The sequence below is a fragment of the Sphaerotilus montanus genome (assembly GCF_013410775.1).
Taxonomy (GTDB): Bacteria; Pseudomonadota; Gammaproteobacteria; order Burkholderiales; family Burkholderiaceae_C; genus Sphaerotilus; species Sphaerotilus montanus.
In genome coordinates this window covers 3,889,261-3,946,931 of record NZ_JACCFH010000001.1, presented here as the reverse complement: position 1 = coordinate 3,946,931, position 57,671 = coordinate 3,889,261, and the positions used below count along the sequence as shown (strand labels likewise).

Genomic DNA, 57,671 nt, shown 5'->3' with positions numbered 1-57,671 from the left:
GATCCCGATCCGTATGTATCCGCGTTGTCTCGACAAGCTTGCCTGCAAGCCCAACCTTGACGGGAAATTCCCTACCAGTTCCCATCTTGTTCCTGGCAGTCACGATCAGCGATTCCGGATGGCTACGCACAGCAAGACCAAACTGCTCTGGCGTAGCCTTCGCCAGTTCCATTCTCTTGAGCTGTGCCTGGAGATCATCCATTGCCTCATGAATATGGGTATACCAACCTACGCCGTCCGCAGGGATCCAAACGCGACACAGATCCTCGTAGCCAGGTCGATAGCCGAACCAGCGCCCCATTTGCATCAATGTGTCGTACATCATGGAGTTCCGGAGGAAATAGCTGACCATCAGCCCTTCCAGCGTCAGACCCCGTGAGAGAGAGAACCCGCCGACGGCGATGAATGTCACGCCATACTCACCACCTTGGTCGTAGTCGAGGGCTTGAGATCGTTTTGACGCATTGACCTCTACCACGCGAACAGCAATCAAAACCTCATGCAGTCGAGTCTGGACCTGAGGCCAGTTAGCGTCTTCCAAATTAGCGTATTCCTTCTCCCAGACCGCGTGCAGAGCGGAGATCTCGGGGTTTCGCAAGGCAACGGGCCCTTTGCCACCATCCACGACAACAGCATCCCGAATGCGGCCAACAACATCGGCGATCCTTGACCGAAGTCGCCCCTGTACCTCGGTAAAGCGCGAAGCATTGACAAGCATTGACGCATGTGCCGTCTGCTGGCCTCGCACATTGCGGATGGCGCGCGCAACTATGAACGCTCGCACGGCCTGCACAAGACTGTCCGGCAAAATCTCGACCGGCTGGTCGATCTTATGTTTAATAGGAAGAATATCCTCGTTGTCTTCAATCAAACGTACATGCTGCTTACGGGCGTCGAGGAAGACTTTCTGTGCCCCGAAGTAGTTCGACGGCGCATCCAATCCGATAATGAAGTGGCGCGGAAACAGATCCTGCTTCAGTGCTTCGTCATCGGTATCAGGATCGATGAAGATATTAGCGAACGGTGTTGCCGTATAACCGACATAGCAGCTCCGGTGGAACAGCGAGAGTAGCTCGCGAATCTGGCCGTTGATGCGAGTGACCTCGTCACGGGCATAGGCAGTATTGATCGAAGCGTTGTCAGCTTCATCATCGATCAGCAGCATCGGCTGGCTAACCATCTGCGTGCCCTGATTGACCGAATGCTCCTTCAGCCATTCCAACAGGCTCTTCAGCGTTCTAGGATTTTTCTTGATCACCAAGACGACGGGCACGTTGTACTGCCCGATCTGGCTGGTATTCGTGGTCGCCGTCGCCGTGTTGAAATCGCGCAACGTGTTCGTCAGCGAGACAGGGAATTCTCGCTGATCGAACGCACCAACTCCGATGATCTTCTGTCGCTGCGTCTTGTTCGCATGTGCCAATCGCCCGGTATCACGTCCGATGAACCCCTCGTCGATTCGCGCTTGAGTTTGATTCCGCAGGTTGTTGTGAATACCGGCGATGACAACGATTAGACGATACCCCGCATCGGCAGCCTTGCAGATGACCCCGGTGTAGTTCGCCGTCTTGCCGCTCTGGACATGACCGACGACCATGCCACGGCGACTCCACGGATTCAGGTTACGCGGGTCGCCGAGACGGTCCAGAACTCGATCCGTCACCTCGTCTGTTGCGTCGATTACCGATTTGGGAAGGCCCTTCAGGTTCAAAAGCTGCCGATAACGGTCCCAGTAAAAATTACCGATCTTGCCGTTGATGCGGGCATCGTGTAGCCATGGGCGAAAATCCTCGGCATCTACAATAGCACCGAGACCCATGCTGATGCCATATTTTTCTTCGATTAGGCGGGCTAGCTCTTCGGCTTTGTTGTCATCTATCTTCCCAGCAAACATCGGCATTTCGCGCAGCTGCGCGATAATATTCCTAATCGACTGGGCAGTATGGGGGCTTTGCGTCGCCATGAGAACCGAAGTCATTCCCTCAAGAGCACTTAGCAGTATATTCATTTTTTCCCTCTCAATTTGATAGTTGCCTCGATAATTCGCCGAGTATCATCCCAGGCTGACCGAAACGGATCAACATCCTTCATCATCGACATAATTTTCTGGATATCATTACCGGAACTCAGAAGAACAGAAAGAATCGACTGCACAGCCTGAACCAATGTATCTTCATCTACCCGGTCCGGGACAATCTGCTCTGCCGCACCGGCCATATCAGCATGTAGAGTCTCGATAGGAAGAGAAGCACCAATCAGAGCGATGCAGTTAAAAAAGCCACGCCGTAACTCGACTGGAATGCCATTGACGAAATCAGCGAAAATAGGATGCTCAATATTAGGTCGATATCTTATCTCTCCTCCGGCCTGAATCCGGATCCACATCGGGAGCCGCTCGCTATCGACAAGCTTGCTCCCACGTTTGCTGTAGGTTCTTTTGGATCCAACCTGAATTCTCTCAATCACTTTTCTCAAGCGATCTCGAACGACGGGCGGCAGCTGTGCCGATGACTTCTTGACGTCAATCTTCCAATCTGCATCCATGCTATTTGGAATATCAATTCTGACCCGCGATAGCTTTGTGAGTTCAGACTGCCGGCATAGCCCGAACCAAGTCCCATATAAAATCAGTCGCTTGCCTCTATACAAATAAAATCCCTGAGACCTCAGGTGTCCATCAGGACCACCAATATCATCCCAATCTGCCTTACCTATCTGTTTATGATGCGGCAGCGTAAAGCTTTGGATTTCTATTTGACGCCCTCCAATGACAAGCTTTTCCTCTGGATCAGCAATAGTGGCGGGGTTCTTCTGTGCGAATGGATCCAATGGCCGAAAAATTCGTCCGTTCAGCAGAATGCGGAGTGGATTGGCCGTCTCCATGAAACGATGAAATACTAGGCGCAAATGCCATTCAGACTCGGAAATTCTTTGATTTATGACCTCAGCACGCTTGGCTGGGTTGTCGGTGTAACCTCCGGCTAGTCGATCGAGCTTTTGCCAGACAACAAGTGTCCCGACAGGCCCCAGGCGATCAATTGCCGGAATTCCTACAGTATCACTAGGCAGTTGTACAGCCCATTCGTTTCGTGTCGCAACTTCATCAAGATCCCAAATCGCAGCGCAAGTACGCCCGGCCTTTCTGGAAACAACAGTCAACCGCCGGCACTGTGAAAAACTCGCACTTTTCATCCCCAATCCAAATCTCCCAAGATCTGGTGCCTCACGATTTGACAAAGGATTCTTGCTCCCAGGTCGCATAGCAGCCACAAGCTCATCCTCGGACATACCAATGCCATCATCAAGAATTGCGATATACGGCTCTCCGGAGTAAGTCTCCGTCAGTACATGAACTCGATGCGCACCCGCTGTAATTGAATTATCAATAATATCAGAAACAGCAGTCTCGAGTGAATACCCTATGTCTCTCAAACCCTCAATTAATGCAGCAGCATGGGGCGTGACGTCTGCACGTCGATCGGATGAAATATTGTTCATAAAATTATTTATGGGTAGCAAATAATGCCGCACTCACTTTACGGTATCAATTTTAAAATGCCGCAAGCCTAGCTGAACAATTAATGTGTTCAGCATGATGCTTTTCGATGAATTCGGTATATATCTCGCGAAATGCGTTGACGATCTGCCCGTAACGCAACAGAGCAAACCCAATCGGGGGACTACGTTTAGACGCTGACGGCGATAGCCGGAGCAGTAGACAAGACCTGTCCTCGCGCAGACCCCAGCAAGAACGGAAGATCCCAGTACCCGATGGAGTCGCTGATGCGGATGGTGTTGCTGCAGGGGCTCGGTCGTTGTCGAAGCTTGGGGAGGGAGTTCACGGCTTGTCCCATGCTCGATAGCCAGTGTCGCGTTCACACCGAGACTTTCGGTTTTCATCTCGTTCAGCCCCCTGTCGTTGTTTGACTAGCTGTCATTCGGAACCGAGGGCATTCTGATGTGTAGCTGCGGCCTGCGAGACGACATCGCACACAGGTTCCCGTGAATAGCCTCACTCAATCACGCAGGCATGACGTAGTTCATGCTCCACGAGCATATTTCCAACATGTCAGGTGGCAGATTAGGCCGTCAGAGACGGCGCCAACAAGTACCCAGATGCCAGCCCAGCGCGATCCAGAACATCACCCACCACTCCGCCGATCCGACAAGCCAGCATCGGCGGCACAGCGTTCCCGACCTGCGTGTACTGCGAAGTCCGGTTGCCGAGAAAGACATAGCTATCCGGAAACGTCTGGAGCCTAGCCGCCTCGCGGACCGTAAGACTTCGGCACTGCTCCGGATCCGGATGGATGAAGGCATGCCCATCCTTGCCGATGTGGCTGGTCACGGTGGTGCTGTGTGTCTCGAACAACTGGACACGGAAGCGATCCTTGAAGATGGCGGCGGAAATATTTTCCGGATCGACGTTCCGGTGGTTCGGCAACAGCGCCTTGGGGAAGTCTGCCAGCAGAGGACTGTTGTTCAGTTCTTGCCCATAGGCGGATGCGAAAAGGTAGCGAACAAGATCCTCGCTCATGTGCGAGCGCGACTCGTGGTTGGCCAGAAGGCGGATGGCCCGGTCGGCGTACCAGTCTGCATATCGTTCGGGACTCGGATGGCTCTCGACCAGCACACGATCCGTGCCCGAACCAGGGTCTGTGCCGGCAACCATACGGCTGACGGCCCCCGCCATCCGAGTCGCGACAAAACCCAGTGCCCGGTTCTCCGACTGCCGCAGTTCCTGCAGCGCCGCGTGAAACATGGGTAGCTCGAAGCTGGTGAGCGATGACGCTCCACCACCACGCCAGCTGAGCGCAGGCCGGACCGGAGGAAGCCCGCGTATCACTTCACCGACCCCTGTCGGCCGAGTCGCTATCAGGGTGCCGACACGACGCCCCGCACGCTCGAAGACGTCCTCCCGGATGCCGCAGATGATCACGCGGTGTCTCGCCTGAGGCAGGCCAAGCAACTCGGTCCGAACGATGAACTCTTCGGCGGCCGGCTCGATTGGAACCAGTGAGCCATCGGCGCCCTTCACCAGAGAAACCAGCACATAGCCTTCATCTTCATGGATCCCGCAGATGCGCCCTGGGTGGCGCAAGTCCGACTTGATCGACTCGAAGATCCCGGACCCCTCGACAGTCGAGGTCAGGATGCCTTTGACGTTCTCCATCACGAAGACCGCAGGCCGAAACTCCGCGATCACTTGCAGATATTCCTTGTAGAGGAAATGCCGGTGGTCCTCCTCTGGGCGGTAGTCTTCCTTGCCACGGTTGCGGGCGCGTCCGACCAGCGAGTAGGCCTGACATGGCGGTCCGCCAATCAGCACGATATTGTCGGGAAGCTGTCCGTCCTTCATGTACGGCTCCAGCCGCTCGCGGATCAACCGGGTGGCCTCTGTACGCCGATCAGGTCCCAGCTCGAACTTCAACGCTTCGTGTGCAGCGTCCTGACAGGCGTGGACGATCGATTCAATCCCGCAGCCGCTCAACCGCTGGATCGTTTCCCTCCAGCCGGATTCCGCGATGACACGATCCCAGGTGGCCCAGATGCCGTCCACCTGCTGAGGAGGCATGTCTGCCAGCGAGCGCCGCAATGCGCGGTGCGCCGCCCGCAGCTTCAGCGTGCAGGCCGCCATCTCGTCCTTCTCGATCGAGATGACCGTCCTGAAATCGACTCGTGAGGCACGGGACAAGCCTTCGCCGAGACCACCCGGGCCGGCGAACAGATCAATTACGGGAACGGGCATTCTTGGACTCGGGAAGACGGTCGCAACGAACTCGACCAATCGATCAAAAGGGCGGCATCCTACGCGAACACCCAGGCGGGAACCCAGCAATGACCGACGTCGTCAACCGCGAAACAAGGTCCAGGATGATGGCAGGCATCCGGGGCAAGAACACTCGTCCGGAAATGCGCGTCCGGCGCTACCTGCACGCGACCGGACTGCGCTTCCGCCTCCATGACCGCACGTTGCCTGGTAGCCCGGACCTCGTGTTTCCCGCTCACCGCATCGCCGTCTTCGTTCACGGATGCTTCTGGCATCGACATCCCTTCTGCAAGTACGCGACCATGCCTGCAGAACGGCGCGAGTTCTGGCTGGAAAAATTCGGGAAGAACATCGTGCGCGACCAGCGGAACCTTCTCGCACTCGGTCAGGCGGGCTGGACACCCCTCGTCATCTGGGAATGCGAGACGCGGAGCGAAGACCGCCTGGACGAACTGTATTGGCAGATCCGCTCTGAAAGCATCACCAACCGGTGATCCCTGGAAACCCGGGGAGAGCGTATTTGTCTGAATCACCATCACACCCGCAATCGGCACGAACTGCCGATCGGCATCCGGAATCTGCAAGATCCACCAGCACACGCGCCGCGCCGCGCAGAGGACACCACCTACCCAAGCGGACCTCAAGCCGCACGACCAGACAACCCGGTAGCATCACCGCTATCCATGTCCAGCCCTCCCCCACCCGCACCGCCCGCCGCCCACGATCACTACCAGACCCTGGGCCTGGCACGCCACGCCGAAGCGGTCGTCGTCAAGGCCGCCTACCGGGCGATGGCCTCGCTGTACCACCCCGACCGCAACCCGCACCCGGACGCGATCGACCGGATCCAGCGCATCAACATCGCCCACGACGTGCTGTCGGATCCGGTGAGCCGGCGCGCGTACGACGCCACGCTGAACGGCAGCAGCCCGCCCCCTGCACCGGCCGACGACAACGACGGCCCCGATCCGCTGGCCGAGCGCTGGAAGATCGCCGCCGGTTTCTTCCCCGAGATCCAGCGCATCCACGCCCGGCTGGAGCGCCTGTCGGTCCACATGGGTGACGAGTTTCGCCTGCAATTGCTGCAGCACCAGAACTACGCCGAGGCCGACGCCCTCGCCGACCGGCTGCGCACCGAGTTCCTGAGCCGCCATTTCGGCACCGACGAGGCCCTGCTCGCCTACGCCGAGCAGTTGCTGCTGGCCCGCGAGATCGAGGCGGCGCGCTTCGTCAGCCAGATCGTGTCGGTGCTCGGCCGCAGCGTCACGGTCGACAGCGTGCGCGAGAAGATCGAGCAGCGCTACCCGCGCTCCATCGGCAACCTGCGCAAGCGGGCGCTGTACGCCCGGATCGCGCACAAGGCCGACGGGCCGCCGGACCGCGACGCCATCACCGAACTGGTGGGCCTGTGCGGCGGGGTGGTGCAGCGCGCCCTGCTGCGCACAGGGGGCACGCTGCTGCTGGGCACGCACGACGTGAAGTTCGAGGATGACGAGGAACTGCGCCAGCTCGTGGCGCGCCGGCTCGCCGCCGAATGCGGCTGAAGCGGGATCACGTCGGCAGGTCGGCCATCCCTGCCAGCGCCTGCGCCAGATCGCCCACCAGATCCTCCACCGCCTCCAGCCCGATGCACAGGCGCACCAGCGTGCCGCGGTACGGCGTCGCCAGCGCGCGCATCGCCTTGGGCTGGTACGGCACGGCCAGGCTCACCGGCCCGCCCCACGACCAGCCGATGCGGAACAGCCGCAGCGCGTCGACGAAGGCATCGACCTGCGCGACGCTGGTGCGCGGGTCGAATTCGACTGTGACCAGCCCGGCCGCCGCCGAGCACAGGCCCGCCCAGTGCGCGTGTCCCGGTGAATCGGGCAGCGCCGGATGCAGCACCCGCACGAACTCGGCCCGCCCCGCGCACCAGGCGGCGATGTGCCGCCCCGCCACGTCCTGCGCCGCGTAGCGCAGCGCCAGCGACGGCAGACCGCGCAGCAGCGCCTCCACATCGTTCGCACCCACGCCCAGCCCGAGCCGGCTGTGGCACCACGCAAGCCGCTGGTGCAGCGCGTCGTCCCGGCACGCGACCGAGCCCATCAGCACGTCCGCACCGCCGGACGGGTACTTGGTCAGCGCATGCACCGTCACGTCCACCGCCTGCCCCTCGCCGAGGTCGAAGGCGTTGAACGCGATCCCGGCGCCCCAGGTGTTGTCGAGTGCGACCACCGCCTGCGGCGCATGCGCCCTCGCCTCGCGCACCAGCGTGCGCAGGTCCGGGAACTCCAGCGTCACCGACCCCGGCGCCTCCAGCCAGACCAGCTTGGTTTTCTCATTCAGCGCGGCCACCAGCGAGGCCGGGTCCATCGGGTCGTACAGCCGGTACGCGATGCCCCACTGCTTCAGCTCGTGTGCGGCAAAGCTGCGGCTCGGGCCGTAGACGTTGTCCGGCAGCAGCACCTCGTCGCCCGCCGACAGCAGCGCCATGTCCACCAGCGTGATCGCCGACAGCCCGCTCGGCACGAGCAGGACGTGATGCGCGCCTTCGAGCGTGGCGAGCCGCGCCTCCAGCGTGAACGTGGTCGGCGTGCCGTGCAGGCCGTAGGTGTAGCCGCTCTTGTCGTCCCAGCGGCGCGAGCGCGTCGCCGCGACGTTCGGAAAGAACACCGTCGAGGCCTTGAAGATCCCCGGCGGCAGCGCGTCGAACTCCGGCGGCGCCACGTAGGGGTGGTGGATCAGGGCCGTCGCCAGGGCGTCTTTCCGGTCGGTCACAGCAGTTCACCCACCAGGTCGTGGCCCGAGGTGCCGACGATGCGCACCCGCGCGAAGTCGCCGACCTTCATCGTCTTCGAAGCCTTGGTCGGCGGCAGGATCTTCACCGTGCCGTCGATCTCGGGCGCGTCCGCGTAGGTGCGCGCCACGCCGCCCTTCTTGCCCATCGACGGCGCGCTGTCCACCAGCACCTGCATGGCCGAGCCGACGCGGCGCTGCAGCTTGGCGGTCGAGACGGCTTCGGCGACGGCCATGAAGCGGGCGCGGCGCTCTTCGCGCACGGCGTCCGGCAGCGCGCCTTCCAGCGCATTGGCCGGCGCGCCTTCGATCGGCGAGTAGGCGAAGCAGCCGGCGCGGTCGATCTGCGCTTCCTTCAGGAAGTCGAGCAGGTACTCGAACTCGGCCTCGGTTTCACCCGGGAACCCAGCGATGAAGGTCGAGCGCACGACGATCTCGGGGCAGGCCTCGCGCCACTTCAGCAAGCGCTCCAGGTTGCGCTCGCCGCTCGCGGGCCGCTTCATGCGCTTGAGCACGTCCGGATGCGCGTGCTGGAACGGCACGTCCAGGTACGGCAGCACCAGCCCCTCGGCCATCAGCGGCAGGATCTCGTCGACGTGCGGGTACGGGTAGACGTAGTGCAGGCGGACCCAGGCGCCGTGCTGCTTGGCCAGCTCACCCAGTTGCGCGACGAGGTCGAGCATCTTGGTCTTCACGGGCTTGCCGTCCCAGAAGCCGGTGCGGTACTTGACGTCGACGCCGTAGGCCGACGTGTCCTGGCTGATGACGAGCAGTTCCTTCACGCCGCCCTCGAACAGCGCCCGCGCCTCGTTCAGCACATCGCCGATCGGCCGCGAGACGAGGTCACCGCGCATCGACGGGATGATGCAGAACGAGCAGCGGTGGTTGCAGCCCTCGCTGATCTTCAGGTAGGCGTAGTGCTTCGGGGTCAGCTTGATGCCGGCGGCGGGCACGAGGTCGATGAAGGGGTCGTGCGGCTTGGGCACGTGCAGGTGGACGGCGTCCATCACTTCCTGCGTCGCGTGCGGCCCGGTGACGGCGAGCACGCTGGGGTGCATCTGGCGCACGAGGTTGCCGCCGGCGTCGCCGGTCTTGGCGCCCAGGCAGCCGGTGACGATGACCTTGCCGTTGGCGGCCAGCGCTTCGCCGATGGTGTCAAGGCTTTCCTTGACCGCGTCGTCGATGAAGCCGCAGGTGTTGACGATCACCAGGTCCGCGCCCTGGAAAGTCTTGCTGGTGGCGTAGCCCTCGGCGCTGAGCTGGGTCAGGATCAGCTCGGAGTCGGTGAGCGCCTTCGGGCAGCCGAGCGAGACGAAGCCGATGCGCGGAGCGCGCTCAAGTGTGTTGATGTCGTTCATGGGTGTGCATTGTGCCTACCTGATGACCGCCCCCGCAGCGCCTCGTAGAGCTGCGCAGGCCCGAGCAGGATGTCGCGCAGCCCCTCCCTCACCCGCTCGGAGCCCAGCGCCTGCGTGCTCATCGTGGTGTGGGCGTCCAGCGCGTCCATGATGGCGTGCATCAGCGCGTCTTTCAGGTCTGGCGAGTTGGCGAACTGCTCCTTGGTGTTGCTGGCGGCCTGGCGCAGCAGCGTCTCGTTCTCCAGCAGCTTGCCCCGGAGCACGCCGTTGACGTAGACGAGCTGGTCGCCGTCGGTCAGCTCGCCTTCGAACAGGCCGTTCACCTTCTGGATGATCTCGTCCAGGTAGGTCTTTTCCTTTTCCTGCACCGCGCCGCTGCCCACCGCGTCGATGGGTGGCAGCGTGTAGCGGCCGTTGGCGTCGAGCCCCATGGCTTGTCGGCCGTGGTTCTTCAGGGTGTGGTGGGTCAGCACCACCTTGCTGAGGTCCACCGTGTCGCGCTCCCGGCCGAATTCCAGCAGCGGGATCAGCCGCTTGAAGAACAGGAAGCGCTTCTCGATGTCGGTGTTGCCGTAGTCGAAGATCTGGCTGAGGAAGCTGTACAGCCGCACGAAGGCGCCCATGTCGTTCTTGAACAGCACCAGGGCATCCAGCGTGTCCTTCGCCTGCGCGGCGGTCTTGTCGTCACCCCGCGCCAGTGCGGCGGTGCGCTCGTGCTGCGCGGCCTTGTAGCGCCGCAGCAGGCGGTCGGCCACTGGGGCTATTGCCGCGTCGAGCTGCTTCTGCGTGCCGAGCGGGTCCAGGTCCACCTTGGCGACCCGGTCCACCTCGAAGTCGTCGTAGTGGCCGGCGGCGTCCAGCTTCGCCCGCAGGTCGTAGACCAGGTGCGGGTCGGTGGCGGCTTCCAGTTCGGCCGTCTGGTAGTAGGTCTTGAAGGCCTTGAGGATCTCGGCCGGCTCGTTGACGAAGTCGAGGATGTAGGTCGTGTCCTTGCCGGGGTGCGACCGGTTCAGCCGCGACAGCGTCTGCACCGCCTGGATGCCGCCGAGCACCTTGTCGATGTACATGCCGCACAGCAGCGGCTGGTCAAACCCGGTCTGGAACTTGTTGGCCACCAGCAGCAGGTGGAACTCAGGCGCGGCGAACGCATCCCGGATGTCCCGCCCCTTGAGGCCAGGGTTCAGCTCCTTGGACGCCTCGGTGACCGCATCCGGGTAGCTGTCCGGATCGTCCACCTCGCCCGAGAACGCGGTCAGCACGCCCAGCGGGTAGTGCTGGCGGGCGATGTAGGCGCGGATGGCCTTCTGCCAGCGCACCGCCTCCTTGCGGGAGCCGACCACCACCATCGCCTTGGCCCGCCCCTGCAGCAGCGGCTGCACGTTCTCGCGGTAGTGCTCGACGACGACCTGCACCTTCTGGGCGATGTTGTACGGGTGCAGCCGGACCCACTGCATGATCCCTTTCATCGCCGCGCTGCGCTCCACCTGCGCCTCGTCGTAGGTCTTGCCGTCGTGGGCGAGCTTGAAGGCGAGCTGGTAGCTGGTGTAGTTCTTCAGCACGTCGAGGATGAATCCTTCCTCGATCGCCTGGCGCATCGAGTAGACGTGGAACGGCTGCGGCAGGCCGTCGGCGCCCTTGCGGCCGAACAGCTCCAGCGTCTTGGCCTTGGGTGTCGCGGTGAAGGCGACATACGTCAGCCCGCTGTCCCCGGCGCGCGCGGCCATGTTGGCGGCGGCGATGTCGTTGGCGTCCACGGCGCCGCCATCCTGCAGATCCGCCCACTCCTCGGCCGACAGCAGCGTCTTGAGCTTCGCCGCCGCCTCGCCCGTCTGCGAGCTGTGCGCCTCGTCGGCGATCACGGCGAAGCGCTTGCCCTCGGTGGCCGCGAGTTCCTGCACGGCCTTCAAGGCAAACGGGAAGGTCTGGATGGTGCAGACGATGATCTTCTTGCCGTCCTTCAGCGCCTGCGAGAGCTGCGCGCTCTTGACGCCGTGTTCGTTCGTGATGCTCGCCACCACGCCGGCGTTGCGCTCGAAGTCGAACAGGGCTTCCTGCAACTGCACGTCCAGCACGTTGCGGTCGCTCACCACCAGCACGCTGTCGAACAGCTTGCGGTGCTCGGCGTCGTGCAGGTCCGCGAGGAAGTGGGCGGTCCAGGCGATGGAGTTGGTCTTGCCGGAGCCGGCCGAGTGCTGGATCAGGTAGCGCTGACCCGGCCCCTGGGACAGCACGTCGGCCACGAGGCGGCGCGTGGCGTCGAGCTGGTGGTAGCGCGGGAAGACCACGCTCTTGAGCTGCTTCTTGTCGTCGCGTTTGCCGATCAGGTAGCGGTGCAGGATGTCGAGCCAGCTCTCCCGCGCCCAGACCTCTTCCCACAGGTAGGCGGTGGCGAAGCCGTCGGGGTTGGGCGCGTTGCCGGCGCCGCCGTCGTGGCCGCGGTTGAACGGAAGGAACACCGTGGCCGGCCCCGCCAGCCGTGTGGCCATCATCACTTCGGACTGGCTGACCGCGAAATGCACGAGCGCCCCGCCCGGGAAGCCCAGCAGCGGCTCCAGCAACCCGCCCTTGGGCTGCGGGTGGCGGTCGTAGCGGTACTGGTCCACCGCGTCGTGGACGGATTGCGTGAAGTCGGACTTCAGCTCCACCGTGGCCACCGCGAGGCCGTTGAGGAACAGCACCAGGTCCAGCTCGGCCTTCGGGTTGTTGGGCGAGTGCGTGACCTGCCGCACCACGCGCAGGCGGTTGGCCTCGTAGTGGGCGCGCGTCGTCGCGTTCAGCGCCAGCGCCGGCTTGAACTGGGCCAGCATCAGCGGCTCGCGCAGGCCCAGCATCTCCACGCCCCGGCGCAGCACGTCCAGCGTGCCACGCTCGTTCAGGCTCTTGCGCACCCGCTCGGCCAGCACCCGGGGCAGCGCGGGGCCGTGGGTCTTGGTGAGGCGGGTCCAGGCGTCGGGCTGGGTGGCTTCGATCCAGGCGAGCAGGTCGGGCGGGAACAGGCCGTGGGTGCGGTCGAACTGCGCGGCGTCGTTGTCGGCGTACAGCCAGCCTTGTTCGGCCAGGCGGGCGCAGATCTCGGTTTCGAAATGGATCTCGGTGTGGAGTCCGGCCATGGTGTGTTTCCCCCTGGGTCTTGTTGAAACAACGTCCACCGCTCGGCGGCGGTGTGGCGTGGGTCAGAGCACGAGTTTCGCCACGCGCGCCCGCATGGCAGTTTCAAGCCGAATCATGGCGGCGACCATGCGTTCATGGATCTGCGGCCATTGCTCGGCGGGTGACTGGTAGCCGCCGTCCGGCAGCACGCAGCGGATGCGGCAACCTTCGCTTTCCGGGAGTTCCTGCCAGTCCAGCGGGGCGCCGAAGTCGGCCTCAATGGCGGCCTGCTGTGCTTTCAGGGCATCAAAGGCCTTCCTGTTGAGTTCGGACTTGCCGGTACCGAAGCCGATCCAGAGTTCGACCTGGGCGTCGTGTCGGCGGACCACGTAGTTGAGGTCAAAACCAGTGCGTCCGATCTTGCCGGAGAGCCAGCCGTCCGTGGTCGCGGAGCGGCCGGCGTGGGCCTGCGAGCGGGGGCGGGCCAGGTCTAGCAAGGCTTCCCAGAACTGCGCCCGCAGCACCTTGCGGTCCGATCGGTCCTGCCGCTCGGCCTGTTTCTTCACGTCGATGCGGGTCTGGAACTCGGCGGCTTCCGGCAGCGGGATGATCTGCTGCACGTCGAGCAGCACGGTCTCGGCGTTGAGGCGGTAGGGCTTGAGGCGCACGCAGCGGATGTCGAGGTTGCGCTCGTTGAGCCACATGACGGCGGTGGTCAGCTCGCGGCCGAAGTTGGCGGAGGCGAGCACGATGCGCACGTCCTGGGCGAACTGGCTTTGGTTCACTTCGGTCCAGTTGAGGAAGCCGAGGATGGCGGCGCGGGCGGCGTCGGTGTCGGGGGCGGGGCCGGCGGCGAGGCGGTTGAGGTACTTGGCGTGGGTGTCGACGAGTTGGTCGAAGCGCATGGTGGAGACCATGGCGGCGTAGCGCAGGGCCTGCAGCTCCATGTGGCCGCCGTCCTCGGTGCGCTTGAGTTCGACGACGACAAGGTTGGCGTCGGTGTCGAGGCAGAGCAGGTCGATGCGGCGTGCGCTGTCGGCCCAGTCGCCGAACTCTTCGGCGATGACCAGCAGCCGCTCGCCGAGCGCGTCGATCTGCTCGCGCAGCAGGCGTTGCAGATCCTGGCGCTCCAGGATGCCTTCAGCGCCGAAGGTGGTCTCGGCCACGGGTTGCAGGCGGTCGGTGGTGTAGTGGAACAGCGGCATCAGGCGGCCTCGGTGGTGTGCTGGCGCACGTCGATCTTGCCGGTGACGGCGGCGGAAATCAGCGCGCTGCGGCGCTCTTGCAGCAAGGCGATGGTGGTTTGGGCTTCGGCGGTCAGGGCATCGATTCTGGTTGCCTCCCTACCCAGGTATGCTGATATATTTTTTTGTTCGTTCACGTCAGGAGTAGGCAAGACAAATTCAACTGCATGAGCAATATTAAACTGCTCTTGAGCTGCACCATACTGCACGATCTCTACTTGATACCTAACCACTCGACTATTCAAGAGGAAACAAAGCCAGTCGGAGCAGAAATCCCCCTTTCGCACGAGCATTACAGATGCACAATTCCCACCTTCGCATTCTGGCGGAACAACGGCAGCCACACCCGGAGCACCAACCCGAACAACCAAAACATCACCCGCGTTTAATTTTGTCTTTTTATTTCGCTCACTATCTTCCAAAGAAATTCTACGCGCACCAGCATAAGATATACACCCCTCCGATATATCTCCCCCATAAATAAACGGCAACCCCTCCGAAGAGACATACTCTGACGGATTAACAACAATTCCCACAGTTTGACTCGGCGAAATTCGTTTCAATGCCAGCATATTCCAATGCGCCGGCACCTCCCCCAGCCACTCCACCCCCGAATCCTTCATCGGCACCCGCGGATCCAGCCCCTTCGTCACGGCATGGGAGATGACCGCCTGACGCTTTTCCTTGAGGAGGTCGATCAGGGTGCGTTGTTCGGTGATGAGGGCGTCGAGCTTGGTGGTTTCGCGGACAAGAAATGCAGAAATCGTGTCTTGCTCAGATATGGGCGGAAAAGCCGTCACGAAATCCCGGACAAAGTCATCAGGAACACGTTTCTGCCCGCCTGCACCATACATCGCAGCTTCAGCGGTTTTTCGAAACGTGGTGGACAAATATAGCCAGTGAAGAAAATGGTTCGTCACATGACCCAACTTTGGCCGCGTCACGATGAGTTCAGTCGTCCCGAAACCGAAACCATTCTGCAACCCGGTCATGACGGCGCCTTTGCCGTTTTCGAAACAAGGAGTGATCTTGGCGATCGTTACATCACCTTCCTTGAAAAAGGTATAGCCCGTTTCAACTTCCCCAATCGGGCGAGTTCGGTCGAGATTCAGTTTTCCATCGTCGCCAACCGCTTCCATTGGCAGAAAAGAAACCTCTGTTTCTCGGCCAAGGTGCGCGGCTTCCGATTTGGACGGATTCAGTTCAGCCACACGGCGAATGCTCTTCACATCCCAATGCGCCGGCACCTCGCCCAGCCACTCGACCCCGGAATCCTTGTAATGCTCGTATTTCGGAAAACTCACGCTTCATCCCCCTGATATTTTCTGTCCAGCGGAGCCACCCCCGCCAACGTCAGCCCGGCAATCCCGCCAGCCGCGTCACCGTGTCCGGAAAACACGCCGCCAGCCTCAGCAGCCGCCGCGCCGCGCCCGTCGGCTCGACCCGGCCCTGCTCCCAGTTCTCCAGCGTCCGCTTCGACACCCCGAGTGCCTGCGCAAACTCGGCCTGGGACAGCCCCGACCCCGCACGCGCGGCCATCAGCTCCCAGCGAGCGCCCGTCAGCCATTCGTCCTTTTCCACCGTCCCGTCCGCCCGCACGACACAGCGCCGCACCTGCCCATCCGGCCGCGCCTCGAAGGTGGTCTTGCGCGCCCAGCGCCCCGCCTTGAGTTCACGCACCGACGCCAGCAACTCGGCCCCGATGTCCCGCTGGGCATCCCGCGCCAGCAGCTCCGCTTCAGTCAGCTTGCCCATGTTCCAGTTCCTCTCGCAGTTGTGCCAGCACATGCCCAGGGATCGAGGCCCGCACGTTCTTGGCGTAGATCACCAGCATCAAGATCTGGCCGGCCCGCGTCCGCACGTAGTAGCAGACCCGAACGCCACCGGACTTGCCCCCGCCGGGCCGCGCCCACCGCACCTTGCGCACCCCACCCGAGCCGCGCACAAGATCACCCGCGTCCGGCTGCTCGCTCAGGTACGCCTGCAACGCGGCGTAGTCGTCGTCTCAAGGTAGTCCGCCACGTAGGCCGAAAACACGGACGACTCGATGAATTCGTAGCGCATGGGTCAATACTACGCTAACAGCGTATAAAAATGCATTGTCGAAGATTGTCTCGGCAGTGCTGAGACTTTTGTAACAGGCGTGACATGCGGGTGGCCTTGTCTCACCAGTGGTGAGACTTTTACCGGCGAAGTCACCACGCGCCCGAACAGCGTCGCCTTGAACTGCCGTTCCAGATCCCGGCTCGACTTGTGACACCAGTGGTGTCACTGTTGGACAGCCGCACTCATGCCGACAGCCCCTCGATCATCTGCTTGATCCGATCCGTCGACCGCTTCAGATCCGCATCGATCTCGGCCAGCGAACGCGGCGGCTCGAAGACATAGAAATGCCGGTTGAACGGGATCTCGTAACCGACCTTGGTCTTCTCGGGATCGATCCACGCATCCGGCGCATGCGGCAGCACCTCGCGCTCGAAGTAGGAGCGGACATCGTCGCTCAGCGGCACGTTCTCGGTGTCGCGCAGCGCGCTGTCGGGCTGCGGCTTGCCCTTCTGCTTGCCCTTGGCCCCCAGCACCGGCTGACCCTGCGCGTCCCGCAGCGGACGCTCGACCGTGATCGTGGTGTAGCCGAAGTCCTCGTTGCGGAAGATGCGCGCCACCGGCACCCGCTTGAGGCGCCCGCCTTCCCGCGCCACCGGCGGAATATCGGTCCCGGTGACCAACTGCGCCTCGCCCAGCGGCTGCCCGGCCGCATCCAGCACCGTGACGAGTTCCGCCTCGGTGAAGCCGCCGAACAGGCGCGTCACCTGCTCGATGTGCGCGTCGCTCATCTCCTTGCGCTTGGAGCCCAGGCTCTTGCGCATCTTCTGCCAGAAGCTCCCCGCGTCGATGAGCTGCACAAACCCCCGGCGGTCCTCCGGCTTCTTGTTCGACAGGATCCAGACATAGGTGGCGATGCCCGTGTTGTAGAACATGTCGGTGGGCAGGCCGACGATGGCCTCCACCAGATCGTTCTCCAGCACGTAGCGGCGGATCTCGCTCTCGCCACTGCCCGCGCCACCCGTGAACAGCGGCGAGCCGTTGAGCACGATCCCGAAGCGGCTGCCCCCGTCCTGCGCCGGCCGCATCTTGGCCAGCAGGTGCATCAGGAACAGCAGCGAGCCATCCGACACCCGCGGCAGCCCCGGACCGAAGCGACCATCAAACCCCCGCTGCTCATGCTCCAGGCGCACCGCCCGCTCGACCTTCTTCCACTCCACCCCGAACGGCGGGTTGGACAGCATGTAGTCGAACTGGCGCCCGCCGTGGCCATCGTCGCTCAGCGTGTTGCCGGCCACGATGTTGCCCACGTCCTGCCCCTTGATGAGCATGTCCGCCTTGCAGATGGCGTAGGACTCGTCGTTCAGCTCCTGCCCGAACATCGTCAGCCGGGCCTGCGGGTTGTGTTCCAGCAGGTACTCGCCCGCCACCGACAACATGCCGCCAGTCCCCGCCGTCGGGTCATAGACCGTGCGCACCACGGCGTTGCCGGGCGTCAGCACGTCGTCGTCCTCGATGAACAGCAGGTTCACCATCAGCCGGATGACCTCGCGCGGCGTGAAGTGCTCCCCGGCCGTCTCGTTGGAGATCTCCGCGAACTTGCGGATCAGCTCCTCGAACACCGCGCCCATGCTGGCGTTGTCCACCCGCTCGGGGTGCAGGTCGATGTTGGCGAACTTCTCGACCACCAGGTACAGCAGGTCGGCCTTGGCCAGCCGCTCCACCTGGGTGTGGAAGTCGAAGCGCTCGAAGATGTCCCGCGCCGCCGGCGAGAAGGCCTGGATGTAGGCGTAGAGGTTCTGCCGAACATGATCCTGGTCGCCCAGCAGCGTGACGAGGTCGAGCGACGAGGTGTTGAAGAAGCTCTGTCCGGCCTTGCGCAGCAGGAAGGGCTCCGGGTTCAGGCCGGCGGCGGTGCGCGCGGCGAACTCGGCCAGCACCGCCGGCTTGGTCGCCGCCAGCACGCAGTCCAGCCGGCGCAGCACGGTGAACGGCAGGATGACGCGGCCGTATTCGCTCTGTTTGTAGTCCCCTCGCAGCAGGTCGGCGACCGACCAGATGAAGGACGACAGGGCTTGGTGGTTCAAGATCGTTTCTCCCGCGCGCAGATGGCATTGTTTCCACCATTCTCGCCGACCGGGATCGGCCGGGGATCCTGCGCCCGCGGGGCCCCGCCCGCCGTGCTATCAGGCCTGACGGGCGGCCGGCTCCAGCGCAGCCGACCACCTCCACAGACGTCGCCTGCGATCAGCGACCCAGCACACCCGCACGGTATGCAGCCGCAACCTTCGCCGCGGAACGGCGCGTGGCCGACAGCGACTGCACGCTGGCGGCGGCCGCGGGGGCCGGGGTGCCAAAGTTCGTCACCCGGACCAGCCCCGGTGCGTCGCTCTTGTAATAAAACAGGTCACCCGCCAGGCCGGTGTCGATCGAGACACTGGCGAACAGCCCGCTTTGCCCGTACTGGAATGCGCCCGCCACCGTACCGAAGTACACATCCGGCTGGGCCGGGAGGCGGCCGTAGGTCGCGAGGGTGGTGCGGGTCGCACCGTCCACCACGCGCAGCGTGGCACCAGCGTCATTCAGGTAGCGGGTGACTCCGTCCGCCAGCACGACGGCCTGGTAGACAGGCTCGGCGCCGAAGTCGCCGAGCGACCACGAAGTCGGAGCGATGCCCTGCTTGACAGCGGTGTTCGCCAGCAGAACCGGATTGCTGCCGTCCGCCCCCACCACCAGCGTGGACACCGATCCGGTGCCATCGGCCTGATAGAGCCCGAGGTAGACGTTCTCGCCCGCGGTCAGCATCTGCGACCACATCTCCAGGCTGGTCAGCGTGTGCAGCAGCGTTGTCGCACCACCCGTCTTGGGCACGGACTGCACGGTCCATGGGGTTCCCAGACCCAGCGCCACCAGCCGCGTGGGCGTCTGCTCCAGCTGGAAGACACGGGGTGTCAGGGTGGCCAGCGGCGTGGCCACCAGGCCACGGTCCACCCGCAACAGCCGACTGCCGGTGCTGCTGGAGATGGCGATGTAGGCGGCGGCACCGTCGGAGACCACCTCGACATCCGACTCGCTGCTGGTCATGGTGGTCAGCGCGACCCGGGTTGCCGGTGACGCCAGGTTGACGCCCCACAGCTTGCCGCCGTCGACAAACAGCCAGAAGCCCGACGCCGCACTGCCGAAGCTCAGGCCCAGATTGCGAAAACCCACCGGGTTGATGGTGAAGAGGTTGACGGGATTGGCCAGATTGGCGTCCAGCAGCTGCATCTGATTGCCATTGCGCACCACCAGCCCCGCAAGGGCGAGGTCGGCGGTCAGGAGTCCGGTCTGCGGCTCGGCCACGCTCGATGCCGCCTCGGTGGGGGCCATGTCCATGCGCACGGCCCGGTAGTTGTCGTCTTCCGTGCCGCACTGGCCGTCCGTACCAGGCGCCTTGAAGAAGATCCAGCTGCGCAGCGGATTGGTCGGACTGAAGCCACTGTCGGAACTGTCGGTCATCGGATCGCCGCTGTCGCCGCACAACTCGGGCGAGGTCAGCGACGACAGCAGCGTGGCCGTGGGCAGTCCGCCGTTGGTGACCACCTGGTCCACCTTGACGAGCCGGCCGCCCTGCAGATAGACGGCGAAGCGGCTGCGCGCCTGGCTGATGACCCCTGCACTGACCGAGGCTTCGATCACCCCGCTGAACATCGCGTACGCCGCCTGGCCCGCCGGCGCCAGTGTCACCACACCAGCAGGGTTGGCCGTATTGACCGCCAGGATGGCCTGCGACTGGAACGTCTGCACCCCGTTGGCGTAGGTGACGCTGCTGCTGACCGCCGGACCTGCCGGCGCCACCAGGTAGTAGCCACTGGCGCCGGTCGGCTGTGTCACGGTCAGCACGGCCGGGTTGCTGGTCAGGACGTCGGTGCCGCGGCTGATGCGCACGCTGAAGCTGGCGCCACTGTCGGCCAGGGCGGTGACGGGTGTGGTGTAGGTGGAGCTGGTGGCGCCGGCGATGTCCACGCCGTTGCGCTGCCACTGGTAGCTGGCGGCGGGCAAGCCGTCGCTGACGCTGACACTGAAGCGCGCTTGCTGGCCGACATCGACGCTCGCGGGCTGCGGTTGGCCCGTGATCTCCAGGACCGGGAGAACGGTCTGCACCGTCAGCACGGCATATTCACTGGTGACCGAGCCGGTGGCACTGCGGACGACGACCGCGTAGCGCGCCCCGTTGTCGTCCGCTGACACCGCCGCGACCACGTGGCGGGCGGCATTGGCGCCTGGGATGTCGATGCCGTTGCGCTGCCACTGGTAGCGCAGGGTGCCGGCTCCGCTCGCCTCGACGAGCAGCGGCATCGAACTGCCGGCCGGCAGCGTGCGCGATGCGGGCGGCACCAGGATCTGCGGCAGGGCCACGACATCGCGCATCACCAGACAGGCACCCAGGGTGATGTCCGTGCTGGAAGGCCCGACCCGCACGCTGGCAGCGCTGCGCGGGCCCAGTTCAGCCATGAGGCTGGCGATGCTGTCCTTGCGCATGCGCACGACAAAATCGCCATTGGCATTGCTCCAGTCGAGGTCAATGCCTGAATAGTCACTGCCGCTGGTGTGGACCAGGGCACTGGCCACCCGACGCGCAGCGGCATCCTGCACACAGCCGAACACCCGGATGGTCTCGGTGATCTGGTCGGCATTCCAGTAGCTGAAATGGCCCACCGTGCCCTCGTAATACTGGTCGGGCGCCGTGCCGGTCAGGCTGGCGCTGCCTTCCTGTACCCACAGGCCGGTGGTCTCGTTCAGATAGAACAGCGGCACCGTGGCCGGTGGCACGGCACTGCGGCTGGACAGGGGAATCCGGAGGGTGGCGGTCTTCCCGCTGGCCAGGTTCAGCGATGCACCGCTGGCGTCCGTCAGGGTCACCTGGAGGGCGCCAAAGCTCTCGATCTGTGCCGTGCCGCCGCCTGCGGTCTGCGCGGTGTAGTTGCCGGGCATGTTGGCGGGGTCGGATGCCGGGTCGATGACCGTCAGCTCGACCCGGACCGGGCCCGTCGCCGCGGCACCCGAAGCGCTGACCAGCCCCCCCGCCGGCAGCGTGACCTGGGCCGGCGAGCCTGCCACGCCGATCACTCCGCCGCTGGTGGCGTCCACCGTCTGGCTGGCGCTGACGGGCGTCAGGCGGGCACTGGCTTGCGCGACGGCACCGGACGTGACCGATACCGGAACAACCCCCTTGGCATAACCGGCCAGGGAGTAGGTCACCACCTGGCCATCGCCAGCCGGAACGGCCGTCAGCGTGTAGCTGCCGTCGGCCGCGGTGACGGTGCTGTGGCCTGCCACGACCACTGCCACGCCGGCCAGATCGGCCCCGGTCGAGGACGCCACCACCGTGCCGTGCACGGTGCCGGCAGCCTGTGCAGGCACGTCCGCACTCCCCCCGCCACCTCCGCACCCTGAAAGGATGAGCACCGCACCGCTGAGCGCAGCGCACAGGCTGCGCCGAATGCCGAATACCGTCATGTCGTTGTCTTTCCGGACGTGGAACACCATTTTTTTCAATGGGTGCTCGCTTCCGTCTTCCGTCGGCACCCCCCCTTGCGGTGGATGGTATTCGCAGATTCGGACATTCCGGCAACATATCTCTCTGACGCTGAAAACACGCCAGATCGATTGACACGGGGCAGATTGGCCACTGCGTGAACTGGATGCGGACACGCGGGGCATGCAGCAGATTCGGACCCCAGAAAGGCCAATGGGCTAGCTCCTTGTGAGAGCTAACCCATTGAATTCATTGGTCGGGACGGTGGGATTCGAACTCACTACCCCTTGCACCCCATGCAAGTAACACAGCATCTACAACCATCAGCCATTGACCAGCATCATTCAGTCAAACCAATAAAAATCAATGACTTACGGATGAACTTTGTTCTTTGCCATTCTTCGTCGTACACTGAAAGCCAATTTTGAATTGCCAGAAAATTGCCAGATAGCTACCGTTGGGACAGCATCTGGCAACTTCGGACAAAGCGGGACGACAGATGGGAATCGAGAAGGGTACACGGCACAAGGTCGCGATCAGGCATCTGGAGGTGCGCGCCTGGGTGAAGTCGGCCGAGGCTGGCGACGAACTTCGGGCCGGCAAGGGGCTGTACCTGCGGCGGACACAGGCCGGTGCCTTCTGGGTCTATCGCTACGCTTCGCCAGTCACCGGGAAACAGGTCCGTGCCCAGCTATGGGCAGACGACAACGGCGGGATCGTCGGGTTCCCAGAAGCGTCGCTGGAAGAGGCTGAAGCACGCGCCGCGCGGATGCGTGCGGCGGTGCTGGACGGCATCGACCCGGTACTGAAGGCAGAGCAAGACCGCGAACTCGCTCAACTGCGACACGAGGAAGAGCGCGCCCAACGCCTGGTAGCGCAACAGGCTGCAGAGCTTGAGCAATTGCGCCGCGTCAGCATCCGCACCCTGTTCGACCGCTGGTGCGACGTGGAGCTGAAAAGCCAGACCCTGCCAAGCGGAGAACGCAAAGGCCGCAAGGACTCGGGCGCACTGGCCCGTGCGCAGTTCGAGCGCCACGTGTTCGACCACATCGGCGACATGACCGCCAAGGACGTGACGAAGGCCGACATCCTGCGCGTGATCGACGCCCAGACCACCGAGGGCAAGCAGCGAACCGCACAGATGCTGTTCAGCGAGTTGCGCCAGATGTTCGCGTTCGCCATGGATCGGGAACTGATCGCGGTCGATCCGATGGCCACGCTCAAGAAGGCGCGTGTCGTCGGCAAGGGCGCCCAGCGGGACCGCATCCTGTCGGCCGACGAGATCCGGCGGCTGGCGGATGCCCTGCCCCTGGCGAACATGAACCCGCGCAGTGTCTGTGCCGTGTGGTTGACGCTGGCGACCGGTTGCCGAATCGGGGAACTCATGGGCGCCACCTGGGCGGACGACCGCGCGGATCGGGCCATCCTGCAGGCAGTGGCCGAGGTGGAAGACGTGAAGCTCGGGTTCGTCGATCTCAAGGCCCGCACGTGGTACCTGCCGGACACGAAGAACGGCCGGGACCACACCATTCACCTGTCGGACTTTGCCCTGAAGCAGTTCAACGAACTGGCGACGATGCGGCAAACCAGCGCATGGGTGTTCCCGAGCACGGACAACACCGGGCCGGTCTGCCTCAAGTCCTTCAACAAGCAACTGAGCGACCGCCAGCGCACCGACGAAGAGCGCATGAGCAACCGAAGCAAGGCGGTGGACGCCCTGACGCTGCCCGGCGGTCGATGGACGCCGCACGATCTTCGACGCACGGCCGCATCACTCATGGCCGGGATGGGGATCAGCGGGGACGTGATCGACGAATGCCTGAACCACCAGATCGAAAGCCGGGTGCGGCGTGTCTACATCCGGGATCGTCGGGAAGCGGACCAGGCCAGAGCCTTCGATGCGCTGGGCGCGCGGCTGGCTGGGCTGGTGCAGCAGATCGAGTCAGAAACGAACATCAGGCCGCTTAGGGTTGCCTGACAAGTACAGCGATGTGTGCAACAAGAAGGGATGCATCTACATTCCGTTGCAAATTAGGGTACGAAACGGTTTTTAGCCTGTTTTTCACCCGGATGCGGGACGCATCGTAACGCAAAACAGCGCCGACCAAGCGCTCTAGAGGGTGAACACCGATGGACGGATTCAGTTGTCAGCGGTTATCCACAAATGACGCTTGGTATATTTGATCGATGGGAGATGAACACCCCCCAGAAAGACGAAAGCCCGGCCCCCGGAGTGGAATTTGGGGGTCAGGCTTTCAAGAGACGCGGAAACGCCTGTAGAACTTTGGACGGAACTACAGGCCGAATGGTAAGCCAGCTTGACCGGACATGCACTCATTGAGCGTATGTCCGTCAGGATCCGCCAACATTCATCCGCGCAGTTTTCAACGCCTATAACTTCAAGGCAGCAATGCGCGACATCAGCAAGACCATCGGCCACACCTCCCCGGCAATCGCTGCCGACCAAGACCGCCTTCTGTCCGTGCGTGAAGCACGCGACCGGCTCGGGGTCAGTCACACGACGATCTACAACCTGTTCAACCGCGGCGAACTGCAGAGCCTGCACATCGGCCGCAGTCGCAAGGTTCGCTTGAGCACGCTCAATGCGTTCATGAACGGCGCTACAGCCTAACCCCGAGGACACACCCATGCGTATCGCCGACACCGGCGAGCCCCTGGCGTGTCCTTCGGGCACCGCTGGCGAGCTTGCCACCCCCACACATCGCAACGCCGACGACTTCCGGATTCACCTGGAAAGGACCAAGCGATGAGCGATCCCTTCGAGCTGGTCGAGTCCCACCTGTCCCACCGCGGCAAGGTCCGGCTGCACGGCCGCGACCACCTGCGCGCGGCATGCCCAGCCTGCGGCGGCAAGAGCACGAACACGCTGTCGGTGCGCCGCGGCGACAACGGCACCGTGCTGCTGAAGTGCTTCAAGTCGGGCTGCGAGGTCGAGACGATCGCCCACGCACTCGGCCTGGACCTGTCCGACCTGTTCCCCGAGCGGGACGACGCCCGCCCGGTCAGCAAGCCCCGCCGAATCGGCTTGATGCTCCCGATGCAGGCGATCGAGCTGATCGCCAGTGAAGCATGGTTGACCGCCGTTGCAGCGGAGAACCTGGCCAATGGCTACACGCTCACCGACGTGGACCTGGCCCGACTGCGCGACGCATCGGCCCGGATTCAGGGCGTCTACAAGGAGCTTCACCAATGACCGAGCGCCCACCCTATCGGGACTTGGCGCCAATGGCCGAACGCGCCGACATCCACGTTCCGGAACCACAACGACCGCTACACGCCCCGCCACCGACGGCGGCGCCGAAAGCACCGCCGGCACGACCTGCACCACCCACACCACCCACACCACGGCCGGCGGCCCCCGCCCCGGTCAGCGCGCCCAAGGCCACCACCGACGGCGTGATCCTCACCCGGGCATCGTCCCTGCCGATGTCGGCGATCGCCTGGTTGTGGCAACACTGGCTCGCCTGCGGCAAGGTGCATCTGCTGGCCGGTGCGCCCGGTCAGGGCAAAACGACGATTGCCCTGGCCATGGGCGCCACCGTGTCGATCGGGGGGCGCTGGCCGGACGGTTCGCGCTGCGCAGTGGGCAACGTGCTGATGTGGTCGGGCGAAGACGACCCGGGCGACACGCTGGCGCCGCGGCTGAAGGCGATGGGGGCCGACATGGACCGGGTCTACTTCGTCACCGGTGCGCGTGTCGATGGCGAAGCGGTGTCCTTCGATCCTGCGCGCGACCTGGCGCAACTGGCGTCGGCGGTGGTGGCGCTGGGGGATGTGCGGCTGATCGTGGTCGATCCGATCGTGTCGGCGGTGACCGGCGACAGCCACAAGAACACCGAGGTACGGCGCGCGCTGCAACCGCTGGTGGACCTGGCGGCGCAGATCGGCGCGGCGGTGGTCGGCATCACGCACTTGAGCAAAGGCACCAGCGGCAAGGATCCCACCGAACGGGTGACCGGCTCGATTGCCTTCACTGCGATCGTGCGGGTGGTGCTGCTGGCGGCGAAGGTCACGGACGACAACGGCAAGGACCGGCGGGTGCTGGTGCGGTCGAAGTCGAACATCGGGCCGGATGACGGCGGGTTCGTCTACCACCTGGAACAGGGCGAGGCCGCCCCGGGCATCCCCGCGTCGATGGTGACCTGGGGGGAAGCGCTGGAAGGTTCGGCCCGCGCGCTGCTGGCCGAGGCCGACGCCGACACGCCCGCGGACACCTCGGACGAGATCGCCAAGCGGGAAGGCATCGACGACGTGCTGATCCGGTTCATCGGGCACGACACCGTCCCGGGCGATCAGGTGAAGGCGAAATTGAAGGCCGAGGGCTTCACCGACAAGCAGATCCGCAACGCCCGGGAGCGGGTCGGCGTCGTCGTGAAACGATCCGGTTTCGGCAAGGAAATTGCCAGCTACTGGAAGCTCCCGGACTCGGTTCAACTGCCCGAGGCGGACGCCCATTCGTGCCCTCCTGCGCCATTCGTGCCCATAGATGCCCACTCTCAGAGTTGGGCACGAATGGGCACGAATGGAAAAAAAGGGCACGAATGGAGTGAACCGGATGGTGCCGACGGCCCCGCGGGCGAGGTGATTTGATGGAAACGCCCGCCCTTCTCTTGCATCTTTTTGGACGTGGCATCACCGTGTCCCCGCTGCCCGATGGCAACCTGCTGGTGAAGCCGGCGGCGCGCCTGACCGACACCGACCGGGACGCGATCCGGGCGCACAAACCGGCGCTGGTCGATCTGCTGCAACGGCGGTCCCCGACCACTGCACCGGGCGCCCTGCCCGCCGAAATCCGGGCGCTGATCGGCCTGGACGATGCAGAGATCGAGCGCATCGGCCGGTACATCGAACAGGCGCGGCGCCACGGGTTCGGGCTGGACGATGCCGAAGCGCTGGCCGATCGGCTGCTGTTGCGGGACCGGCTGGGCGCGGACGTTCGGATGTGCATCGAATGCCGGCACCTGGAACGCTCGGGGCGTTGCGCCGCGGCGCGGTCCGGGCGGGTGGTCGGCGCTGGCCGGGAGTTGCAGCCTGTACGGGCTGAACTGCACCGGTGCGCAGGGTTCGCTGAACGTTGAGCGCTGAGGACGGATCGGGCAGATTTCACGCCCGGTCCGAGGCTTCCCACCGATGACGCCCGAGGACACGGGCGCACATCGGCGGGAACACCGGCCGCAAATGCTAGATTGCCCGCCAATTCGTGACGAACGACACCGAGGGGGCCATCCTATGCACAACACCGACACCCAAGCGCTGGCCGAGGCGCTTTATCAACTGCTGCCCGCCGATGGGAGCAATCTCGGCAATGCCACGCTGCTGCGCACGCTGCAGGCCACGGCCGAGGCACAAGGACAGATGATCACCGAGGAAGCCTTTCAGGCGGCGCGGCAACACCTGCTTGACGCGGGACGCGCGGTGAAGGGCAAGGGGCGCGGCGGCTCGACCGGGCGCAACGTCGAGACGAGACGAGACGAGACGAGACGAGACGAGACGAGACGAGACGAGACGAGAAAAATATAAACAACCTGGATTCCCCGAGCGAGCAGGAATTCACGCTTGATGGAGGAGAGATTCCGGCGGAACTGCCGCTTTCAGCACCCCTGAAGCGCAAGGCCAGCACCAAGGCCCCAACGGCCAGCGCCGACTCCGGCGCGCCGCAGGTGCTGAGCTACCGACACAGCGACCGGCGCAAGAACAATCCCGAGGTCGGCCTGGTCAACGAGGACACCGACCCCGAGCAGCCGAAGAAGGTTTGGGCGTATGACCCGCACCTTGACCCGGTGCTGAACTTCGACAGCGGCCGGGCCGAGTTGGAAACGTTGATCGACGACGCGCTGGCATCTGGGGATCAGGCGGTGATGCGCGCAGCGCTGGAAGAGCTGAAGCGGCGCGGCTCGCCTTATCTGCAGTGGACGGGCAAGGCCGAGCGGACCAGTTTCGAGGTGGACACGGTCAGTCTGCACGTGCATGAGCGGATCGACCCGATGAGCATCCTGTCGGCGGTGCGCACGCGCATGAAGGGCGAGAAGGCCGGCAAGGCGGCGGACAAGGGGCCGGCGGTTCAGGCGAGTCTGTTTGAAGCCCCGTTCGAGGCGCTGCCGCTGCGCAACGCGATCGACTTTTACAAGCACGACAAGGGCTGGGCGAACCGGCTGGTGAGCGGGGACAGCCTGCAGGTGATGAACAGCCTGTTGGTGAAAGAGGGGATGGCCGGGCAGGTGCAGATGATCTACATCGATCCGCCGTATGGCATCAAGTACGGGTCGAACTTTCAGCCGTTCGTGAACAAGCGGGACGTGAAGGACCGCAGCGATGCGGATCTGACGCAAGAACCCGAGATGATCAAGGCATTCCGGGACACCTGGGAACTTGGCATTCACTCCTATCTCAGTTATCTGCGGGACCGCCTTTTGCTGGCCCGTGATCTTCTGTCAGAAACTGGCAGCGTGTTTGTGCAGATTTCAGATGAAAACCTGCACCACGTCAGAGAAATATGCGACGAAGTTTTCGGAGCGGAGAATTTTAGCGGACTGATCGCATTCAAGAAAACAACCAGCTCCACATCAAATCTCCTTGCAGGAGTAGCCGATTACTTGGTTTGGTACGCCAAGTCATTACCAGACATGAAATATCGCCAAATGTACCTTGTCAAAGAACTTGGGGGAGAAGGTGGCGGCGCATATAGCAAAGTAGAATTACCGACTGGCGAGCGTAGGTCATTGACACGTGCCGAACGCTCAAAGCCATTCAACGATGGACATGTATTTAGATTTGACAACCTTACCAGTCAAAGCCCCGGAACACGTTATAACGTTCAATTAGGGGGAAAAGACTATTATCCAAAAGGATATTGGAAAACCGAAGTGGATTTTATGCCTCGGCTCCTCAAGTCAAATAGAGTTGCACCAAGCGGGGACAATCTCTATTACATCCGCTTCATTGAAGACTTCCCTGCCTTCCCAATAAACAACAGTTGGGATGACACCAGTATTGCGGGCTTCGCGTCAGACAAAAGATACGTTGTTGAAACCAGCACCAAAGTTGCAGAACGCTGTTTATTGATGACCACCGACCCTGGTGATTTGGTACTTGACCCGACGTGTGGATCTGGGACTACAGCATTCGTGGCGGAAAAATGGGGCCGGCGGTGGATTACCTGTGATACGTCGCGGGTGGCGGTGACGCTGGCGAAACAGCGGCTGATGACGGCGAGTTTCGATTATTTCGAGCTGGCTTATCCGCACGAAGGACTGAAAGGCGGTTTCATCTACAAGACCGTTCCCCATGTCACGCTGAAATCCATTGCCAACAATGCCGACATCGACGCGATCCACGACCGGATGCACCCGGCGATCACCGCCGCCCTGTCCGCGCTGAACATCGCCCTGTCCGTCAACACCCCCGCCCAGCCCCTGACCGTCACCGAAGGCGTGCGCAAGGGCCAGAAGCTCGCCCTCGGCCAGCGCGGCGGCGAACTGCTGGAATGGGAAGTCCCGTTCCACGGCGACGATGGCGCCCTGCCCGCTGGCTGGCCCGAGGTGCTGCGCGCTCCCTTCGAGGCGTTCCACACTGCCCGCCAGCGGATGCAGGCCGAAATGGACCGGTCCATTGCTGCACAGGCCGAGAACGAAACCCTGTACGACCAGCCCGAGAAGAACAAGAACAAGCTGCGCATCACCGGCCCGTTCACCGTCGAAGCGGTCCCGTTCCCCACCGTGCTGAGCCTGGAGTCGGCCGAAGGCGGCGCCACCACCACCCCGAGCGAAGACCTGTCCTATCAGACCAGCATCGCCCGCAGCGGCGAAACCGGCCGACAGCAGCGCTGGCGCGATGAACTGCTGAAGACGGGCATCCGCGGCAAGGGCGGCCAGATGCTGCGCTTCGCCGAACTGGAGACGATGGCCGGCACCACCTGCCTGCACGCCAGTGGCACCCTGGCCGACACCGGCGAGCGCATCGCGGTGAGCTTCGGCCCCGAACACGGCGCACTCGAACAGCGACAGGTCGAGCACGCCCTGGGCGAAGCGGCCGAACTGTTCCCGCGGCCGAAGATGATCGTCTTCTGTGCCTTCGCCTTCGACCCCGAAGCCGCCAAGGACATCGACGGCGTCAAGGGCATCACCGCCCTGAAGGCGCAGATGAACACCGACCTGCTGACCGACGACCTGAAGAAGAACCGTTCCAGCAATCAAAGCTTCTGGCTGATGGGACAACCCGATGTGACCGTCACCGCCCTGAAGGACGGCCAGTGGCAGGTCGAGGTGAACGGCTTCGACTACTTCGACACCGTCAAGGGCGAACTCGTGTCCGGCGGCAAAGCCAAGATTGCCATGTGGTCGCTGGACACCGACTACGACGGCCGCAGCCTGTTCCCGCACCAAGTCTTTTTCCCGATGGCTGGCAAGGATGAGGGCTGGAAGAAGCTCAAGGCCACGATCCGCGCCGAGCTGGATGAAAGCCTGCTGAGCCAGTTCCACGGCACCGTGTCCCTGCCCTTCGAGGCCGGACAGCACCACCGCGCGGCGGTGAAGATCGTGGACGATCGCGGCATCGAGTCGCTGAAGATCCTGACGCTGTCGGCCCCGTCGGCGGCTGGCGCGAACTGAGGGGGAGCGCATGGCCACCGCCCCCAAGTCCGTCATCATCAACACGCCCTATCAAGTCCCGCAACGCCACTGGATGCCCACCGACAGCGGGACGCTTCGCCTGGTCGAAGGACGCCGGCCCGCGAGTTATGACATCTACGACGTGCGCAACAACACCCGGCGCGTCGAGATCCTGGAACAGGTCAACGAGATCCGCCAGCGGGTGGACGCCTGGCGCGCCGACGATTACCCGGGCGTCACCGTCATCACCCGCCAGCTACTGGCCCACTGGCACGACCAGAGCGCCCGGCAACTGCCCTTCTACTTCTGCCAACTGGAAGCGATCGAAACGCTGATCTGGTGGGTGGAAGGCGCAGCGGCATCGAAGCAAGGCGTCCTGCTGACCGGCGACGGCGGCCCCTGGGAACGCCTGTGCAGCAAGATGGCCACGGGCAGCGGCAAGACCGCCGTGATGGCGATGATCATCACCTGGCAGGTGCTGAACGCCCAGACCTACCCGAAGCGCACCAAGGACTTTTCCCGCGCGGTGTTCGTCGTTGCCCCGGGCTTGACGGTCAAGGAGCGCCTGCGCGTGCTCTACCCCGGCGCCACGGACAACGCCTACGACGCCTTCAACCTGTGCCCGTCGGACGCCCTGCGCCAGAAGCTGAACCACGCCGAGGTGCTGGTCGAGAACTGGCACACCTTGATGCCGCTGAAGGAACAGGATCGGTCCGTCGTCCGCAAGGGCAAGGAGAGCAACGAAGCCTATACCCGGCGCGTGCTGGGCAAGCTGGCTGGGTTCAAGGATCTGGTGGTGCTGAACGACGAAGCCCACCACGCCTACCGCAAGCCGGCCGACGTGAAGATCAGCAAGGCCGAGGCGGACCGCCTGGGCATCGACATGGACGAGGCCACGCGCTGGATCGAGGGGCTGGACCGCATCCACGCCACCCGGCGGCTGTCGCGCTGCTTCGACCTGTCGGCTACCCCGTTCGCGCCGACCGGCAAGGCGAACAACGAGGAAGGGCTGTTCTCGTGGATCGTCAGCGACTTCGGGCTGAACGACGCGATCGAAGGCGGTCTGGTCAAGACGCCGCGCGTGGTGGTGCGGGATGACGCGCTGCCGAACGCGAAGAGCTTCAAGTCCAAGCTGTACCACCTGTACCGGGAACCCGAGGTAGCAGAAGACCTGAACCGCCGCGGCGCCGAACCCCATGAAAGCCTGCCCAAGCTGGTGCAGGACGCCTACACGCTGTTGGGGGCCGACTGGCGCGCCACACGCGAAGCCTGGAGGACCGCCGGACACCAGTCCCCGCCCGTGATGCTGACGGTCTGCAACCGCGTCGAGACGGCCGCGCGGATCGAACATTACTTCAACAGCGGGGACGCCTACTGGCCCGAATTGCAGGCGCCCGCCCGTAATTTACGGGTGGATTCGAAGGTTCTGGAGAAAGCGGAGCTGGGCGAGAAGGTTTCAGGACAGGCCGACTACGGCAAGCACCTGCAAGCGATCGTCGAGGCTGCAGGGCTTCCGAAGGACCGGGAAGCCCGTCTGCTGAAGCTGGACAAGGAAGACCTGCTGCGCGAGATCGTGGACACGGTCGGCAAGCCGGGACAGGCCGGGCAAGGGCTGCAGACCGTCATTTCCGTGGCGATGCTGTCCGAAGGCTGGGACGCGAAGAACGTCACCCACATCATGGGTCTGCGCGCCTTCACCAGCCAGCTGCTGTGCGAGCAGGTGATCGGCCGCGGACTGCGCCGCGTCAGCTACGACCGAGACGAGAACGGCCTGTTCGTGCCCGAGTACGTCAACGTGTTCGGCGTCCCGCTGTCGGTGTTCGTCGATGCCGGCGAAGGGGGCGATGCACCGCCGCCACCGAAACCCAGCACGCAAATCGAATCCCTGCCCACCCGCAACGACCTGGAAGTTCGCTGGCCCAATCTCCTGCGCGTGGACATCGTCGTGAAACCCACGCTGGCGGTGAAATGGAGCGAGGTGAAGCCGCTGGCCCTGGACCCGGCAAAAACCCCGCTGTCGGCCGATCTGGCGCCCGCCGTCGGCGGTGTGGCGGACCTGTCGAAAGTCGCCAGCATTGACCTGTCCAAACTGCCCGAGGACTTCCGGGAACAGCGCATCGTGTTTCAGGCGGCGCGCAAGGCGTTCGACCAGTTCGGCGGGAACTTCAAGGGCAACCGGGAATATCTGGTGTTCCAGTTGATCCGGCTGGTGGAGCAGTTCATCCACGTGTCCGGGAAACTGGAGATCCCGAGCCTGTTCCATTCGGACGGACTGCGGCGGCGCATCCTGATCGCCCTGAACATCGACCTGGTGGTTCAGCACCTGGTCAAGTACGTGGAACAGCAGAACGTCGCCAGCATTGAACCGGTATTCGACCCCGAGCAGCCAATCGGATCGACCCGGAACATGCGCACCTGGTACACGACCAAGGGCAACCAGCCTGCGCAGAAGTCCCAGATCAGCCACGTGGTCGGCGACAGCACCTGGGAAATCTACGCGGCCACCCTGTTCGACAAAAGCGACCTGGTCACCGCCTACGCCAAGAACGACCACCTGGGTTATCAGGTGCATTACCTGTGGGGCGGATCCAAACGCCGCTACCTGCCCGACTTCATCATCCGCCTGGCCAATGGCAAGACACTGGTGCTGGAAATCAAGGGCGAGGACTCCCCGCAGAACGCAGCCAAGCGGGACGCGCTGAAACTGTGGGTCGATGCCGTCAACGCCAAGGGGGGTTTCGGTTCCTGGTGCTGGGATGTGGCGTTCCAGCCGGCCGAGATTCAGGACATCCTGCACCGGCACAGCGAGGGCTGAACGGGACGCAAGGTTTCCAGATGGTCCGCACAACTGGTGTAATTTGCCTATTGATTTCGGCAAAAAAATCGGAGGTGCGAACCATGGGCGGATTCGGAAGCGGGCGGCGCGGAAGCCGCGGCAAGGACTGCACGGACGACGTGCGGGCGCTGGACGTGCGCAGGTTGCAGCGGGACGGGCTGCTGAAGCCAGATTCAGCGTTTCGGTGGCGCTGGTCCCGCGGTGGAGAGACAACCGCATCCATCGACATCTGCGTGCAGGCCGACGCGGTGCGGCTGGACTACCGCCAGCGGTCGCGCGGCGGCGAATGGCAGGACATGGCCTATCCGGTCCGCCTGGACTGGACACCCTGCCACTTCGGCGGCGATCGTGCGTGGTGGAGATGCCCGGCGGTCGGCTGTGGCCGGAGGGTGGCGCTGCTTTACAGCGGATCGGTGTTCGCCTGCCGTCGATGCCACGACCTGGCCTATCGAAGCCAGCGCGAGTCCGAGGCCGACCGGTCCACCCGCAAGGCCGACAAGCTGCGCGAGCGCCTGCAGTGGCAACCGGGCATCTTGAACGGCGACGGCGGCAAACCCAAGGGGATGCACTGGAAGACGTACTTCCGGCTGTACGCCGCGCACAACGACGCCGCGGAAGCCATGCTGAGGGAATACGAAGTCCTGACCGGACGGCTACAGGGACGCCTGGCGGCGATCGACACGAAGGGCTGGCGATAGGGACACCCGCGCCAGAAGATCCGATGGACACACCCGGGGGGGTGCAAAACTCCAACCGGAACCACCTCGGGACACCGCGCCCCCCTCGTGCGCAGAATTTATCTGCCCAAAAGGAAAATCAAGGCGTAGACCGCGCCAGAGCACCACGGGACCACGGGACCACGTCGCAGCGGTGCCCTGAAGTTGCCCAACAGCCGACGAATTGCCAGCGAATTGCCAGAAATCAGCGATCGGACCCCAGAAAGGCCAATGGGCTAGCTCCTTGTGAGAGCTAACCCATTGAATTCATTGGTCGGGACGGTGGGATTCGAACTCACGACCCCTTGCACCCCATGCAAGTGCGCTACCAGGCTGCGCTACGCCCCGACTGCTGAGAAAGTGATTGTATGCCGGAATCAATCAGTTCGTCCAGCCTCTGTGGAGATTTTTATCCGAGGACGATGTCTGGCACGTCTGGCGACTCCGGATCCAGCAGCGCGCGGATCAGGAGCAGTTCCTCGCGCAGGCTGCGGGCACCGCTGCGCACCAGTGCGTCGCGGGCCACCTGCGGCGTGGGGACATCGGTGCTGGTCACCCGACCCGGCACCGGCACGGCAGGCATCGGTGCCAGGATCGCACCGGCACGCGGCACCGAGGACGGCATCAGCAGCGTCGCATCGACCCGACCGCCGCCGAGAATCAGGTGCGGCATGGACAGGTCTTCGCCGGCCAGATTGTCGTCGTCGAGCGCACGCGCGGCCGCCGGGCCGAGCTCGGCCAGCCGGTTGCGCGCGCCGCTGATGGTGAACCCCTGCTCGTACAGCAGGTCGCGGATGCGCCGGATCAGCAGCACTTCATGGTGCTGGTAATAGCGGCGGTTGCCGCGCCGCTTGACCGGGCGGAGCTGCGCGAACTCCTGCTCCCAGTAGCGCAGCACATGCGGCTTGACGCCACACAGCTCGCTCACCTCACCAATGGTGAAGTAACGCTTGTCGGGGATCGCAGGAAGCTGGATTTCCATTGCAAATCAATGGGTTCGGAGAGTCGGCACGGGTGCGCCGACTTTACTCGAAGTCGCCTTCCGGCGGAATTTCGCCCTGCACCACGGCCTTGAGCTTGTGGCTGGCGTGGAAGGTGACGACGTTGCGCGCGCGGATCGGGATCGACTCGCCGGTGCGCGGGTTGCGCCCCGGACGCGGTGCCTTGCGGCGGACCTGGAAGTTTCCGAAGCCCGACAGCTTGACATCGTCCCCCTTCGCCAGCGACGCATGGACGAACTCGAAGAACGCCTCGACCATGTCCTTGGATTCGCGCTTGTTCAGGCCGAGCCGCTCGAAGAGCAGTTCGGCCAGCTCGGCCTTGGTGAGCGTGGGCGCATCGTCGTCGTCAGGCAGCAGGAAGTCGGGTTCTTCATCCATGGGCGGTGGCCGTGCGGTGGGTCGGATCGGTCGGTCGGTGCGGGGGCATCGCGGGGCGCAGGGTCATGCGCCGCGCAGACGTGCGCCCAGATCGCGCTGCACCGCGTCGAGTGCAGCCTTGACCGCCTCGTCGCTGCGGGCGTCCGTCAGCGGCGCTTCATCATCCAGCAGTTCCAGCCGGATCGCCAGACTGCGCTCGCCAGGCTCGAAGCCGGCGGCACCTGCCGCAGGGCGGTAGACGTCGAACAGCTTCGCGCTGCGCAGCAGACCGCCGGTGGGCGCGGCCAGCAGGCTGGTGATCACCGCGTCATGGCCCACCGTGTCGCCGACGATCACCGCGATGTCGCGCGTGACCGCCTGCTGGCGCGGCACCGCCTGGTAGGCGGGCACATCGCGGGCCAGCAGCGCCGGCACGTCCAGCTCGAACAGCACCGGCGCGCCCTGCCCCGCCGGCAGCTCATACGCCTGGCGCCAGCGCGGGTGCAGCTCGCCGACGAAGCCGATCGCCACGCCGTCCAGCTCGACGCGGGCGCAGCGGCCCGGGTGCATCGCGGGGTGCTCGGCGGCGACGAAGCGGGCCACGCGCGGGGCGACCAGCGCCTCGACATCGGCCTTCACGTCGAAGAAATCGACCGCCCGCTCCTTCACGCCCCACTGCACCGGCTCGGCCGCGCCCCAGGCCAGACCGGCCACGCGCAGCGGCTGGTCGATGCCGACGACGCTCTGCTCGCTGGTCTGCACCGACGCATCGCGCTGGAACACGCGACCGAGTTCGAACACGCGCACCCGCGGCGCGCGGCGCGTCAGGTTGTGGCGCAGCACCTGCACGAGGCTGCCGATCAGGCTGGAGCGCATCACCGACAGCGGTGCGGCGATCGGGTTCAGCAGGCGGATCGGGTGGGTGTTGCCGGCAAGCTCGGTTTCCCAGCGCTCTTCGACGAACGAGAAGTTGATCGTTTCCTGGTAGTCGAGTGCCGCGACCGAACGGCGCAGCGCGTAGCTGCCGCGCTGGGCTTCCGGGCGCACGCGGGCGGTCACCGGGGCGACCGGCGCGGTCAGCGGAAGCTGGTCGAAGCCGATGACGCGGATGACTTCCTCGATCAGGTCTTCCTCGATCTCGATGTCGAAGCGCCAGCTCGGCGGCGTCACGGTCAGCACACCGTCCGACTCGGTGAACGACAGGCCAAGGCGGGTCAGCACCTCGCTGCACTGCGCCTGCGTCACCGGCATGCCGATCACCTTGGCGGCACGCGCCACACGCAGCGCCACCGGCTTCTTCGCCGGCAGGTTCACGATCGCGTCCGTCACCGGGCCGCACGCCGTCGCCTCGCCGCCGCAGATCTGCTGGATCAGCGTGGTGATGCGCTCGATGCGCTCGACGGTGTGGGCGGGGTCGACGCCGCGCTCGTAGCGGTGGCCGGCGTCGGTGCTGAAGTTGTAGCGGCGCGAGCGGCCGGCAACGGCGTCCGGCCACCAGAAGGCGGCTTCGACGTAGACGTTGGTCGTGTCGTCACCCACCGAGGTCGCGTCGCCGCCCATGATGCCGGCGAGCGATTCGACGGCCTGCGTGTCGGCGATGACGCCGACCTGCGCATCGACGGTGATGGTGTTGCCGTTGAGCAGCTTGAGCGTCTCGCCCTCGCGGCCCCAGCGCACCGTCAGGCCGCCGTGGATCTTGTCGAGGTCGAAGATGTGCGTCGGCTGGCCGGTCTCGAACATGACGTAGTTCGAGATGTCCACCAGTGCGCTGACCGAGCGTTGCCCGCAGCGCGCCAGGCGGTCGACCATCCACGCGGGCGTCTTGGCCTTCGTGTCGATGCCGCGCACGATGCGGCCGGAGAAGCGACCGCACAGGTCGGGCGCCTCGACGGTGATGGACAGCGTGTCATCCAGCGTGGGCACGACCGGCGCGGTCGGCAGCGTCTTCAGTGGAGCGCCGGTCAGCGCGGCCACTTCGCGGGCCACGCCGTAGACGCTCAGCGCGTGGCCGAGGTTGGGCGTGAGCTTGAGCGTGAACAGGGTGTCGTCGAGGTTCAGGAATGCGCGGATGTCCTGGCCGACGGGGGCGTCCAGCGGGAGTTCCAGCAGGCCGCCGTGGTCCTCGGACAGCTTCAGCTCGCGCGCCGAGCACAGCATGCCCTGGCTCTCGACGCCGCGCAGCTTGCCCTTGCCGATCTTGAAGGGCTTGCCGTCCTCGCCCGGGGGCAGTTCGGCGCCGACGGTGGCCAGCGGGATCTTGATGCCGGCGCGGGCGTTCGGCGCGCCGCAGACAATCTGCAGCGGGCCGTCCTTGCTGTGCGGGCCGGCGTCGACGGTGCAGACGCGCAGGCGGTCGGCGTTCGGGTGCTGCTCGGCGGTGAGGATCTCGGCGACGACGATGCCGGTGAACGGCGGCGCGACCGGCTGGAGTTCTTCCACTTCCATGCCGGACATGGTGAGCAGGTCGGCGAGCTGTTGCGTGGTCAGGTCAGGGTTGCAGTATTCGCGCAACCACGATTCGGGGAATTGCATCTCAGGTGTCCTTGTCCGGGCTCTGGGGCTTGGGCGGTGGCGGATCAGCGAGTCAGCGGATCAATCAGCGGAACTGGCCGAGGAAGCGCAGATCGCCCTCGAAGAACAGCCGCAGGTCGTTGACGCCGTAGCGCAGCATGGTCAGCCGGTCCGGCCCCATGCCGAAGGCGAAGCCGATGTAGCGCTCGGGGTCGAGCCCGTAGTTGCGCACCACGTTCGGATGCACCTGCCCGGAGCCGGCCACTTCCAGCCAGCGCCCCTTGAGCGGCCCGGACGAGAAGGCGATGTCCACCTCGGCCGACGGCTCGGTGAACGGGAAAAACGACGGACGGAAGCGCAGTTGCAGGTCGTCCGTCTCGAAGAAGGTGCGGAAGAAGTCGGTGAAGACGGCCTTCAGGTCCTTGAACGACACGTTCTCGCCGATCCACAGGCCTTCGCACTGGTGGAACATCGGCGAGTGCGTCGCGTCGCTGTCGACGCGGTAGGTGCGGCCCGGCGCGATGACGCGGATCTCGGGCATCGGGTCCGTCCCGGCGTGCGCGGCGGCGTGCTGGCGGGCGTAGCGGACCTGCATCGGCGAGGTGTGCGGGCGCAGGCACAGCGGGCGGCCGGCCTCGTCGTTCATGTCGACGTAGAAGGTGTCCTGCATCGAACGCGCCGGGTGGTTTTCCGGGTTGTTCAGGGCGGTGAAGCTGTACCAGTCGGTCTCGATTTCCGGGCCATCGGCGACGTCGAAGCCCATGGAGCCGAAGATCTGCTCGATGCGCTCAAGCGTGCGCGACACGGGATGCAGCCCGCCCACGCTGCGGCCACGGCCGGGCAGCGTCACGTCGAGCGCCTCGGCCTTCAATTGCGCCTGCAGTTCCGCTTCGGCGAGCGCCTGGCGACGGGCAGTGAGCGCAGCTTCGATGCGCTGCTTGGTCTCGTTGATCGCGGCGCCGCGGGTCTTCTTCTCTTCGGGCGTGAGCTTGGCCATGCCCTTGAGCAGCTCGGTCACCTGACCGGACTTGCCGGTGTAGCGCGCCTTGGCGTCTTCGAGCTGGGCGGGGGTGAGCGCGGCGGCAAAGTCGGCTTGCGCGGCCTGCACGAGTTGATCGAGATCGTTCATCGGGAGACTGGGGTAGACAGACAAGAAAAAAGGCCGAACGCAGTGTCGGCCTTTTTCGTGTGACGCGGGAGCCGGCTTGCACCGGCCCGGCGCGTCAGGCTCAAGCGAGCTGGGCCTTCACCTTCTCGACGATGCTGCCGAATGCGGCAGGATCGTTGACGGCCATGTCGGCGAGGACCTTGCGGTCCACTTCGATGCAAGCCTTCTTCAGGCCGGCCATGAACTTGCTGTAGGTCAGACCCAGCGCGCGCGAACCGGCGTTGATACGCGCGATCCACAGGCGGCGGAATTCACGCTTCTTGGCACGGCGGTCACGGTACGCGTACTGACCCGCCTTCATCACCGCCTGTTTGGCGATGCGATAGACGTTCTTGCGGCGGCCGCGGAAACCCTTGGCAAGGGCGAGGACTTTCTTGTGACGAGCGCGGGCGGTAACACCACGTTTGACGCGAGGCATGTGATGACTCCTTCGTGTTGTGGTGGATTACAGACCGGCGAACGGCAGCATCTGTGCAATGTGACCCATGTTGGTCTCATGCACAGCGGTCGTTCCACGCAGGTGGCGCTTGGTCTTGGTGGACTTCTTGGTCAGGATGTGACGCTTGAAGGCATGACCGCGCTTGACGGTGCCACCGGGACGGACGCGAAAACGCTTCTTCGCGCCACTCTTGGTCTTCATCTTGGGCATGACTGCTCCTTGGGGTAGTTCCTGCGAGGCGGCATGAAACGACTCATGCGCTTTGGGGCCTGCGGGCACTGAGGGGCGCAGCGACCAGACCGCACCCACTCAAATTGCTTGTGTCTTCTTTGCCGCTGGCGGCTTACTTCTTGCGCTTCGGGGCCAGCACCATGATCATCTGGCGGCCTTCGAGCTTGGGCATGTGCTCGACCAGCGACACGTCGGTCAGCTCGTCGCGCACACGCTCCAGCAGGCGCATGCCGATGTCCTGGTGCGTGATCTCGCGACCACGGAATCGCAGGGTGACCTTGCCCTTGTCGCCATCTTCCAGGAAGCGGCGCAGATTGCGCATCTTGATGTTGTAGTCGCCTTCGTCCGTACCGGGACGGAACTTGACTTCCTTGACATCGATGACGTGCTGCTTGGCCTTGGCCTCGGCCGCGCGCTTCTGTTCCTGGTACTTGAACTTGCCGTAGTCCATCAGGCGGCACACCGGCGGCTGGGCCGTCGGGGAGATTTCCACCAGATCGATGTCACCCTCGGCCGCAAGACGCAGAGCTTCCTGGATGCTGACGATGCCCAGCGGCTCGTTCTCGGGTCCGTTCAGACGGACTTCCAGGGCGGTGATCTCGCGGTTCAGTCGATGCTTGCGTTCGGCGTTCGGAGTACGGCGGTCAAGAAAGGTAGCGATGGTGAGATTCCTTCAGGGGCATGCAGCCCGACAACCAAAGATTCGCGCCCCGACAAGGGGAAAGAAGACCGTCAACGCCTGGCCCGTCACCCGAGAGTGGAGAGATCGGCTGCGATCTTCTGGGAGAAGGCCTCCAGGGCCATCACCCCGAGGTCCTGATTGCCCCGGGCGCGCACTGCGACGGTTCCTGAGGCCCTTTCCTTGTCACCGACAACGAGCAGGTACGGAACCTTCTGCAAAGAATGCTCGCGGATTTTATACGTGATCTTTTCATTGCGCAAATCCAGTGACACCCTAAGTCCTTGTTTTTGCAGCGCTTTGACGACGTCACGGGCGTAATCGGCCTGCGCATCGGTGATGTTGAGCACCGACACCTGCACCGGAGCCAGCCAGACCGGCAGCGCGCCGGCGTGTTCCTCGATCAGGATGCCGATGAAACGCTCCAGGCTGCCCAGGATTGCACGGTGCAGCATGACCGGGTAGTGGCGGTCACCAGACTCGGCAACGTACTCCGCACCCAGCCGCTCCGGCAGCGAGAAATCGACCTGGATCGTGCCGCACTGCCAGTGGCGCCCCAGTGCGTCCTTGAGCGTGTACTCGATCTTGGGCCCGTAGAAAGCGCCGTCGCCGGGCGAGATCTGGAAGTCGCACCCCGTGCGCTTCAGGCTGTCGATCAGCGCGGCCTCGGCCTTGTCCCACAGGTCATCGGAGCCGATGCGCTTCTCGGGCCGCGTCGCGACCTTGTAGAGGATCTCGGTGAAGCCGAAGTCGGCATAGACCTTCTGCAGCAGCGCCGTGAAGTCGTCGCATTCGGCCAGGATCTGGTCCTCGGTGCAGAAGACGTGGCCGTCGTCCTGCGTGAAGCCGCGCACGCGCATGATGCCGTGCAGGCCACCCGTCGGCTCGTTGCGGTGGCACTGGCCGAACTCGCCGTAGCGCAGCGGCAGGTCGCGGTAGCTCTTGATGCCCTGCTTGAAGATCAGGATGTGGCCGGGGCAGTTCATCGGCTTGAGCGCGTAGTCGCGCTTTTCCGACTCGGTCACGAACATGTTGTCGCGGTACTTGTCCCAGTGGCCCGTCTTCTCCCACAGGCTCCGGTCGAGGATCTGCGGACCCTTGACTTCCTGGTAGCCGTTGTCGCGGTAGACCTGGCGCATGTACTGCTCGACCTGCTGCCACACCGTCCAGCCCTTGGGGTGCCAGAAGACCGTGCCGGGCGAGTGCTCGTCGAGGTGGAACAGGTCCAGTTCGCGCCCCAGGCGGCGGTGGTCGCGCTTCTCGGCCTCCTCCAGGCGCGTCAGGTACTTCTGCAGGTCGTCCTTGGTCGCCCAGGCGGTGCCGTAGATGCGCTGCAGCATCTCGTTGCGGTGGTCGCCGCGCCAGTAGGCACCCGCCACCTTCATCAGCTTGAAGAACTTCAGCTTGCCCGTCGACGGCACGTGCGGGCCGCGGCAGAGGTCGGTGAAAGCCCCTTCGGCGTACAGCGACACGTCCTGATCGGCCGGGATGCTCTCGATGATCTCGGCCTTGTAGGCCTCGCCGATCGACTTGAAGTAGGCCACCGCCTCGTCACGCGCCAGCACGCTGCGCACCACCGGCTCGTCCTTGGCCGCCAGCTCGCCCATCTTCTTCTCGATGGCGACCAGATCCTCGGGGGTGAACGGGCGCTTGTACGAGAAGTCGTAATAGAAGCCGTTCTCGATCACCGGGCCGATGGTGACCTGTGCCTCGGGGAACAGCGACTTGACGGCGTAGGCCAGCAGGTGGGCGGTCGAGTGGCGGATGACCTCCAGGCCGGCGTCGTCCTTGGCCGTGATGATGGCGAGCGATTCGTCGGCCTCGATGCGGTGGCTGGTGTCGACGACGCGGGCGGTCTCACCCGTGCCGATGCGGCCGGCGAGCGCCGCCTTGGCCAGACCGGCGCCGATGGAGGCGGCCACGTCGGCCACGGTCACCGGGCCGGGGAATTCACGTCGGGAACCGTCGGGAAGCTGGATGGAAATCATCGCGGGAAACCTTCAAAAACAAAAAAGCGCGGGGGCGCCGCGCTTTCCTGGGGGGACTCGGTGGAAGAGCCGCGGCTGGCCTGTCAGACCTCGGAGGTCGGGGAGGTGGTAGTTCGCGGTGTCATAACCAGAGTGCCTTTCCCGTGTCTTGTGCAGCCGATGGAGCCGCCAGTTTAACCGATGACCTCGGCGCCAGAGCACGAAAAAAAGCCCCGAGGCTCGCACCTCGGGGCATCTCAAGAACAGAACTCGAACTCCTGGCTCCGCGTGACGGAGCAGACCGGGCTCACGCCCCCGGCCCCCGGCGATTCAGATCAGCAGCTCAGTGGAACTGCTCTTCTTCGGTCGAACCGGTCAGCGCCTTGACCGAGCTTGATCCGCCCTGGATCACGGTGGTGACGTCGTCGAAGTAGCCAGCGCCGACTTCCTGCTGGTGCGACACGAAGGTGTAGCCTTGTTCGCGGGCCTGGAATTCCGGCTCTTGCACCATGTTGACGTAGTGCTTCATGCCTTCGCCCTGGGCGTAGGCGTGGGCGAACTGGAACGTGTTGTACCAGTTGATGTGGATGCCGGCCAGCGTGATGAACTGGTACTTGTAGCCCAGCGCGCTCAGCTCTTCCTGGAACGCAGCGATCTGGCTGTCGTTCAGGTTCTTGCGCCAGTTGAACGACGGCGAGCAGTTGTACGACAGCAGCTTGCCCGGGCAGGCGCCGTGGACGGCTTGCGCGAATTCACGGGCGAAGCCGATGTCCGGCACGCCGGTTTCGCACCACACCAGGTCGGCGTAGGGGGCGTAGGCGATGCCGCGGCTGATGGCTTGTTCCAGACCGTTCTTGACGCGGTAGAAGCCTTCTTGCGTGCGCTCGCCGGTGACGAACGGGCGGTCGTTGTCGTCGCAGTCGCTGGTCAGCAGGTTGGCGGCTTCAGCGTCGGTGCGGGCCAGAACGATGGTGGGCACGCCCATCACGTCGGCAGCGAAACGCGCGGCGATCAGCTTCTCGACGGCTTCGCGGGTCGGGACCAGCACCTTGCCACCCATGTGACCGCACTTCTTGACCGCGGCGAGCTGGTCTTCGAAGTGAACGCCAGCGGCGCCCGACGCGATCATGTTCTTCATCAGTTCGAACGCGTTCAGCACGCCGCCGAAACCAGCTTCCGCGTCAGCGACGATCGGCAGGAAGTAGTCGACGAAGCCTTCGTCGCCCGGGTTGATGCCACGGCCCCACTGGATTTCGTCGGCACGCTTGAACGTGTTGTTGATGCGGCGGACCATCGTCGGCACCGAGTCGTAGGCGTACAGTGACTGGTCGGGGTACATGGTTTCCGACGTGTTGCCGTCAGCGGCGACCTGCCAGCCCGACAGGTACACGGCTTCCAGACCGGCCTTGGCTTGCTGCATGGCTTGACCAGCGGTGATCGCGCCGAATGCGTTGACGTAGCCCTTCTTGGCGCCGCCGTTGACCTTGTCCCACAGCTTTTCGGCGCCGTTCTTGGCCAGCGTGTACTCGGGCTGCATGGAGCCGCGCAGACGCACGACGTCGGCAGCGCTGTAGCCACGCTTCACCAGCTTCCAGCGGGGGTTTTCAGCCCAGTCTTTTTCGAGGGCGGCGATCTGTTGTTCACGGGTCAGGTTCGTCATGAAGCGCTCCGGTCTGCGGTGATTGAAGGGGGTTCAACGAGGTCGTTGGATGGCTCCAGCTTAGTCGCACTCGGTGGAAACGAGAAGACTTATGTCTTATATAAGACATCTTTCCAGTTCCAATAAAATCAACGACTTAGTGAACAACAACCACAATGTGAAATCATCTTTCTCACGATGGAAAATTTTGATGCATCGCAGCATGTCAAATTTTCATGATGTGGAATTGTATTCAGGGTGGTGAAAACGCACCCTCCACAGGCCTGCGGCACACTGGGGCCCCGCCCGATCCGACACCGCGCCCCACCCCGCAACGCCATGACCGACTTCGCCTTTCTCAGCACCCACAGCTTCCTCAAGGTCCCGATGGGGCCGCAGGACCCCGTCGACCGCCCCTTCGGGCTGGCCGGCATTGCCTGGGACGGCAGCGTCACCAACCGCCCCGGCGCCCGGATGGCACCGCGCGCCATCCGCGAAGCCAGCCACATGCTGTGCGATGGCACGCACCCGCTGTTCGACGTCTCGCCCGCCGACACCCTGTGCGACCTCGGCGACCTGCCGCTGCCCAACACCAGCCTGGAGCGCATGCGCGCGGCGATGCAACCGCAGGTCGCCACCCTGCTCGCGCAGCAGCGCCACATGGTCTGGCTCGGCGGCGACCACTCCGTGACGCTGCCGCTGCTGCGCGCCTACCACCAGCACTTCGGGCAGCCGCTGGGCGTGCTGCATTTCGATGCGCACTGCGACACCTGGGAAGACCACTTCGGCGAGCCCAGCGGCCACGGCACCTGGGTCTACGAAGCCATCCAGGAGGGGCTGGTGCTGCCACAGGCCTTCGCGCAGATCGGCATCCGCAGCGCCGGCCTGCGCGCGGCGCGCGAGTACGTGCGCGACCAGGGCGGCCTGATCTGGACCGCCCGCGACCTGCGCGGGCTGGAAAGCCCCGCGCAGCTCGACAACGTCCTGCAGACCCTGCGCCTGCGCTGGGCCTCCTGTGGCAACCCGCCGCTTTACCTGAGTTTCGACATCGACGCGCTCGACCCGGCCTTCGCTCCCGGCACCGGCACGCCCGAGCCGGGCGGTCTCACGACGAACCAGGCGCTGACGCTGATCGAGGAACTGGCGGGCGAGCGCTGGGTCGGCATGGACTGCGTCGAGGTGGCCCCGCCCTATGACCATGCAGAGCTGTCGAGCAACGTGGCCGCGAACCTCGTCTGGACCTACCTGTGCGGACAGGTGGCGCACCGCACCAGACCGGCGTGACAGCACGACGAACTGACCGGCAACTGCACGCCCTTGGGGCATGAAGCGGTCCCGGAATGCACCTGAAAAGTGACTTTTTGCCGGATCGATTCGCACTTGATGTCGCGCAAACCGATCCACGGACACCTGCCAAGAATGGCCATGTCGCGTCCGCACCGGGCGCCCATTCCAGGAGTCCGTCATGGCCATGCACCTGTCTGAAACTGCCGCAGCCGCTGCTGCCCCGGTCGTGCTGAGTGATCAGCAGGAAATGGAGGCGCTCGACAGCTGTCACCGCGAGGTGCTGGGCGCGCTGCGCGGACTGGTGACGCTGCTCGACCATCTGGACGCCCAGGGCGTGGACGCCACCGCCCGCCGACTGGCCGCCGACGCGGTGCGTTTTTTCAGCGAGACCGCCCGCGCCCACCATGCCGACGAGGAACGGGTGGTGTTCCCGGGCCTGCTGCGCAGCGACGACGCGGTGCTGGTGCAGCACGTGCAGCGCCTGCAGCAGGACCACGGCTGGCTGGAGGAAGACTGGCTGAGCCTGTCGCCCCAGCTCGACGCGGTCTCCAAGGGCTACAGCTGGTACGACATCGACGAGTTGCGCCACGCCGTCGACATCTTCACCGCGCTCTACCAGGACCACATCGACCTGGAAGAGTCGCTGATCTACCCCGAAGCCCGGCGCCTGCTGGCCGCCCGCACGGACGCGGGTCGGGGCCGCGAGCGCGCCGCCGCGCGCCGCTGAACACCGCGGTGCCAGCCGCGCAGGGGGCCGTGGTCGCGGGGACCTGCGACACTGGCACCCATGCTGTCAGACTGGACCCTCCTCGTCGCTGCCGCCTTCGCCGCGGGCGTGCTGAACGCCATCGCGGGCGGCGGCAGTTTTCTCACCTTCCCGGCGCTGGTCTTCACCGGACTGCCGCCCATCATGGCCAACGCGACCAGCGCGGTGGCGGTGAGTCCGGGCTATCTGGGCAGCGCGCTGGGATTCCGCAGCGAGTTAGCCGCCCTGCCCCGCGAGCGGCTGGTGCGCGAGGGTCTGCTCTGCGCCACGGGCGGGGTGTGCGGTGCGCTGCTCCTGCTGGTGACGCCGGCGAAGGTGTTCTCGGCCGCGGTGCCGTGGCTGCTGCTGTTCGCCACGGTGCTGTTCGCGGTCGGACCGCGGCTGGTGGCCGCGCGGGCCCGGCGCGGTGCCGGCGACGTACACCCGGTGGCCCAGGGCCTCGGGCTGTTCCTGGTCGCGGTCTATGGCGGCTACTTCAATGGCGGGCTCGGCATCCTGCTGATGGCGCTCTACACGCTGACCGGCGAGAGCCGCGTCCACACCGCCAACGCGCTGAAGAACCTGAACTCCCTGGTGCTGTCGCTGCTGTCGGTGGCGGCATTCGCCTGGGCGGGCGCGATCCACTGGCCCAGCGCGCTGGTGATGATGGTGGCGGCCACGGCCGGCGGGTTTGCCGGCGCCCGGCTCGCACGGCGCCTGCCGGCCGCGACCGTGCGTGCCACGGTGGTGCTCACCGGGCTGGTGATGGCCGCGGTCTTCTTTCTGCGCCATTGACATCCTCCCCGCCCTAAAGGACGGGGATTCCGGCGGGCGCGACCGCTTGCGCGGCCGAGCCTTCGGCGGGTTCCTGCTTCCTCGCGGCTGCGCGTCGTCCCCTCACGGGTCTGGCGCGTCTGACCTCCGCTCCACAGGCTTCGGGCCTTGCGACCCAGACCGCGTGTCCCGCGGCCAATATGTTCTTCGCGGCGTTCAGGTCCGCGTTCTCGCTGTGCCCGCACGCTTCGCACGCGAAGCGGGCTTGCGTCGGCCGGTTCTCTCTGGCGGTGTGCCCGCAGGCGCTGCACCGCTGGCTCGTGTACGCCGGGTCCCCTGGCACCACTGCACCACCTCGGGCCGCGGTCTTGTATTCCAGTTGTCGCCGTGCCTCGCCCCACGCCTGATCCAGGATCGAGCGATTCAGTCCCGCCTTCTGCCGCAGCTTCTTTCCTGGTGCGGTGGCCGTGCCCTTGGCGCTGGCGCTCATCGCCGCCACCTTCAGATCCTCGATCGCGATCACCGGATGCTCGTTCGCCCACCGCGTCGTCAGCTTGTGCAGCCAGTCGCTGCGCTGCGCCACGATCCGCGCATGCACCCTGCCCAGTCGGTCGATCGCCTTGCGCCGGTTCTTCGAGCCCTTCACCTTGCACGACACCGATCGCTGCACGCGCTTCAGGTACTTCTGCTGCCGCTTCAACGCATTCAGCGGCGCCACGCACTCCCCGTCTGTCGTCGCGGCGAACAGCGTCACCCCGAAATCGATCCCCAGCGTCGGCACCAGCCCCGCCGCCGGGATCACGTCAGCTTGTTCAACTTGGATCGACACGAACCAGCGGCCCCGCTCCTGTGTCAGCGTCCAGTTCCGCACCTCTCCCTGCACAGGCTGCGACTGGCGCATCCGCACCCAGCCGAGTTTCGGTGGCTTCAGGCGCTGGTTGTCCAGGTCGAGCTTGCAGTCCGAGGCTTTCGGGAACCGCAGTCCGGCATCTTGGCCTCGCCCGCGAAACCGGGGATAACCGCCCTGGCCCTCGAAGAAGCGCCGGTAGCTCACCTCCAGTCGCTTCAGCGTTTGCTGCTGCGCCTGCACCGGCGTTTCAGCCAGCCACGCCGTGTCCGGGTCGTTGCGCCACACTGTCAGCCAGCGGCACATCACCGCGTAACCCGAGAACTTCTCGCCCGCCACCCTCAGCCGCTGCTGTTCGCCGATGGCCCGGTTCCACACCCAACGGCACGCGCCAGCGAACCGGCGCAAGGCGTGCGCAGTGCCGGGCTTGGGGCGCAACTGGAAGCGGAAGGCTCGCATGGACATGATCGATACTGTATACAAAGCCAGTCAACCATGCCACAGGAAACTCATCCACCAAGCCAACGGCTCGCTGCGCGAGCCTGCGCTCTACCTCCCCGCCCTGAAGGACGGGGCTTCTCGCGCTTTCTGGTGAGACCGCCGCAGCTCGGCGGTAGCATGCGGGCATGACTTTCTCTGACACGCTCAAGACCATTCCCGCCATCGACCACCTAGCGGGCCTGCAACTGCTGGATGCGCACGGCGCCACCGTCGCCACGCTGGACAACCGCCCCGGACAGGCTGGCTCCGTCGCCGTCTACCAGGCCCTCGCCCAGCGCCACGGCACGCTGAACGCCGCTGCGGCCCTCGACGGCCTGGCACTCTACGCCGAACACACCGCGGATGCCAACGCCTTCCCCGGCAAACACCCGAACATCGACCGCCTCGTGGCGATCGCGTCCGGCGCCCTCGGTCCCCTGACCGTGCAACCCGTGCCCAAGGCCTGAGGGCTGGCGGCGGAAGGTGTGCCCATGAAAACGTTTGTCCTGGTCCTGCTGAGTCTGGTGGCTGCCGTGCTGACCGGCGCGCGGCTCGGCCTGCTGAACGGCCAGCGGCCGAACGACCTCGGTGTCACCAACGGCCGCCTCAAGCCCCCTTCGCTGACACGCAACAGCGTCAGCAGCCAGGCACGGCTGTTTCCCGGCCATCCGCAGCAGGCCTACGCCGTGATCGAGCCGCTGCCCCTGCGGGATGGCAGTGCGACCGCGTCGATGCAGACACTGGCCACGGTGCTGCAGACCATGCCGGGCGTCACCATCGTCGAGCAGCGCCCGGACTACCTGTACGCGCAGGCGCAGACCCGCTGGCTGCGTTTCGTGGACGACGTGGAGTTCTGGGTCGATCCGGCAGGCGGCGTCATCGAGGTGCGCAGCGCCAGCCGGCTCGGCCGGGAAGACTTCGGCGTGAACCGGCAACGGATCGACGCCGTGCGCGCCGCTTATCTGGCCGCGGCAGTCTCGCTCAGATGACGAAGGGGCTCGGCGAGGCTTCGCCGACCCGCCCGGCGACACCCCCGCTCATGCGCTGGCTGACGAAGGACACGAAGGTGTCGAAGGGCAGCGGCCGCCCGTAGCCGAAGCCCTGCACCACGTCGCAGTGCATGCGGCGCAGCATGGCCATCTCGGCGTCGGTCTCGGCGCCTTCGGCCACCACGTCCATCGACAGCGCATGCGCCAGGCTCACCAGGCTGCGCACGATGGTCTTGCTGGCCGCCTTGGTGCACATGTCGCGCACGAAGGAGCGGTCGATCTTCAGCGTGCTCACCGGAAAGCGCGCCAGGTACGCGAACGAGGAATAGCCGGTGCCGAAGTCGTCGATGCTGATGCGCACGCCCAGCGCCGACAGCTCCGCCAGCACCCGGCCGCTCACCTCCACGTCGCGCATCAGCGCGCCCTCGGGAATCTCGATCTCCAGCAGCGAGGACGGCACGCCCCAGCGCAGCAGCGCCGCCGAGACGTTGCCGGCCAGCTGCACGTCGGCCAGCCCCTCGACCGACAGGTTGATGCTCAGCGGCAGCTGGTGGCCCAGGTTCATCAGGTTGCGCTGCAGGCGCAGCGCCTCGTCCAGCACCCAGCGGTCCAGCTCCACCATCAGGCCGCATTCCTGTGCCATCGGCAGGAAATCTGCCGGTGACAGCGGCCCGCGCTCGGCATGGCGCCAGCGGATCAGCGCCTCGGCGCCCACCACATGGCCGTCCTTCAGGCGCCCCTTCGGTTGCAGCGCCAGCGCCAGGCCGTCGCTGTCACCGTGGCGCTGCAGGGCGGCGCGGAAATCCCCCTCCAGCGCCATGCGCAGCCGGCCAGCCGCTTCCAGCCGGTCGTCGAAGTGGACGATCTGCTCGCCTGCACTGCGCTTGGCACAGCGCAGCGCCAGCGCGGCGCGGCGCAGCAGCACCTCGGGTGCATCGCCGTGGTCCGGCGCACCGACCACCCCGAAGGCCGCGCCGAGCCGGAAATTCTGGCCCCGCATCGTGATCGGCTCGCCGAGCCGCGCTGCGAGCGCATCGGTGCGCTCCTGCAGGGCCTCGCCTTGCGCTGGCGTCAGCAGCACGAACTCCACGCCATTGAGCCGGTAGAGATGCTCGTGGTCCCGCGTGACCGACTGCAGGCGCGAGGCGATTTCCATCAGCGCCAGATCGCCCTGGGAATGGCCCAGCGAGTCGTTGATCGTGTTGAAGCGGCGCAGGCTGAACAGCACCAGCGAGAAGGTCTCGCCGCGGTCGACCAGCGCCTTGATGTCCTGTTCCATCGCACGCTGGTTGCCCACGCGGGTGAGCGGGTCGCGCAGCGCCTCCTGCGCGAGCTGGAACTGGCGCACGACCGACTCGGTCGCATCGTTGGCCAGCGACATCATCCCGCCCTCGTGCGGGTAGACGCGCACCATCAGCCAGCGCTGCACCGCGGTGGAATAGCCGATGGCCATGCGCGGCTGGCCATCGCGCCGGCAGGCCTCGATGGTGTCGAAGAAGATCGAGCGGCGGAAGCCCGGGTGGTAGTCGAAGGGCGTCTTGCCGATCACCTGCTCGGCGCGCAGGCCCATGCCGCGCAGATAGACGTCGTTGCAGTACCGCACCACCCACTGCGCATCGACATGCACGATCGATTCGCCCACACCCTCCAGAAGTTGGGTCAGCTGGCAGCCCGTAGATACAAAATCACACAAATGCCGACTCGATTTCATCAATTCCAACTCCTGCACAAGTCCAGCACACCCCACCCGGGCCAGCATCGCGGCCCCTGGTGTAGAACCCGGGCGTGTCCTCAACCCGGTGAACCATCCGCCCATGCCAACCGATTTCCATGACCTGACGGCCCGACTGATCTCGGTCTACAGCAAGCGCCTGGCACTCCGCCCGGTGTGCCTGTCCGACACCTGGCCCCTGTTCGACGCGACCCGGAACCCGGCCTTCAACCAGCACCTGCTCTGGGATCAACCGGGCAGTGAATGGGAGGTATATCGACGGGTGGAGTCGGTCATTGAAGCGACGCGGACCGGCAAGATGGCCTCGGTTTCGGCCGTACTCAAGGAGACCGGGGCGTGGGTTTCCCTGTTCCGGTTCCAGCCGGCGGGTGCGGGCGAAGCCGAAGGCACGCTGGAGATGGGCCTGTGGACCCATGCGCGTTACTGGCACGGGCGCATCAGCCTGGAGCTGGGGCGGATGTGCGTGGATGCGGCGTTCCAGCAGTCCGGGGTGGAGCGGCTGGTCGGCATCACCTCGACCGACAACCGCGCCTCGCAGCAGCTGATGGAACTGGTCGGGCTGCACCTGCGCGGCGAGGCACTGCGTGACAGCGAGTCCGGCGCTGCACGCCCCTCGCTGGTGTTCGAGGTGGACCGCGCGAGCTGGCAGCGCCAGCGGCGCGCGCAGGCCTTCGCCGCCTACGAGGATGCGGAGCCGTCGCCGGGCAGATCGACCAGCGTGGCCAGCGGCACGCCGTCCAGCGCCGCATGGTGGGCGACGATGACGACGCGGTCAGCGGCCTCCGCGCAGTCGTCCAGCCTGTCGAGCACATAGTCCGCGGAGCGCAGGTCCAGCGCCGCCAGCGGATCGTCGAACAGCGTCAGCGGCGCCCCGCTGGCCAGCCCCGCCGCCAGCCGCAGCTTGCGCCGCGTGCCGGTGGACAGTGCATAGAGCGGCTTGTCGAGGTGCGGCAGCAGCCCGAGTGCCTCCAGATCCTCCGCCAGCACCGCCGCGTCCCAGCCCGGATGCTGCGACTGGCGCAGCGCCAGATAGTCCCGCGCGCCCAGCCCGTCCAGTGCCTCGTCCGCCGGATCGCACCAGAAGACCTGCGCCCGGTAGGCCAGCGGATGCTGCGCCAGGTCGGCACCGTTCAGCACCAGCCGCCCCGCCTGCGGCGCCAGCGACCCGGCCAGCAGCCGCAGCAGCGTCGACTTGCCGCTGCCATCGCCGCCACGCACCAGACCCAGGCCGGGGCCGAACTGCGCTGACCAGTCGGTGAACAGCGCGTGGTGCGGGAAATGGAAGCGCAGGCGCTCGACCTGCAGTCCGGCATCGGGCATGGACCTGGCCATCGTCACACCTCCAGCGCGGTGGTCTTCTTGACCGTGCGCAGCACCAGCATCGAGTTCAGCCGCATCACGCCCGGCAGCCGCGTCAGCACCTCGGCGTGGAAGCGCTCCAGGTCGTCGGCATCGCGGTAGGTGAAGCGGATCAGGTAGTCGTTGCCCCCGGCGACGTAGAAGCAGTCGAGGATCGACGGCTCTGCCCGCACCGCCTCCTCGAAGCGCCGCAGCGCCTCGGTGGTCGTGCGCTCGACATTGACCACGGTGTAGGAGATGCCGCTCTGCCCGACCGCGCGCGGATCGAGCAGCGCGACATAACGGGCGATGACACCGCCCTCCTCCAGCCGCCGCACCCGCCGCAGGCAGGCCGACGGCGAAAGGTGCACCTGCTCGGCCAGTTCGACATTCGACTGCCGCGCATCCAGCTGGAGCTGGCGCAGCAGGGCGCGGTCGGTGGCATCGAGTTGCACGGGCGTGGAGGGGTCGGCCATGTTGTTGCGCTGAGGGTTCGATTCGCACAATTCTAGAGCGCAGCCGCTGCATTGGCACCCTCAAATGGCAACCCTGTTGCGTGTGTCCCTGCCTAGACTGGAGCCTTCACGCCGTCTCCCCGCTGCCAACCCGCCGACCGCCATGACCACTGCCGACCACGACCCCCGCCTCGACGCCTACTGGATGCCCTTCACCGCCAACCGCCAGTTCAAGCAGGCGCCGCGGATGCTCGCCCGCGCCGAGGGCATGCACTACTGGACCGACGACGGCCGCCAGATCCTGGACGGCGTGGCGGGCCTCTGGTGCGTCAACGCCGGCCACGCGCGGCCGAAGATCGTGCAGGCCATCCAGCAGCAGGCCGGCGAGATGGACTACGCGCCGCCCTTCCAGATGGGCCACCCGAAGGCGTTCGAACTCGCCGACGAGCTGGCCAAGCTGACCCCGGCTGGGCTGAACCGCGTGTTCTTCACCAACTCCGGCTCGGAGTCGGTCGAGACGGCGCTGAAGATGGCGCTGGCCTACCACCGCGTGCGCGGCGAAGGCAGCCGCACCCGCCTGATCGGCCGCGAGCGCGGTTACCACGGCGTCAACTTCGGCGGCATCTCGGTCGGCGGCATCGTCACCAACCGCAAGATGTTCGGCACGCTGCTGTCCGGCGTGGACCACCTCCGCCACACCCACGACCCGGCCCGCAACGCCTTCAGCGTCGGCCAGCCCGAGCACGGCGCCGACCTCGCCGACGACCTGGAGCGCCTGGTCGCGCTGCACGACGCCTCGACCATTGCCGCCGTTATCGTCGAGCCGATCGCCGGGTCGACGGGCGTGCTGATCCCGCCCCAGGGCTACCTGCAGCGCCTGCGCAAGATCTGCGACCAGCACGGCATCCTGCTGATCTTCGACGAGGTCATCACCGGCTTCGGGCGCACCGGCCAGCCCTTCGCATCGCAGACCTTCGGCGTGGTGCCGGACATGATCACCGCCGCCAAGGGCATCACCAACGGCAGCGTGCCGATGGGCGCGGTGTTCGTGCAGCAGGCGATCCACGACACCTTCATGAACGGCCCGGCGCACCTGATCGAGTTCTTCCACGGCTACACCTACTCGGCGCACCCGCTGGCCTGCGCCGCCGGGCTGGGCACGCTGGCGACCTACGCCGACGAGGGTCTGCTCACGCGCGCCGCCACGATGGCCGACACCTTCGCCACGGCGCTGCACGGTCTGCGCGGGCTGCCGCACGTGGTGGACATCCGCAACTTCGGGCTGGTCGGCGGCATCGAGCTGGCGCCGCGTCCGGGCGAGCCGGGCAAGCGGGCGTTCGACGTGTTCCTCGACTGCTTCGCACACGGCGTGATGATCCGCACCACCGGCGACACCATCGCGCTGTCGCCGCCGCTGATCATCTCGGCCGAGCAGATCGGGCAGATCGTCGAGACCGTGGCCGCGGCGATCCGGCGCGTGGTGTGACATCTTGCGCAGGCTCGGCCACAATGGGGTCGAACCGGCGGCTGTGACGCCGGCCGACCACCCCTCGCGGAGGCTCGCCTGACTCGTTCGCTGCTGCACACCGATCTGGCCCTCGCCCGGCATTCCTGGTATGCCGAAGGAGTGGCGCGCCGCCCGGCCCACCTGCCACTGGACGGTGAGGTGCGGGCCGATGTCGCGGTCGTGGGCGGGGGGCTCGCCGGGCTGTCGGCGGCGCTGGAGCTGGCGCAGCGTGGCCGCTCGGTGGTGCTGCTCGAAGGGCAGCGCGTCGGCTGGGCAGCCTCCGGCCGCAATGGCGGACAGGCGCTGCCGGGGCTGGCCTGCGACATGGCCGAGATCGAAGCCCAGCTGGGCCTGGGGGACGCCCGCCGCATCTGGGCCATGACGATCGAGGCGCTGACCCTCATCCATGCCCGCCGCGACCGCCACCGCATCGCCTGCGACTGGCAGTCGGGTGCGCTGACCGTGGCAGTGAGTGCGCGCAAGGCCGCAGCCCTGCGCGCCTGGGTCGAGCGCATGGCCGAGGTCTACGACTACCGCCAGCAGTGGCTCGACCCCTCGGCCCTGCCGCTGCACATCCGCAGCGCCCGCTACGCCAGCGGCGTCTACGACCGGCGCAGCGGCCACCTGCATCCGCTGAAGTACGTGCTGGGGCTGGCCCACGCCGCGTGGCAGGCCGGCGCCGTGATCCACGAACACACCGCCGTCACCGGCATCGAACGCCACCGCAGCGTCACGCTGCTGCGCACCGCGCAGGGCCAGGTGATGGCCGACCAGGTGCTGCTGGCCGGCAACGTCCATCTGACCGGCTCGGCCGGTCTGGCCGGTCTGCCGGCAACACCCGCGGCCCGCATCATGCCGGTGGGTACCTATGTCGCCGTGACCGAGCCGCTGGCGCCCGCGCAGATGGACGCGCTGCTGCCGACCCGCGCGGCGGTGTGCGACAACAACTTCTCGCTCGACTACTTCCGCCCCACCGCCGACCAGCGCCTGCTCTACGGCGGCAAGGTCAGCTACAGCACGGTGACGCCACCGAACCTCGCCGCCCGGATGCGCGCCCACATCGTGCGCACCTTCCCGAGCCTGGCGCACACCCCGATCACCCACGCCTGGGGCGGCTTCGTCGACATCACGATGAACCGCGCGCCCGAATTCGTGCGCCTGCCCGCGGACGGGGCGGCCAGCGCGCCGATCTACCTGGTGCAGGGCTTCTCCGGCCATGGTCTGGCGCTGACCGGGCTGGCCGGCAAGCTCGTCGCCGAAGCGATGTGCGGCGAGGCGGGCCGCTTCGATGTCTTCGGCCGCCTGCGCCACCGCCCCTTCCCCGGCGGAGAGCGGCTGCGCACGCCCACGCTGGTGCTGGGCATGCTCTGGCACCGGCTGAGGGACCTGCTGTGATCCACGCCATTCCGCGACCCGGCCTCAGGGGGAACCCGGTGGTCAGCACCGAAATGGTGCTGGCACACTGCATGCAATGGTTTCATTTCCAATGACCCAAGCGCTCCCGTCCCGTTCAAGCCCCCCTGTGGTCCTCGTCCCGGCCTGCAACCGGATGCTCGGACAGCATCCCTTCCACATCGCGGGCAAGAAGTACCTCGATGCCGTGCGGCTCGCCGGCGCCCTGCCGCTGATCGTGCCGTCGGCCAGCCCCGCGGAATTCGACACCTTGCTCGATCTGGCCGATGGCGTACTGCTGACCGGTTCGCCCTCGAACGTGCACCCGGGCCACTTCGGTGAAGCAGTGCATGACCCCGCGCTGCCGCTGGACGCCGTGCGCGATGCCTGGACCCTGCCGCTGATCCCGCTGGTGATCGCCCGCGGAATGCCGCTGCTCGCAATCTGCCGCGGCTTCCAGGAAACCAATGTGGCGCTGGGCGGCACGCTGCACCAGGCCGTGCAGGAGGTGGCCGGTCTGCACGACCACCGCGCGCGCGGCGACGACCCGGTCGAGGTGCAGTACGGCCTGTCGCACCCCGTGCAGGTGCAGCCCGGCGGACTGCTGGCGCGGGTACTCGCCCGCGACGAAGTGATGGTCAACAGTGTCCACGGCCAGGGCGTGCGCCGCCTGGCCGAAGGACTGCGCGTCGAGGCCCTCGCGCCCGACGGTCTGGTCGAGGCCTTCTCGGTGGCGGACAGCCCCGGATTTGCCCTCGGCGTTCAATGGCATCCGGAGTGGCAGGCGGCTGACAACCCGGTCTCCATGGCGATGCTGCGCGCCTTTGGTGCAGCGTGCCAGGACTACCGCGACCTGCACCGGCCACCGAGCCGCTGATCCGTCCTCCTCCCCGGGCGGAACCGATGGCACGACGCCCGGACAACACCGGCGTCGCGACCTGTGCCGCCCGTGCCCTGAGACGAACACGGAACAGACCATGAACAAGCGCGAACACTTCAATTTCAGCGACCTCGAACACTGGCTCAACGAGCGCCGCGTGACCGAGATCGAATGCCTGGTGCCCGACCTGACCGGCGTGGCCCGCGGCAAGATCCTGCCCCGCCAGAAGTTCACCGAGGACCGCGGGATGCGGCTGCCCGAGGCGGTGGTGGCCATGGGCGTGACGGGCGAGTTCCCCGAGGAAGGCCCCTACTACGACGTCATCAACCCCACCGACCGCGACATGCACCTGCGCCCCGATCCGCGCACCGTGCGCATCGTGCCGTGGGCCACCGACCCGACCGCGCAGGTGATCCACGACTGCTACGACAAGGACGGCAAGATGGTGCCGTTCGCGCCGCGCTCGGTGCTGCGCCGGGTCTGCGACCTGTTCGACGCCGAGGGCTGGAACCCGGTGGTCGCCCCCGAGCTGGAGTTCTACCTCGTCGCCCGCAACACCGATCCGGACATGCCGCTCAAGCCGCCGATCGGCCGCAGCGGGCGGGCCGAGACCTCGCGCCAGGCCTACTCGATCGACGCGGTCAACGAGTTCGATCCGCTGTTCGAGGACGTCTACTCCTACTGCGAGCAGATGGAGCTGAACGTGGACACGCTGATCCACGAGATCGGCGCCGGGCAGATGGAGATCAACTTCTTCCACGACCACCCGCTGCAGCTCGCCGACGAGGTCTTCTTCTTCAAGCGCACGCTGCGGGAAGCCGCGATGCGCCACAACATGTTCGCCACCTTCATGGCCAAGCCGATCGCCGGCGAGCCGGGCAGCGCCATGCACATCCACCAGAGCCTCGTCAACAAGGCCGGGCAGAACATCTTCAGCAACCCGGATGGCACGGCGAGCAAGGAGTTCTACTGGTACATCGGCGGGCTGCAGAAGTACATCCCGTCGGCGATGGCGCTGTTTGCCCCGTACGTGAACAGCTATCGCCGCCTGTCGCGCTTCACCGCAGCCCCCATCAACATCCAGTGGGGCACCGACAACCGCACCGTCGGCATCCGCTCGCCGGTGGCCTCGCCCGCGGCGCGGCGCATCGAGAACCGCGTGATCGGCGCCGACGCGAACCCCTACGTCGCACTGGCCGCGACGCTGGCCTGCGGCTACCTCGGCATCAAGAACCAGATCGAACCGACGCCCGAGTGCAAGGGCGACGCCTACCTC

At 65.3% G+C, this 57,671-nt stretch carries 45 protein-coding genes, 1 tRNA gene and 2 pseudogenes (2 of these 48 only partly in view); 22 read left to right on the top strand and 26 right to left on the bottom strand.

Annotation, left to right across the window (positions count from 1 at the left end; all coding sequences use genetic code 11):
• From BDD16_RS17925 to BDD16_RS17915, 3 genes are all read right to left on the bottom strand, one after another.
• On the bottom strand, positions 1–1,963 hold the 5' portion of the coding sequence (locus BDD16_RS17925; RefSeq protein WP_218897858.1) for a Z1 domain-containing protein. The gene continues 728 nt to the left of window position 1, outside the view; the window shows 1,963 of its 2,691 coding nt (coding positions 1–1,963); the start codon lies at positions 1,961–1,963; the stop codon falls past the left edge of the window.
• A gap of 41 nt (positions 1,964–2,004) precedes the next feature.
• Entirely contained in the window at positions 2,005–3,498 is a 1,494-nt protein-coding gene (locus BDD16_RS17920) for an ATP-binding protein (protein WP_179635189.1), read from the bottom strand.
• Between the two features lie 583 nt (positions 3,499–4,081).
• Positions 4,082–5,749, bottom strand: coding sequence for a DNA cytosine methyltransferase (locus BDD16_RS17915; protein WP_179635188.1), 1,668 nt, complete (start codon positions 5,747–5,749; stop codon positions 4,082–4,084).
• A gap of 89 nt (positions 5,750–5,838) precedes the next feature.
• Here BDD16_RS17915 and BDD16_RS17910 point away from each other — a divergent pair, with 89 nt between their 5' ends.
• Positions 5,839–6,264 carry a very short patch repair endonuclease gene (locus BDD16_RS17910; RefSeq protein WP_179635187.1) on the top strand — a complete coding sequence of 142 codons (426 nt, stop codon included), beginning with the start codon at positions 5,839–5,841 and terminating at the stop codon, positions 6,262–6,264.
• 189 nt (positions 6,265–6,453) lie between these two features.
• On the top strand, positions 6,454–7,314 hold the full coding sequence (locus tag BDD16_RS17905; protein ID WP_179635186.1) for a J domain-containing protein: 861 nt from the start codon (positions 6,454–6,456) through the stop codon (positions 7,312–7,314).
• A gap of 7 nt (positions 7,315–7,321) precedes the next feature.
• Here BDD16_RS17905 and BDD16_RS17900 read toward each other — a convergent pair whose 3' ends face one another.
• From BDD16_RS17900 to BDD16_RS17860, 9 genes are all read right to left on the bottom strand, one after another.
• Entirely contained in the window at positions 7,322–8,527 is a 1,206-nt protein-coding gene (locus BDD16_RS17900; RefSeq protein ID WP_179635185.1) for a PLP-dependent transferase, read from the bottom strand.
• On the bottom strand, positions 8,524–9,903 hold the full coding sequence (gene rimO / locus BDD16_RS17895) for a 30S ribosomal protein S12 methylthiotransferase RimO (protein ID WP_179635184.1): 1,380 nt from the start codon (positions 9,901–9,903) through the stop codon (positions 8,524–8,526). Before rimO ends, BDD16_RS17900 begins: the two co-directional genes overlap by 4 nt.
• Positions 9,900–13,013 carry a type I restriction endonuclease subunit R gene (locus BDD16_RS17890; RefSeq protein WP_179635183.1) on the bottom strand — a complete coding sequence of 1,038 codons (3,114 nt, stop codon included), beginning with the start codon at positions 13,011–13,013 and terminating at the stop codon, positions 9,900–9,902. Before BDD16_RS17890 ends, rimO begins: the two co-directional genes overlap by 4 nt.
• Before the next feature lie 63 nt (positions 13,014–13,076).
• A complete protein-coding gene (locus BDD16_RS17885) occupies positions 13,077–14,198 on the bottom strand; it encodes a DUF4268 domain-containing protein (protein WP_179635182.1) in 1,122 nt (373 codons plus the stop codon).
• Positions 14,198–15,541 (bottom strand): restriction endonuclease subunit S, encoded by a 1,344-nt coding sequence (locus BDD16_RS17880; RefSeq protein WP_179635181.1) that lies wholly within the window; start codon positions 15,539–15,541, stop codon positions 14,198–14,200. Before BDD16_RS17880 ends, BDD16_RS17885 begins: the two co-directional genes overlap by 1 nt.
• A gap of 49 nt (positions 15,542–15,590) precedes the next feature.
• Positions 15,591–15,992 (bottom strand): helix-turn-helix domain-containing protein, encoded by a 402-nt coding sequence (locus tag BDD16_RS23350; protein WP_179635180.1) that lies wholly within the window; start codon positions 15,990–15,992, stop codon positions 15,591–15,593.
• On the bottom strand, positions 15,976–16,224 hold the full coding sequence (locus tag BDD16_RS17870; RefSeq protein WP_218897856.1) for a type II toxin-antitoxin system RelE/ParE family toxin: 249 nt from the start codon (positions 16,222–16,224) through the stop codon (positions 15,976–15,978). Before BDD16_RS17870 ends, BDD16_RS23350 begins: the two co-directional genes overlap by 17 nt.
• A 301-nt stretch (positions 16,225–16,525) precedes the next feature.
• Positions 16,526–18,367, bottom strand: a complete 1,842-nt coding sequence (locus tag BDD16_RS17865) for a type I restriction-modification system subunit M (RefSeq protein ID WP_179635179.1) — start codon at positions 18,365–18,367, stop codon at positions 16,526–16,528.
• Positions 18,368–18,527: 160 nt separating this feature from the next.
• Positions 18,528–21,683: a hypothetical protein gene (locus BDD16_RS17860; RefSeq protein WP_179635178.1), complete on the bottom strand. Its 3,156-nt coding sequence runs from the start codon at positions 21,681–21,683 to the stop codon at positions 18,528–18,530.
• A gap of 614 nt (positions 21,684–22,297) precedes the next feature.
• On the opposite strand from BDD16_RS17860, the gene BDD16_RS17855 reads away from it, so the two are divergent.
• From BDD16_RS17855 to BDD16_RS17815, 10 genes are all read left to right on the top strand, one after another.
• On the top strand, positions 22,298–23,776 hold the full coding sequence (locus BDD16_RS17855; RefSeq protein WP_179635177.1) for a tyrosine-type recombinase/integrase: 1,479 nt from the start codon (positions 22,298–22,300) through the stop codon (positions 23,774–23,776).
• 432 nt (positions 23,777–24,208) lie between these two features.
• Complete coding sequence (locus tag BDD16_RS17850) at positions 24,209–24,430, top strand: helix-turn-helix domain-containing protein (RefSeq protein WP_179635176.1); 222 nt, start codon at positions 24,209–24,211, stop codon at positions 24,428–24,430.
• A gap of 16 nt (positions 24,431–24,446) precedes the next feature.
• Entirely contained in the window at positions 24,447–24,569 is a 123-nt protein-coding gene (locus tag BDD16_RS23225) for a hypothetical protein (RefSeq protein WP_257644991.1), read from the top strand.
• Complete coding sequence (locus tag BDD16_RS17845; RefSeq protein WP_179635175.1) at positions 24,566–25,012, top strand: hypothetical protein; 447 nt, start codon at positions 24,566–24,568, stop codon at positions 25,010–25,012. Before BDD16_RS23225 ends, BDD16_RS17845 begins: the two co-directional genes overlap by 4 nt.
• Positions 25,009–26,409, top strand: coding sequence for an AAA family ATPase (locus BDD16_RS17840; RefSeq protein ID WP_246332596.1), 1,401 nt, complete (start codon positions 25,009–25,011; stop codon positions 26,407–26,409). Before BDD16_RS17845 ends, BDD16_RS17840 begins: the two co-directional genes overlap by 4 nt.
• Positions 26,409–26,897, top strand: a complete 489-nt coding sequence (locus tag BDD16_RS17835; protein WP_179635174.1) for a hypothetical protein — start codon at positions 26,409–26,411, stop codon at positions 26,895–26,897. The genes BDD16_RS17840 and BDD16_RS17835 overlap by 1 nt, the downstream gene beginning before the upstream one ends.
• A 151-nt stretch (positions 26,898–27,048) precedes the next feature.
• Positions 27,049–27,339, top strand: a complete 291-nt coding sequence (locus BDD16_RS17830; protein ID WP_179635173.1) for a hypothetical protein — start codon at positions 27,049–27,051, stop codon at positions 27,337–27,339.
• Between the two features lie 140 nt (positions 27,340–27,479).
• On the top strand, positions 27,480–30,425 hold the full coding sequence (locus BDD16_RS17825) for a site-specific DNA-methyltransferase (protein ID WP_218897854.1): 2,946 nt from the start codon (positions 27,480–27,482) through the stop codon (positions 30,423–30,425).
• 10 nt (positions 30,426–30,435) lie between these two features.
• Positions 30,436–33,240 carry a BPTD_3080 family restriction endonuclease gene (locus BDD16_RS17820; protein WP_179635172.1) on the top strand — a complete coding sequence of 935 codons (2,805 nt, stop codon included), beginning with the start codon at positions 30,436–30,438 and terminating at the stop codon, positions 33,238–33,240.
• A gap of 83 nt (positions 33,241–33,323) precedes the next feature.
• Positions 33,324–33,959 (top strand): hypothetical protein, encoded by a 636-nt coding sequence (locus BDD16_RS17815; protein WP_179635171.1) that lies wholly within the window; start codon positions 33,324–33,326, stop codon positions 33,957–33,959.
• Between the two features lie 289 nt (positions 33,960–34,248).
• On the opposite strand, the gene BDD16_RS17810 is transcribed toward BDD16_RS17815, so the two are convergent.
• From BDD16_RS17810 to aceA, 10 genes and pseudogenes are all read right to left on the bottom strand, one after another.
• A tRNA-Pro gene (locus BDD16_RS17810) sits at positions 34,249–34,325 on the bottom strand.
• A 343-nt stretch (positions 34,326–34,668) separates the two neighbouring features.
• A pseudogene (locus BDD16_RS23465) lies at positions 34,669–34,959 on the bottom strand (MerR family transcriptional regulator); the annotation flags it as partial.
• Positions 34,960–35,002: 43 nt separating this feature from the next.
• Complete coding sequence (locus BDD16_RS17800) at positions 35,003–35,356, bottom strand: integration host factor subunit alpha (protein ID WP_179635169.1); 354 nt, start codon at positions 35,354–35,356, stop codon at positions 35,003–35,005.
• 63 nt (positions 35,357–35,419) lie between these two features.
• Positions 35,420–37,867 carry a phenylalanine--tRNA ligase subunit beta gene (pheT, locus tag BDD16_RS17795; protein ID WP_179635168.1) on the bottom strand — a complete coding sequence of 816 codons (2,448 nt, stop codon included), beginning with the start codon at positions 37,865–37,867 and terminating at the stop codon, positions 35,420–35,422.
• 64 nt (positions 37,868–37,931) lie between these two features.
• Positions 37,932–38,975 (bottom strand): phenylalanine--tRNA ligase subunit alpha, encoded by a 1,044-nt coding sequence (gene pheS, locus BDD16_RS17790; protein WP_179635167.1) that lies wholly within the window; start codon positions 38,973–38,975, stop codon positions 37,932–37,934.
• 100 nt (positions 38,976–39,075) lie between these two features.
• Positions 39,076–39,432 (bottom strand): 50S ribosomal protein L20, encoded by a 357-nt coding sequence (gene rplT / locus BDD16_RS17785; RefSeq protein ID WP_179635166.1) that lies wholly within the window; start codon positions 39,430–39,432, stop codon positions 39,076–39,078.
• A 27-nt stretch (positions 39,433–39,459) separates the two neighbouring features.
• Positions 39,460–39,663: a 50S ribosomal protein L35 gene (gene rpmI / locus BDD16_RS17780; protein WP_179635165.1), complete on the bottom strand. Its 204-nt coding sequence runs from the start codon at positions 39,661–39,663 to the stop codon at positions 39,460–39,462.
• Between the two features lie 133 nt (positions 39,664–39,796).
• Positions 39,797–40,345 (bottom strand): translation initiation factor IF-3, encoded by a 549-nt coding sequence (gene infC / locus BDD16_RS17775; RefSeq protein WP_179636228.1) that lies wholly within the window; start codon positions 40,343–40,345, stop codon positions 39,797–39,799.
• Positions 40,346–40,431: 86 nt separating this feature from the next.
• Positions 40,432–42,351 carry a threonine--tRNA ligase gene (gene thrS, locus BDD16_RS17770; RefSeq protein WP_179635164.1) on the bottom strand — a complete coding sequence of 640 codons (1,920 nt, stop codon included), beginning with the start codon at positions 42,349–42,351 and terminating at the stop codon, positions 40,432–40,434.
• A 322-nt stretch (positions 42,352–42,673) separates the two neighbouring features.
• Positions 42,674–43,990: an isocitrate lyase gene (aceA, locus tag BDD16_RS17765; protein ID WP_179635163.1), complete on the bottom strand. Its 1,317-nt coding sequence runs from the start codon at positions 43,988–43,990 to the stop codon at positions 42,674–42,676.
• A gap of 318 nt (positions 43,991–44,308) precedes the next feature.
• Between aceA and speB the strand changes: the two genes are divergently transcribed.
• From speB to BDD16_RS17750, 3 genes are all read left to right on the top strand, one after another.
• Complete coding sequence (speB, locus tag BDD16_RS17760) at positions 44,309–45,253, top strand: agmatinase (protein WP_179635162.1); 945 nt, start codon at positions 44,309–44,311, stop codon at positions 45,251–45,253.
• A gap of 181 nt (positions 45,254–45,434) precedes the next feature.
• Positions 45,435–45,983: a hemerythrin domain-containing protein gene (locus BDD16_RS17755; RefSeq protein WP_246332595.1), complete on the top strand. Its 549-nt coding sequence runs from the start codon at positions 45,435–45,437 to the stop codon at positions 45,981–45,983.
• A 60-nt stretch (positions 45,984–46,043) separates the two neighbouring features.
• The gene (locus tag BDD16_RS17750; RefSeq protein WP_179635161.1) at positions 46,044–46,796 is read left to right on the top strand and encodes a sulfite exporter TauE/SafE family protein; all 753 of its coding nucleotides are present in this window, start codon (positions 46,044–46,046) and stop codon (positions 46,794–46,796) included.
• 13 nt (positions 46,797–46,809) lie between these two features.
• On the opposite strand, the gene BDD16_RS17745 is transcribed toward BDD16_RS17750, so the two are convergent.
• Positions 46,810–48,087, bottom strand: a complete 1,278-nt coding sequence (locus tag BDD16_RS17745; protein ID WP_246332594.1) for an RNA-guided endonuclease InsQ/TnpB family protein — start codon at positions 48,085–48,087, stop codon at positions 46,810–46,812.
• Positions 48,088–48,248: 161 nt separating this feature from the next.
• On the opposite strand from BDD16_RS17745, the gene BDD16_RS17740 reads away from it, so the two are divergent.
• Both BDD16_RS17740 and BDD16_RS17735 read left to right on the top strand, forming a co-directional pair.
• Positions 48,249–48,569, top strand: coding sequence for a DUF2322 family protein (locus BDD16_RS17740; RefSeq protein WP_179635160.1), 321 nt, complete (start codon positions 48,249–48,251; stop codon positions 48,567–48,569).
• A gap of 24 nt (positions 48,570–48,593) precedes the next feature.
• A complete protein-coding gene (locus BDD16_RS17735; RefSeq protein WP_179635159.1) occupies positions 48,594–49,091 on the top strand; it encodes a DUF1499 domain-containing protein in 498 nt (165 codons plus the stop codon).
• Here BDD16_RS17735 and BDD16_RS17730 read toward each other — a convergent pair.
• Entirely contained in the window at positions 49,084–50,802 is a 1,719-nt protein-coding gene (locus BDD16_RS17730) for a putative bifunctional diguanylate cyclase/phosphodiesterase (RefSeq protein ID WP_246332593.1), read from the bottom strand. The genes BDD16_RS17735 and BDD16_RS17730 overlap by 8 nt on opposite strands.
• Before the next feature lie 103 nt (positions 50,803–50,905).
• On the opposite strand from BDD16_RS17730, the pseudogene BDD16_RS23090 reads away from it, so the two are divergent.
• Positions 50,906–51,373, top strand: a pseudogene (locus tag BDD16_RS23090) (GNAT family N-acetyltransferase); the annotation flags it as partial.
• 128 nt (positions 51,374–51,501) lie between these two features.
• On the opposite strand, the gene BDD16_RS17725 reads toward BDD16_RS23090, so the two are convergent.
• Both BDD16_RS17725 and BDD16_RS17720 read right to left on the bottom strand, forming a co-directional pair.
• The gene (locus tag BDD16_RS17725) at positions 51,502–52,155 is read right to left on the bottom strand and encodes an ABC transporter ATP-binding protein (RefSeq protein ID WP_246332592.1); all 654 of its coding nucleotides are present in this window, start codon (positions 52,153–52,155) and stop codon (positions 51,502–51,504) included.
• A gap of 2 nt (positions 52,156–52,157) precedes the next feature.
• On the bottom strand, positions 52,158–52,637 hold the full coding sequence (locus BDD16_RS17720; protein ID WP_179635157.1) for an Lrp/AsnC family transcriptional regulator: 480 nt from the start codon (positions 52,635–52,637) through the stop codon (positions 52,158–52,160).
• A 142-nt stretch (positions 52,638–52,779) separates the two neighbouring features.
• Here BDD16_RS17720 and aptA point away from each other — a divergent pair, with 142 nt between their 5' ends.
• From aptA to BDD16_RS17700, 4 genes are all read left to right on the top strand, one after another.
• Positions 52,780–54,102 (top strand): omega-aminotransferase AptA, encoded by a 1,323-nt coding sequence (gene aptA / locus BDD16_RS17715; RefSeq protein WP_179635156.1) that lies wholly within the window; start codon positions 52,780–52,782, stop codon positions 54,100–54,102.
• 141 nt (positions 54,103–54,243) lie between these two features.
• Positions 54,244–55,518 carry an NAD(P)/FAD-dependent oxidoreductase gene (locus tag BDD16_RS17710; protein ID WP_310732771.1) on the top strand — a complete coding sequence of 425 codons (1,275 nt, stop codon included), beginning with the start codon at positions 54,244–54,246 and terminating at the stop codon, positions 55,516–55,518.
• A 91-nt stretch (positions 55,519–55,609) separates the two neighbouring features.
• Positions 55,610–56,392, top strand: a complete 783-nt coding sequence (locus BDD16_RS17705) for a gamma-glutamyl-gamma-aminobutyrate hydrolase family protein (protein ID WP_179635155.1) — start codon at positions 55,610–55,612, stop codon at positions 56,390–56,392.
• 100 nt (positions 56,393–56,492) lie between these two features.
• Positions 56,493–57,671, top strand: the 5' portion of a protein-coding gene (locus tag BDD16_RS17700) for a glutamine synthetase family protein (protein WP_179635154.1). 186 nt of this gene lie beyond the right edge of the window; only the first 1,179 of its 1,365 coding nucleotides appear in the window; it begins with the start codon at positions 56,493–56,495; its stop codon lies beyond the right edge, outside the window.

Bases quoted from the DNA above. Each gene is read 5' to 3' on its own strand.
- BDD16_RS17920 (WP_179635189.1), bottom strand. From the start codon at position 3,498: ATGAACAATATTTCATCCGATCGACGTGCAGACGTCACGCCCCATGCT.
- BDD16_RS17915 (WP_179635188.1), bottom strand. From the start codon at position 5,749: ATGCCCGTTCCCGTAATTGATCTGTTCGCCGGCCCGGGTGGTCTCGGC.
- BDD16_RS17910 (WP_179635187.1), top strand. From the start codon at position 5,839: ATGACCGACGTCGTCAACCGCGAAACAAGGTCCAGGATGATGGCAGGC.
- BDD16_RS17905 (WP_179635186.1), top strand. From the start codon at position 6,454: ATGTCCAGCCCTCCCCCACCCGCACCGCCCGCCGCCCACGATCACTAC.
- rimO (WP_179635184.1), bottom strand. From the start codon at position 9,903: ATGAACGACATCAACACACTTGAGCGCGCTCCGCGCATCGGCTTCGTC.
- BDD16_RS17890 (WP_179635183.1), bottom strand. From the start codon at position 13,013: ATGGCCGGACTCCACACCGAGATCCATTTCGAAACCGAGATCTGCGCC.
- BDD16_RS17885 (WP_179635182.1), bottom strand. From the start codon at position 14,198: ATGCCGCTGTTCCACTACACCACCGACCGCCTGCAACCCGTGGCCGAG.
- BDD16_RS23350 (WP_179635180.1), bottom strand. From the start codon at position 15,992: ATGGGCAAGCTGACTGAAGCGGAGCTGCTGGCGCGGGATGCCCAGCGG.
- BDD16_RS17855 (WP_179635177.1), top strand. From the start codon at position 22,298: ATGGGAATCGAGAAGGGTACACGGCACAAGGTCGCGATCAGGCATCTG.
- BDD16_RS17850 (WP_179635176.1), top strand. From the start codon at position 24,209: ATGCGCGACATCAGCAAGACCATCGGCCACACCTCCCCGGCAATCGCT.
- BDD16_RS23225 (WP_257644991.1), top strand. From the start codon at position 24,447: ATGCGTATCGCCGACACCGGCGAGCCCCTGGCGTGTCCTTCGGGCACC.
- BDD16_RS17845 (WP_179635175.1), top strand. From the start codon at position 24,566: ATGAGCGATCCCTTCGAGCTGGTCGAGTCCCACCTGTCCCACCGCGGC.
- BDD16_RS17840 (WP_246332596.1), top strand. From the start codon at position 25,009: ATGACCGAGCGCCCACCCTATCGGGACTTGGCGCCAATGGCCGAACGC.
- BDD16_RS17835 (WP_179635174.1), top strand. From the start codon at position 26,409: ATGGAAACGCCCGCCCTTCTCTTGCATCTTTTTGGACGTGGCATCACC.
- BDD16_RS17830 (WP_179635173.1), top strand. From the start codon at position 27,049: ATGCACAACACCGACACCCAAGCGCTGGCCGAGGCGCTTTATCAACTG.
- BDD16_RS17820 (WP_179635172.1), top strand. From the start codon at position 30,436: ATGGCCACCGCCCCCAAGTCCGTCATCATCAACACGCCCTATCAAGTC.
- BDD16_RS17815 (WP_179635171.1), top strand. From the start codon at position 33,324: ATGGGCGGATTCGGAAGCGGGCGGCGCGGAAGCCGCGGCAAGGACTGC.
- BDD16_RS17800 (WP_179635169.1), bottom strand. From the start codon at position 35,356: ATGGATGAAGAACCCGACTTCCTGCTGCCTGACGACGACGATGCGCCC.
- pheT (WP_179635168.1), bottom strand. From the start codon at position 37,867: ATGCAATTCCCCGAATCGTGGTTGCGCGAATACTGCAACCCTGACCTG.
- pheS (WP_179635167.1), bottom strand. From the start codon at position 38,975: ATGAACGATCTCGATCAACTCGTGCAGGCCGCGCAAGCCGACTTTGCC.
- rplT (WP_179635166.1), bottom strand. From the start codon at position 39,432: ATGCCTCGCGTCAAACGTGGTGTTACCGCCCGCGCTCGTCACAAGAAA.
- rpmI (WP_179635165.1), bottom strand. From the start codon at position 39,663: ATGCCCAAGATGAAGACCAAGAGTGGCGCGAAGAAGCGTTTTCGCGTC.
- thrS (WP_179635164.1), bottom strand. From the start codon at position 42,351: ATGATTTCCATCCAGCTTCCCGACGGTTCCCGACGTGAATTCCCCGGC.
- aceA (WP_179635163.1), bottom strand. From the start codon at position 43,990: ATGACGAACCTGACCCGTGAACAACAGATCGCCGCCCTCGAAAAAGAC.
- speB (WP_179635162.1), top strand. From the start codon at position 44,309: ATGACCGACTTCGCCTTTCTCAGCACCCACAGCTTCCTCAAGGTCCCG.
- BDD16_RS17755 (WP_246332595.1), top strand. From the start codon at position 45,435: ATGGCCATGCACCTGTCTGAAACTGCCGCAGCCGCTGCTGCCCCGGTC.
- BDD16_RS17750 (WP_179635161.1), top strand. From the start codon at position 46,044: ATGCTGTCAGACTGGACCCTCCTCGTCGCTGCCGCCTTCGCCGCGGGC.
- BDD16_RS17745 (WP_246332594.1), bottom strand. From the start codon at position 48,087: ATGTCCATGCGAGCCTTCCGCTTCCAGTTGCGCCCCAAGCCCGGCACT.
- BDD16_RS17740 (WP_179635160.1), top strand. From the start codon at position 48,249: ATGACTTTCTCTGACACGCTCAAGACCATTCCCGCCATCGACCACCTA.
- BDD16_RS17735 (WP_179635159.1), top strand. From the start codon at position 48,594: ATGAAAACGTTTGTCCTGGTCCTGCTGAGTCTGGTGGCTGCCGTGCTG.
- BDD16_RS17730 (WP_246332593.1), bottom strand. From the start codon at position 50,802: ATGAAATCGAGTCGGCATTTGTGTGATTTTGTATCTACGGGCTGCCAG.
- BDD16_RS17725 (WP_246332592.1), bottom strand. From the start codon at position 52,155: ATGGCCAGGTCCATGCCCGATGCCGGACTGCAGGTCGAGCGCCTGCGC.
- BDD16_RS17720 (WP_179635157.1), bottom strand. From the start codon at position 52,637: ATGGCCGACCCCTCCACGCCCGTGCAACTCGATGCCACCGACCGCGCC.
- aptA (WP_179635156.1), top strand. From the start codon at position 52,780: ATGACCACTGCCGACCACGACCCCCGCCTCGACGCCTACTGGATGCCC.
- BDD16_RS17705 (WP_179635155.1), top strand. From the start codon at position 55,610: ATGACCCAAGCGCTCCCGTCCCGTTCAAGCCCCCCTGTGGTCCTCGTC.